The organism is Treponema berlinense, from assembly GCF_052273165.1.
Classification (GTDB): Bacteria; Spirochaetota; Spirochaetia; order Treponematales; family Treponemataceae; genus Treponema_D; species Treponema_D berlinense_A.
The window spans coordinates 1-57,671 of sequence record NZ_DAVZIU010000010.1; the positions used below are offsets into that span (position 1 = coordinate 1).

Sequence of the window (57,671 nt, forward strand, 5' to 3'; positions counted from 1 at the left end):
GTAGACCTCTTTTTCTATGCCTTCTCAGGCAATCCACAACTTTTGATTATAACTCGTGCTCTTTTTATAATTTTTCTTTCATTCTTGAAAATTTTATTTCATAATCATCACAATCAAAATCTACTGCATTTGAAAGATGTTGCAATTTTATAGGAGTGCTATTTTCTTGAATTGTAACTAAAATTTGTTCTGACCAGAAAATTGGTCTTTCAAAAATTAATGTATAATTTTCTAAAACAAAAATAATTGCATTGTCAGTAAAAAATTTTTCTTTTGTTTCATCGGATTTTTTTGTTGCAACATATTCATCGGTAACGATTTTGATTTCTTTTATAATTTCGTTAATTTGAATTATATCGCGTTCAGTTTCAAATGCATTATATGGAGTTTCTTCTATAGAACGATTTACAAAAGAAAAACAAGCGTATTCAGTTTCAAAATCATCTAGAAAAGAAATATTTTCTTCACATTCATTATGGAGATTAAAAATTTTTCCTTGTATATTTATCCATGTATTTTGAAAAGATGAATAAGTTGTTTTGTTTTCATTTTTTTGCGGAAAATCGTCGTGTAGAATTTCTATAAAATTAATCTTTTTACCGATCAAGTTTTTTAAATCAGTTTTCATTTTATTTGTAAATTTAAGTTGAATTGTTTTCATTGTTTTATACCTTTTTAGAAAAATGAATTTTTTGTTTTTGAAATTTTGATGTTGCTGAAGTTATTTGTATATCAACTGCAGGACTTTTTGGACTGCTAGTAACAGGTCTAAAAGTAACTACTGTTCCATCATCAAATTTTACAATTTTCCCTTTGCCATATTTTGTATTTAAATCTTTCGCTTTGTATCCTTGTGTAAGTTTCTTAAAAAACTTTTTTGCTTCGGCATAAGGAGAATTTTTACATTTAATAGTTCTTGTGCTAGTGTGCTTTGCGTTAGAACTTTTTTTACCAAAATATCCACCTTTTGTCATTTTATACTTTTTTGAATTGTAAGTAAAATTTGTTTTGACCAGAAAACTGACCGTTCAAAAATCAAAAAAAATGAACATCACAGGCAGAAAATAGAAGACAGAAGTCAGGTGTTGTTTTTTTTTGCTAGATACGGAAGAAAGATAAAAAGCTGTAAAAGCATCGAAGGAAGAATACAACGGAGCAGGAAAAGGGGCAGATTTTGCAGTTCAAATATTTTGTAAGGAACTGTATAATAATTAGGCGGATTCTTATATACAAAGGTGAAGCAGTGCAGGCGGGCACGATTTTATGAGTAAAAGCAAGGAGAAAAAGATGAAGAAGTTATTTACATTTTTTTTATTGATAATTTTACCGGTAACAATTTTTGCTTCCCCTTTTGGGTTAAAAAAAGGAATGACAATAGAGCAAATTGCAGAAGTTTGTAATGGAAATGAGCTAGAACATATTGAAGGAGATATGTATTCTATTCTCCCCTCAAAAAGTCATCCTTTTTTCAAAATTTATATTGCTTTCGTAAATGAAAAAGCAGGACTTTATGGCATCAAAGCTTTAAGCGATGAAATATCTGTAAATGATTATGGGACTGAGATAAAAACTGCTTTTGAAAATATCAAAGACAGAATTGCTAAAACATATGGAATACCTAAAATAATTGACGAAATAGATCCAACTTCAGTTTATAAGGATGAAAATTATTGGACTTATTCCCTGTCAAAAGGAGCTAGAACACTAGCTGCAATTTGGGGCGTAAATGAAAAAAAACTGCCGGACGATTTATCTGGTATTGCAATTTCTGCAAAAGCTCAAATTGGTCCACAAATTGGTGCTATTTTATTGGAATACAAATTCAATAATTATGACCAAATTGAAGATGAACAAGATTCTGTTTTTTGAAAAAAATGTCTTCTGAGATTTTACAAAAAGAAATAACATATAAAGAAGAATCATACTCAGTAAAAAACTCAGGAGAAATTCTTCGTCATTCTCGACTTGGAAAAAGAACAAGAAAAGACGATGAAATTTGGACATTTGGCACAAGTATTGATGATAAAGGATTTTACAATATTGGAACTCATAAAGTTCATGCTATAGTAGCAACAGCTTTCTGTGGTGAACAGCAAACAAAGCAACATGTTATTTTTCATAAAAATTACAACAAAAAAGACAATAGAGCAGAAAATCTACTTTGGGTAACAAAATTCCAATTCCATGTTTTACAGCCAAATGTTCGATCGCAATTACTAATTATCAGTAAAAAGAAAAAGTTCGAAGAGGTTCTAGAAGATTTTGAAAATGTAAAAAGTATTCTTCCGCAAAATTTATTTTGGATGCAAAATATTTCACAAGAAGAAGTAAATAGGGCGTCGGAACTTTATAAAAAATTAAAATTTGAAGAAAAATATGATTATACAGAATTTAAAGATGTAAAATCGTTAAATAAAAATGCTGTGCAAAGAAATAACTGGTGGACAAAAAATGAATTTCCATGCTGTCCAAAAAATTCAATAAAAAATACTCTTGAAGATTATTATAACAATCTTCAAGAAAATAAAATCTTCTGCAAAAATCCTCATTACAAATCTAAAATCTGTAAATTTCAATTTAATAAAGAAAAAACATCAATCATTATAAAATGTACAGATGCAGAAAAAGAATCTATAAAGCCATGGAAACTTGCAGAAATAACATATGAAAATAACATTTACATTCATAAAAATTTAGGCACATTCTTTTCAGAAGATGGCGTTGACAAATATTATACAATTGCCTTAGGAGAAGAATGGACAGGGGGAAATGTTTTCGACGATTTCTGTTAAAATGAGAGTCGTTAAAATACCACAGCATAACTGCTACAGCGAGTTTTTATATATCCTTATCTTTCATTATTCATTTCCTATAAAAACTTCCTCCGGGCAAATTAAAAAATCTGCCCAAAGGAAAATTTTTACAAAAACCTTTACGCAACAGTTACAACATCAGAAATTACTTCTAATAATTCTTTTCGCGCGTAGTTTGAACGGCCAAAAATATGTGTTCTAATTACGATTTTGTAACTTCCGTTTATAACACTTTCTGGAATTGAAAATAAAAGTTTTGACGGTTGATTAAAAACAAGAGTAGTTTCAACTTTTATCCATTCTGCTTCTGTTAAAACATTTTTGTCTTCATTTAATGGAGCAAAATAAATTCCTGAATTTTCTCCACCAACTTTTAAGCCAGTTCCTTCAAGTAAAACAGAACCTTTTAAAGTTAAAGTGCCGTCTGTGTTGCCGGTTGTAATGTCTTGAATTTTTGTAATTTCGCCTTCAAACTTGTTTAATGATACAGAAGAAATTTCTACATTTTGAACAGCGTCACGCAAAGTTTGAGATGGTGAAAATTTTACAGTTAGATTTGGTTTTGTTTTGTCGTTTTCTACAGCGCCTTTTCCGGCAATGTAAAAAAGTCCAAGTTCACCAAATTTTACTGCATTTCCATTTGAAAGAACTTTTAAAACTGTATTTGTATAACAATTTAAAACGCTTGTAACAGTTCCTAAATCTACAAGTGGAATTTCAGATGCCATTGCGTCTAAAATATTTTGAGCTGAAAAAGTAACTCGTTCAACTTTGCCAAAAAAGTTTTCTGTTCCATCTTTAGAAAAATGATTTTTCTGCAATTTAACAGAAACACGACCGTTTGCAGATTCCTGCAATTTAATGAATGAATTGTTTTCGGTATTTGCCATAACAAATTTCCTTAAGATACATTATTTTTTGCAAAATTAATGTATCGTGTTACAATTTAAGAAGTTAGAAACTTCTGTAAGAAAAAGAAAACTTCTTTTTTTATCTTACGTTTTAATTATAAAAAACATAAAAGTTGACTAATCAGAAATAATCGGAATTAGAGAGAGTAAAATTTGGAAAAAAATCAGAATTATTCAGAATTAAAATGGAATTTTGCAGATTTTATAAATACGATAGATGAAATACTTGTAAAAGATACAAGCGACGTAGATTTTATGATTGAATTAATTTCTAATTCCTTAAACGATGGAATAGAAAATCCATTTAACACTGATAATAAGAATAATTTAAAACGATATTTAAATTCAGAAAAACTTCCAAAACCAAAAGCAAGATTTATTAAAAAAAATTTTTCACGAGAAAAACTTACAAATTATTTTAAATCAATTTTTGAAAATGATTACAATGAAGACAATGTAAATGATTTGTGTTGTGAATTTTTTCCAAATGATGAAAATGTTACTTTTAAAAATCTGGCAGAAGAATTAACAAAATTATTTTTTCAAATTGTTAGAAAAAGAATTCAAGAAAAAGATAGACGAAATCAAAAAACAGAAAATTTAATTTCTCTTGAAGATGAAAAAGACTTTGAAAAAAAATTAAAAGAAACTGTAAAAACTTTATGTAATATAAAATCTGCAAATGATATTGAAGAATATATTTCGTCTGTAACTTATATAGAAAGAAAAATTCCTGATGATTATTTTCTTTGTTGTGAAGTTCAAAACTATGTTACAAAATTTTACAAAAAGATAAATCAATTTTTTTGTGAAGAACAAAAAGAAGGTGCAATACCTTCGGATTTTATTTTAAAAAGTGTAAATAATCACTATAAAAAATTAAGAGAAAATATAACTTCTAAACAAGAAATTTTTGATTCAATGGTGAATTATTTTTTAACTAAAACAGGACTTTCTGATTCATATTTTCGTTATATGAAATGTATTGTTGCTTATTTTGTTCAATTGTGTGAGGTTTTTGATGTTACTACCAAATAAAATGATTCCTTATTCAGATTCTGTAATTTCAAAATTTTCTGTTGTATTAACTGAACTTCAAAAAAAATCTCAAAACATTCACGAACTTTATAAAAAACATAAAAAAGAATTTGAATCAATTCAAAATTACATAGAAGTTTTAAATTGTCTTTTTGCTTTAAATAAAATTCAAATTGATAAAATAAGCGAGGAAGTAAAATTATGCTCTATGAAATAAAATCTAATTTATTTAAAGACGATTCCAAAAAAATTAATTTTAAAACTGGGTTAAATATTGTTTTAGGAGAAAACGACAAAGCAAATTCAATTGGAAAATCAACATTTCTTTTAATAATTGATTTTGCCTTTGGCGGAAATTCTTACACAGACAAAAAAAATAAAATTGTTGAACTTTTTGGAAATCACACAATTTATTTTGCTCATAAATTTGAAAATAAAATTTATTATTTTCTGCGTTCAACAGAAAATCCCGGAAAAATTTTTCAATGTGATAAAAATTATCAAATTCTTGAAAAAGAAAAAGAATTTACTTTAACTGGTTTTACTAATTTTCTTAAACGTTTATATAAAATTGAAAGTGAATTATCTTTTAGAGAAATAGTTTCGCCATATTCTCATATTGCAGGAAGATTTGAAACAGATTTTGATAATCCTTTAAAAATTGAAGGGGATACAAGCCAGTCAAAAAGTATAAATCGATTTGAAAAACTTTTTAAAGTATATAAAACTATAAAATCAAAAGCGCAAGAATTAGAACAAGCAGAAAATAAAATAACATCTTTTAAAAATGCAAAAAACTTTGGTTTTATAAAAATTTCAATTGAATCTCAAAAAGATAAAAAAACGTTAGAAGAAGAATTAAAAAATCTTGAAACAGAACTTGAACAAACAAAATTTGGAAAGGCAAAAGATTTATTTATTTTTGAAGAAAAATCTGCAAGTGAATGTATGGAAATAAAAAGCAAATTAAAATCTTTGCGTTCTATTCGTTCAAAATTACAAAGTGAAATTGCTGCCATTGAAAAAATTGATTCAAATGCAAATCCTTCTGAACAAGATTTAAAAGTTTTACAAAGTTTTTTTCCACAAGTTAATTTACAAAAAATAAATGATATTTCAAGTTTTCACAGTAATGTTTGTAAAATTGTAAATAAAGAATGCGATGACGAAGTTTTAAAATTAACAAAAAAACTAAATCAAGTGTTAAACAAAATAGAAGAACTTGAAAATAAAATTTCACCAGAATTTCAAGATATTTCTCAAACGATTTTAGAACAATTTGCAAAAAAGTCTATTAGAATTAATCAAATAAAAGAGGAATTAAAAAAATTTGATTTAAAAAATTCTTTAAACGAAGAAAAATCAAAAATAGAAAAAGAGTTTTCTTTAATTCAAGAAAATGCACTTTCTAAAATCGCTAATGAAATTTTAATAACTTTGCAACTTTTTAATAAAGAAAACGGAGCTTTAGTTTTTGAATTTCCCACTCAAAAATCTTATAGACTTTATAAAGAAAACGATGTGGGAACAGGAACAAAACATTTAAATTTAATTCTTTTTGATTTAGCTGTTTTATTAAAAACAGAAATTCCATATTTAATTCACGATTCATATATTTTTCACGAATTGGAAGATAACAGGTTAAATTTAGTTCTTTCTTTTTACAAAGAATATTCACACGGTAAACAAATTTTTATTGCAGTTGATGGGCAAGATAAATGTTCAGAAGAAGCAAAAAAAATCATAAAAGAATCAACAATTTTAAAACTTGGAAAAAATAAAGAATCTTTATTTGGAATTACAAAATAAATTTTGCATCACAAAAATAGTCTATTTGCACAGTGAAAATAGTATGTTTGCGCGATGTAAATAATCATTATGCACAGTGCAAATAGTCATTTTGCAGTGAGAAAATAGTAAGTTTTCACACCCAAAATAATCTATTTACACACTGCAAAATTTCTACTCACCTAAATAATCTTCTAAAGTGTCCATTAAATCTGCTACATTTGAGCGAAGGCGCTTCATTAAAGAGCGTGTGCGTTTTGTGTCGTAACTTGCGCTTTGAGAATTTGGCAAAAGTAACTCGTAAGGTTCAACTTCTAAAGCATTTGCAAGAGAAACTAAAGTTTCAAAAGAACCCCATTTTTTGCCAGTCTCAATAGCACTTAAATATTTTTCGGTTATTTCTACTTTTTCTGAAAGCTCTGCTTGACTTAATTTTTTTAAATTTCTGTATTTTTTTATATTATCAACATATATTTGATTTAATTCATTTAAAAGCATATTTAAAAAGTAAACCATTTGTTTATATTTAGAACTATCAAATAGTAATTTTAATAATTCAAAATGAATACTTAGGAATTCTTAAAGATTAAGTTTTTTATTAAAATTCCGACAATTAAATATCTAATTCTATCTTTTAGATAACTTTTTTAAAGAAATTGCGTTAACAATTTCCAATCCGTGTGACAATCTTTTAAGGAAATAAAAAATGCCAGAAACAAACGCTTTAAAAGCTACAATTGAAAATCTTTTAAAATCAATTCCAAATCTTGCAACAGAAAACGGAGAATTAAAAATAAATAAAATTAAAGAAGAAGTTGAAAATGCAAATCCACAACTTTTAGAAGTTTTGCTAAAAAATAAAACAGTTAAAAAAGAATTTTTTACTCCGGTTTTAGACAGTTTTATTTTTAAAACTCGAGAATTTAAAGAATTTTTAGATTTTTCTTTTGCTTGTAATTCTTATTCAAAATATTTAGGAAAAAAAATCGGACTTTATTTTGCAGACGAAGAATTAACAGACAAAACAGAAGTTGTCCTAAATTTTCCTTTTAAAGATTGCGTTTTAGAAGGCGGACAAACAAAAGAAGACGGCTTAGACACTTTTTATAAATTTAACGAAAAAACTGGTAAATATGAAGACGCAACTTGCAAACGAAAAGAAATTTTTTACAACCAAATTTTAGCTCGAGACGAAATTGACAGCCTTTTTAGTCCAAAAGCTTTTACAAATGCAAAAGTTTACGACAAAACAGGACAAAAACCTTGCACAAAATTAAATCGAGACGCAGAAATTAACAAAAAACGCGGACTTGACGAAAACACAATTACAGACAATTTAATTATAAAAGGCAACAATCTTTTAGCACTTCATTCATTAAAAGAAGAATTTGCCGGAAAGGTGAAGCTCGTATATATCGATCCGCCCTACAATACAGGAAGCGATAGTTTTTCTTATAACGATAATTTTAATCATTCAAGCTGGCTAACCTTTATGAAAAACCGTCTTGAAATTGCAAAAGAACTTTTAAAAGACGACGGTGCAATTTTTGTGCAATGCGATGATAACGAACAAGCGTATTTACAAATTCTTATGAATGAAATTTTTGACTTTATACAAGTTGTAACAATTAAAATGAATGAAGGTGCAGCTAATGAATTTCAAAATCCATTTATGCCCAAAAATTGTGAATATGGGTTACTTTATGCAAAAAATTATAGATGTAGAAAATATAAACCTTTATGGATAGAACGAAAATATGATACAGCTTATAACAAATTTATTATAAATAAAAAAGAGGAAAAAGATTTTCATAAGTGGGAAGTAAAATCTGTAAATGAAATATTAAAAGAACGAAATATTGAAAAAGAAAATGTTACTGACTTTGTTATAGAAAATGCTGACTGCATTTTTCAAGGAATAGGACCAAAAGAACCTGGAGAAGGTTTAAAAAATGCAATGGAACGTTCTAAAAAATCCAACTCATGGGACATATATAATCGAGAAAACAAAGAAGATATTTACACATATCGTGGTAGAATGGTCAGATTTTACTCAAAAAATATTGGAATTACAAAAAATGGTAAAAAGGCAATATTAAAAGAATTAGGCTCCTTATGGAGTGATATAAAAACTACAGGCATAGCTCCAGAAGGTGGAGTTACATTAAAAAATGCAAAAAAACCTGAAATGCTTCTTTCAAGAATAATTGAAATGCTTTCAGAAGAAAATGATATTGTTTTAGATTTTCATCTTGGTTCCGGAACAACTGCTGCCGTTGCTCACAAAATGAATCGCCAATATATTGGAATTGAACAACTTGATTATGGTAAAAATGACAGTGTTGTTAGACTTAAAAATGTTATTAACGGCGATACTACCGGAATTTCAAAATCTGTTTCGTGGCAAGGTGGCGGTTCCTTTGTTTATTTTGAACTTGCTCAAAAAAATCAAAAGGCGATTGCGTTAATTCAAAATTGTTCAACTTACGAAGAATTGGTTAATCTTTTTGAAGAACTTTCTAAAAAATATTTTCTTCATTACAACGTAAAAATAAATGAATTCTTAAAAGAAATTAAACTTCCGCGTTTTAAAGAACTTCCTTTAGAAAAACAAAAAGAAATGTTTTGCCGAATGTTAGATTTAAATCAGCTTTACGTAAATTTTTCTGACAGAAACGACGAAACTAACAATTTAACAAAAGACGACATTACTTTTACACAAGATTTTTACAGTTCACTTTAAGGAAGAAAAATAATGTTATACGAAAAAATTCAAAACCAAAAAGAAGTTTTAAACTCTGAAGATTATGAAATTCCTTCTTACATTACAGAAAATTTAAAATATGAATTATTTGACTGGCAAAGAGAAGCGTTAGAAAATTTTTTAATTAACGAAAGAACTCGAAATAAAAGGCAAAAAAAAGGTGAAGAAGTTTCGCCAAATCATTTAATGTTTAATATGGCAACCGGAAGCGGAAAAACTTTAGTTATGGCGGCGTTAATTTTGTATTATTACAAAGAACACAAAATCAACAATTTTATTTTTTTTGTAAATCAAAACGCAATCTTAGGAAAAACTCAAGACAATTTTATAAATAAAAATCATCAAAAATATTTGTTTAAAGAAAATATTATAATTGATGAAAAAAGAATAAATATTAAAGAAGTTGAACAATTTTCTTCTTCAAACGATATTCAAATTAAATTTACAACAATTCAAAAACTTCATAACGACATTTACAAAGAAAGCGAATCTTCACTTTTACTTTCTGATTTACAAAAACGAAATTTAGTTTTGCTTGCAGACGAAGCTCATCATTTAAACGCAACAACAAATAAAAAGAAAAATAAAATTTCAGAAAAAGATTTGTCAAATGATTTAGAAAATTCAGATTTTACTTTTTTAGATGAATTAAAAGACGGCGCAAAAGAAGAAGATTTAGAAAAATCTTGGGAAACAACAATTTGCCATTTTATTTTAAATAAAGAAAATAAAAATTCATCTCAAAATAAAAATGCTCTTTTAGAATTTACGGCAACAATTCCAGAAACGCCAGAAGCAAAACAAAAATACGAAGATAAAATTATAATTCAATTTGATTTAAAAAAATTTGTTGAAGCAGGTTTTACAAAACATATTCGCTTGGTTCGTTCTTCTTTAAATCAAAATGAACGGATTTTACAAGCGTTAGTTTTAAATTGGTATAGAAGTCAAATTGCCTTAAAATACAATATTCCAAATTTTAAACCTGTAATTTTATTTAGAAGCAAAACAATTGAAGAATCAAATCAAGCTTTAACCGAATTTTTAAAACTTTGTTCAAAATTAAAAGAAGAAGATTTAAACTTTTTAGAGAATAAAAATACACAAATTCCAAACAAAGAAGAATCAGAAATCCCTCAAGCTTACGATGGAACAAATGATATTTTTGAAAAAATAAAATTTTATATTCAAAAAAATAAAATTCCTTTAAGCCGAATTGTAGATTTTATAAAAGATAATTTCACAGACAGAACTTGTTTAATTACAAACAGCAAAACAAATAAAACAAAAAAAGAAAAAACTGACGCTGAGCAAGATAAGCTTTTAAATAGTTTAGAAAATCCGCAAAATCCAATTCGCGCAGTTTTTACCGTTCAGCGTTTAACGGAAGGTTGGGACGTTTTAAATCTTTACGATAGTGTCAGACTTTACAAAGGACGCGACACAGATTTTAAAAATAAAAAAGCTGGAACAAGCACAACAAGTGAAGTTCAACTTATTGGTCGAGGTGTAAGATATTTTCCTTTTGAATATGGCGAGTTTCAAAAAAATAAAAGAAAATTTGATTCTGATTTAAATAATGAAGTGCGTGTTTTAGAAGAATTTTATTTTCATTCAGACAACGATGTAAAATATTTAAGTGAATTAACAAATGAATTAAAAAATAAAGGTTTAATTGATGATAAAAGAATTCAAAAAAAGTTTTGTATCAAAGAAGAAAATCAAAAAATCCTTAAAAAACTAAATCTACTTGTAAACGAAAAAAAAGAAAATCCAAATCGCCGTTTAAAAACTTTGCCGGACGATTTAAAAAATCTAATTTTTGAAGATAAAATTTATTCTCATAATTCACAAGTGTACGAATTAAAATTAAACGAAGAAAATCAAACTGTAGAAAATAAATTTTTCTTTCAAGAAACAGGGGAATGGAAAACACTTTTTTTAACTTTAAACGATTTTCCCCTTCATATTTTGCAAAAAGCAATTCACATTTTAAATTCTGACAATTTTTGTTATTTTACTTTTGAAAATCTGCAAAAACGTTTTGAAATTTCTTCTTTGAATGATTTTTTTGATTATTTAAATGAAGTAAAAATAAATCTGTTTATCCAAAGCCACGTTAATTCAATTAAAGAAATCGAAAACAAAATTCTTTTGCAAGTTGCCATTAAATTTTTTAAGTTTTGTCAAAATCAACTTGAACAATACGATAAGCCATTTATTGGAACAGATTTTAAATTTGTTCCTTTTGAAAAATGTTTTTCTTCAGAAAAAATTAAAATGTTAAATATTGAAAATGCAAAAGACAAAGAAGAAAATTTAAAACTTGAAAATGAATTAAAAAATTTAAATTGGTATGCACTAAATTCTTTTTGGGGAACAGATGAAGAGCGAGCGTTAGTAAATTTTATAAAATTAAGAGTCAAAAACTTAGAAGAAAAATATGAAGTTTGCCTTTTAAGAAACGAAGAAGTTTATAAAATTTTTTCGTTTGAAAGTGGCGAAGGATTTTGCCCGGACTTTTTGCTTTTGTTGAAGGATAAAAAATCAGAAAAAGCGAATTTATATTTTCAAGTTTTCATTGAACCAAAAGGAAAACAATTATTAGAAAAAGATGAATGGAAAGAAAACTTTTTACTTCAAATTGAAAAAAAATATGGAATAGAAAAACCATTTATTGAAAAAAACGAAAAATTCATTTTAATGGGACTTCCGTTTTTTTCTACCACTGATGAAAATAAAAAAGTTGAATTTGAAAATGCTTTTGGAAAGTTATAAAAAAATTAAATTAAAAAGATAAAACACCGAAAAACGGATTCTTAAGGCTGTAATTTAAGTATGAGTATGAGGAAATTTTTTAAGTAAGAAGTATATTGCCGTAACAATTGAAGAATAAAAACTTGCAAAGCCAGCGGACTGTTTTTTAGCCAACTGACTTTGCATTTTTGTCTGTTTTTATTTAAAGTTTTCAACGCCTTCAAGGTCAAGTGTTGCAAAAAGGTCGTTGATTGTCTCGCGACGGCGGATTTCTTTTACAGTGCCATCTGTGCGCAAAAGAAGCTCGCCGCATCTTAGTTTTCCATTGTAATTAAAGCCCATTGCACGACCGTGTGCTCCTGCATCATGGATTATTACAAGGTCGCCTATATCGATTTTTGGAAGTTCTCTCTGAACTGCAAACTTGTCGCAGTTTTCGCAGAGAGAGCCTACTACGTCGTATACGTGGTCTTTTGGTGCGTTTTCTTTTCCGCTTACAGTAACTTCGTGGTAAGAACCGTACATGCCAGGTCTCATCAAGTCTGCCATGCAAGAATCAAGACCTATGTATTCCCTGTAGATGTGCTTTTCGTGAATTGCCTTTGCAACAAGCAAGCCGTAAGGGCCTGTAACAGGACGTCCGCATTCCCAATAAATTCCGAGAGGATCAAGTCCTGCAGGCACAATAATTTTGTCGTATTCTGCGCGGATTCCTTTTGCTACTTCATCGTAGTCTACGGCCTTTTGTTCTGGTTTGTAAGGAATTCCAAGTCCTCCGCCCAAATCCACAAATTCAATGTTTACACCGCATTTTTCCTTTACTTCTACTGCAAGTTCAAAGACGAGTTTTGCAGTATCAACAAAAAAGTCTGGATTCAATTCGTTCGAAGCCACCATAGTATGAAGTCCAAAATGCTTTACACCCTTTGCTTTTGCAACCTTGTATGCTTCGAGCATCTGTTCGCGTGTAAGTCCGTATTTTGCTTCTTCTGGCTTTCCTATTATTGAATTGCATCCGTGTTTTGCAGAGCCTGGATTGTACCGGAAGCAGAGTGTTTCTGGAAGTTTTCCGAGAGCTTTTTCCAAAAAATTGATGTGAGTAAAGTCGTCAAGATTGATTATGTTTCCATTTGCAAATGCATACTTAAACTCAGAAGCAGGAGTCTCGTTTGAGGTAAAGATTACCTTGTCTTTTTTGATTCCTGCAATCTCACAGAGCATAAGTTCCGGCAGGCTCGAACAGTCGCCTCCGCACCCCTCTTCCGCAAGAATCTTTAAAATGTAAGGATTAGGACAGGCCTTTACGGCAAAGTGTTCGCGGAATTTCGGAAAAATCGAAAACGCCTTTGTAAATTTGCGCATATTTTCGCGGATCGCTTTTTCATCATAAAGATAGAACGGAGTCGGATATGTTTGTGTAAGCTTTTTTAATTCTTCGCTATTGATCGGAAAAGTTTTTTCCATAGTATTTTCTCCAAAAAAAGAGGCTTATCCGCAAAACGCAGAAAGCCCCTGTTTTGTTATATTTAGTTAGTCAAAAAAACCCTTTGCTTTTAAGAGTTCTGCATTCAAGATACCGCCGAGGGCAGCTCCGCGCTTTGTGTTGTGGCTGAGGGCTACAAACTTAACGTCAAAAACGCTGCATTTGCGCAGTCTTCCGATTACGCAGGCCATGCCCTTTTCTGTGTCACGGTCGCGACGTGGCTGAGGACGGTTTTCTTCTTCGCGGTATACAATCGGGTGTTCCGGCGCAGAAGGAAGCTTTAATTTCTGTGGAAGAGAAGTAAATTCTTCCCAAACTTTTAAGATTTGTTCAATAGAAGGCTTTTTGTCTTCTGGAAGGTCAAATTCGAGGTTTACACTTGCAGTATGTCCATCGATTACAGGAACGCGTGTACAGGTTGCAGATACAACTGGTTCAGAAGCATTTTCAATCTTTCCGTTCTGCACTGTTCCCAAAATTTTAAGACATTCTTTTTCTGTTTTTTCTTCTTCTCCTCCGATAAACGGCACGATATTATCAATCATATCGAACGAAGAAACTCCTGGATAACCTGCTCCAGAAACAGCCTGCAATGTTGTAACTGTCATTCTCTTTACTGGGTAGCCTGCCTTTATAAGGGCGAAAATTGGAATCATATATGTCTGCAAAGAACAGTTCGGCTTTACTGCAACAAACCCCTTGTCCCAGCCGTGGTGCTTTTTCTGCTCGGCAATTACATCGAGGTGAGAATAATTGATTTCAGGAATAAGCATAGGAACATCTTCTGTCCAGCGGTTTGCGCTTGCGTTAGAAACAACAGGAATTCCTTCTGCCGCATAAGCCGCTTCCAAAGCCTTGATTTCGTCCTTGCCCATTTCGAGCGCAGAAAAAACAAAACGGCACTTTCCGAGCGCAAGTTTAGGCTCATTTGCATCCTGAACAGTAAGATTTTTTACGTCATCAGGAATATCTGCTCCAATAAGCCAGCGGTTTTTTACAGCTTCAGGATAAAGTTTTCCAGCTGAACGAGGACTTGCTGCAACATAGGTTACCTTAAACCAAGGGTGATTTTCCAGCAATTTGATATATCTTTGTCCAACCATTCCAGTTGCACCCAAAACACCAACATTTATTCTTTCCATTTTGTTATCTCCAATAAAAACTCAGCATTAGTTGTATTTTTGTGATTTTGATTACAGACCGCACTCTTTTAATGCAGCTTCTATCACTTTTTTTGCGCCATCGTTTACTTCTGCAAGAGGAAGCCGGCATGGACCAGACGGCATGCCTTTTACGCTCATTGCGTATTTGATTGATGTAGGATTTCCGTCAACAAAGGCAGCTTTAAAGAATGGAAGCAATTTATAATGTGCCTTGCGTGCAGCGTCAAAATCACCTTCGAGCGCCTTATGCGCCATTTCTACGACTGCGGCAGGAGCAAGGTTAGAAACTACTGATATTATACCGTCGCCACCGACAGAAATTAAAGGAAGTGTAAGAGCATCATCTCCGCTCAAAACTGCAAAATCTGGCTTTTTAGATTTGATTGTGGCAATTACTTCCATCATTTGATTGATATTGCCGCTTGCTTCTTTTACGCCGACAATATTCGGAAGTTCTGCAATGCGTGCAAGTGTATCTGTTGTAATATTTACGCCAGTTCTTCCGGCAATGTTATATACTACGATTGGAATTCCAACTTTGCTTACAGCTGCAAAGTGCTGGTAAATGCCTTCTTTTGAAGGTTTGTTGTAATACGGGGTAACAACAAGCGCAGCGTCTGCACCTGCTTTTTTTGCGCGTTCACAATAAGCAACTGCATCTTTTGTATTGTTGCTGCCTGCTCCTAAAATTACAGGAATATGCTTTCCAGTTGCGTTTTCAAACGCTTTAACTTCTTCCATTACAATAGAAATAAGCTGGTCTTCTTCCTGTCCAGGACGTTCGTCGAGAGTTGGAGTTTCTGCTGTAGTTCCAAGTGGAACAAGACCGTCAATGCCCTGATCAAGCTGGAATTTTACAGTTTTTCTAAAGCCTTCATAATCAACAGAACAGTCAGACTTCATCGGTGTAATCATGGCTGTAAATGCACCCTGTAATTTTAACATATATTACCTCTTACTAAACAAAACTTTTTATATAGAAGAATCTCTGACATTTTAATGAATTTGCGCTCTTGTGAAAAGTACAATCAGTCTAATGGCCGTGCAATCAATTTAGTGCAAACAGGCGTTTTCTTGCTAATAGTTGTCCCATTTAAAGTCGTCAAAATCTTGAATTTGAATTTCGCGAGAGTTTCTAAAATATTTTTCCATTTTGCGAATCGTGAGAGGCATTTTATTTTTATAGTTCGGGTTCATATAAAAATAGGCGCTATATAGCGATTTCTGCATTTTTTCGGTTGCGCTGTTATCGTCGATAAAAATAATTCCTGCGAGGTTTTGTGCAACTTCTTTTACCGTAAGTTGTGTTGAGCAATATGCCCCAGAATGTTCACAGGCTTTTTCGTCAATTCTGTTCAGTTCGATAAATGTACGGCGTGCGAGTGAACGGTAAAAAAGATTGTTAAAGTCTCCAAAATCAACCGTTTCGCTGTTAAACCACGGGTTTTTTACGATTGTAATGACCGAATATTCGTTGTCCAAAAGTTTTGAACCGTAGTCCAAAAACTTAAACTTGTAAGCTTCTGCCATAGCAAATGGTGAATATTCTGCAACAGTTGTCAAAATGTCGGTATACTGAATTCTGAATGTAAAATCTATTCCTGAACGAGAAGTATATTTTAAAACACGCTTATTTTCCGAAACAGCCTGTACCAAAGCCCGAAAAATCCGCACTTTTTCAACACCAAGGTTTTTCTTTACTTCTGAATAATCGATTTCTGAGCGGTTATCTGCTCCAATCATTACAGATTTTTTTAGCGAAAACATTGCATATTCTTCAACACGTTCAAAAATTTCCTCGAGAATATTTTGATGAATACAGTTAAATGACTTTACGTCAGTAAAAATATCGTAGTGTCTAAAGTGCAGGCACAAATCTATGTCTATTGTCTGAGTATGCCCGATTTTCGAAGGAATCGCGCTTTTGTGCTTTTCGACAGGAAGAATATTGATGTAACTAAGATTAAAAAATTCCGAAAACTGCGAATAAAAGTCCAAGGCAACAAGTTCAGAATAAGGTCCTGCCCATCTGGAGTTTCTTGCTTCCGCTATGTTCTTTACTTTTTCTGTAATCTGAATAATTGTCTGTCTGTCCGCCGAATACTTTTTTTGAAGGCGTTTTAGTCGCTTTATAAAGTTTTCGGCAAAGAGATTTTTCGGTTCACTGTTTAGCGGCGAAATGCATTTGTTTGTGTTCTTCTTGTTTTTTACAACTTTTTCAACATTAAAAATGTCTTTTATAAGTTTTTCAAGATTTTCAACATCGGTCATAGAACTTTTCCGTATCTGTCCGTGCATTTACCGTTTAAGACAGCAAGCCTAGCGTTTTTTTACAGGATCGCTTGTTAAATCGACGCCGAGTTTTTTAAAAATCTTGCGGTCTACTTCGCTAAGCATTACGCTCGTATGAACCTGACAACCTTTTAAAGCAGGCAACTGTTCAAGAGCCTTTTTGCAGTTTTCGTCGTTTGGACTAAGCATAGAAAGTGCCACGAGAACTTCATCTGTATGAAGACGAGGATTGTTTCCCTGTAAATAGTTCACCTTCATATTTTGAATCGGCGCAATCATTGCAGTAGGAATAAGTTTTACGCTGTGGTCGATTCCAGCAAGATGTTTGATTGCGTTTAATACGAGGGCTGCGCAAGTTCCAAGCAAATCAGAGGTTTCTGAAGTGATTATTGTGCCGTCGTTCAGTTCGATAGCGGCTGCTGGAAGTCCAGATTTTTCTGCGCGTTTGTTTGCGGCAACAGTAACAAGACGGTCGGCTGGAGTTATTTTTGCCTGCTGCATTAAAAGAGTAAGTTTGTTAACTTCGGATTCTTCGCTCTTTCCATCAGCAAGGTTGCACAATGCGGTATAGTAGCGTCTGATAATTTCCTGGCGGCTTGCATAGCAACATGCTTCGTCATCAAAGATACAGTTGCCAGCCATATTTACGCCCATGTCTGTTGGCGATTTATATGGATTTTCTCCAAAAATTCCCTTAAAGATTGCATCCAATACTGGATAAATTTCTATATCGCGGTTGTAGTTTACAGTCGTAACTCCATAAGCTTCGAGATGCCATGGGTCAATCATATTTACATCGTTTAAATCGGCAGTTGCCGCTTCGTAAGCAAGATTTACAGGATGTTTTAGAGGAAGATTCCAAATAGGGAACGTTTCAAACTTGGCATAACCTGCTTTTACACCGCGAACATTTTCGTTATAAAGCTGGCTTAAGCAGACAGCCATTTTTCCAGAACCAGGTCCTGGTGCTGTAACAACAACAAGCGGACGTGAGGTTTCTACATAATCATTTTTTCCATATCCTTTATCGCTGTCGATAAGAGCAACATTGTTCGGATAACCTTCTATCAAATAATGAAAATAAGACTTTATTCCAAGTTTTTTAAGACGTTTAGCAAAGGCCTTTGCTCCTTCCTGTCCGCAATAATGCGTAATAACGACAGAACCTACAAATAACCCTCTGTCCATAAATTCCTGACGTAGACGAAGGACATCTTTGTCGTAAGTAATTCCCAAGTCGCCACGAACTTTGTTTTTTTCAATATCTAATGCGCTGATTACGATTATAATTTCTGCCATATCAGCCAGTTGCAAAAGCATTTTAAGTTTACTGTCTGGCTCAAACCCTGGTAAAACCCGACTTGCATGAAAGTCATCAAAAAGTTTACCGCCAAATTCCAAATAAAGCTTATTTCCAAAATGCGAAATACGCTCTTTAATGTGTTCAGACTGAATTTTCAAATATTTATCGTTATCAAAACCTTTTTTCATATCTTTAAAAGTATAAACGATTTGAACTTTTTTTTCTATAAATATATGTGCTCATGAAAATATGTAACAGTGAAATTTTGACAAAAAAAATGGCTGTCTGAAAATAAAATTTCAAACAGCCATTTTTCGTTTAATAATTAAACATCTTAAGCGTTAATTATTTTTTTTGCTCTTCAAGCGCGTCAACATAAGAAAGATTCAATCTTCCCATTTTGTCCACTTCAAGAAGTTTTACAGGAATCTGCTGGCCTTCTTTAAGAACGTCCGTCACTTTTTCAACTCTCTGTCTTGAAAGTTTAGAAATGTGGCACAATCCTTCTTTTCCTGGCAAGATTTCTACAAAAGCACCAAAATCCATTATGCGTTTTACAGTGCCGTTGTAAATTGTTCCGATCTCAGGATCTTCACAAATGCCTTTTACAGCAAGTTTTGCTTCTTCTGCAGATTTTCCAGTTTTTCCGTAAATCTGAACAGTTCCGTCATCTTCTGTGTTGATTGTAACACCGTACTGTGCGCAAAGAGCCTTAATGTTCTTTCCGCCAGGTCCAATCAAAGCGCCGATTTTATCAGGACTAATTTTCATAGTCAAGATTTTTGGTGCAAACGGACTGATTGGCTGAGGTTTATCGATGCATTTTTCCATGATTGAAAGAATATGCAAGCGTCCAGCTTTTGCCTGAGCGAGAGCTTCTTTCATAATCTGTGTTGTTACACCGGCAATCTTAATATCCATCTGGAAACCAGTAATTCCGTCTTTTGTTCCGGCTACTTTAAAGTCCATATCACCGAGGTGATCTTCTTCACCAAGAATATCAGAAAGAATTTTGTAATTTCCGTAAGGATTGTCGCCTTCTGGTTCTGTAATAAGACCCATTGCAATTCCTGCAACCATTTTCTTCATAGGAACACCAGCAGCGAGCATTGCAAGACAACCGCCACAAGTAGAAGCCTGAGAAGAAGAACCGTTAGATTCCATGATTTCAGAAACTACGCGAACTGTATAAGGAAATTCTGTAACTGGTGGAACCATGGCTGCCAAAGAACGGCGGGCAAGGTTTCCGTGTCCAATTTCGCGACGACCTGTTGTAAGACGTCCAACTTCTCCAACCGAATATGGAGGGAAATTGTAATGAAGAATAAAGTTTTCGCTTCTTTCTCCATCAATATCGTCATAAACCTGAGCATCGAGCGTTGTACCGAGAGTACAAACTGCCAAAGACTGAGTTTCTCCACGTGTAAAAAGCGCAGAACCGTGTGGACGAGGAAGAACGTTTACTTCACAAGTAATCGGACGAATTTCGTCACATTTACGGCCATCAATTCTCAAGCCTTTGTCCAAAATGCTCTTTCTGAGCAAATTGTACTGAATATCATCAAAACAAGAATCAAAAAGCTTTTTCTGAATTTCATCTGACAACTGTTCAGCATATTTCTGTGCAACCTGCTCTTTTGCTGCGGCAATTGCCTTACCGCGAGTCATTTTTCCGTCCTGGAAACATGCTTTTTCAAGGAGAGGTGTTGCATCTGCAATGATCTGCTCTTTGTTTGCAAGCTCAACATTAAGCGGAGCAAGCGGAAGTTTTTCTTTTCCACATTTTGCAACAAGCTGTTCCTGAAGTTCGCACATAGCAGTAATAAAGCCCTGAGCCTGTTCAAGAGCGCCGAGCATTACTTCTTCACTGACTTCGTTTGCACCGCCTTCAACCATTGTAAATCCGTCTTTTGTTCCAGCAACAACGATTTCGAGCTGAGCTTTTTCCTGCTGATAGAAAGTCGGGTTGATTACATACTGTCCGTCAATGTAAGCAACTCTTGCTGCTGCAACAGGTCCATGGAATGGAATATCAGAAATTGATACTGCTGCAGAAGCGGCAATTACTGCAAGAATGTCCGGTGGATTGATTCCATCGGCAGAAACACAAGTCGGAACAATCTGGATTTCACGACCAAATGCAGGTTCAAAAAGAGGACGCATAGGACGGTCAATAAGACGAGAAACCAAAATTTCCTTGTCCTTTGGACGACCTTCACGTTTTACAAAGCCCCCTGGAATTTTTCCTGCGGCATAATATTTTTCGTTGTATTCAACAGTAACCGGGACAAAGTCCAATCCTTCTTTTACTTCGGAAGAGGCACATACAGTTGCAATTACAGATGTTCCTGCGTACTGCGCATAAACACATCCGTTTGCCTGTTTGCCGATTTTTCCAGTTTCGAGAATTAAATCTTCATCACCAATTTTGTAAGTTACTCTATTTACTGCCATTACTTACACCTCCACGGTTTATTATTTGCGGAGACCAAGTTCTTTAATAAGCTGGCGGTAAACTTCCAAATCCTTTCTCTGAAGATATTTAAGCAACTTGCGGCGCTGTCCGATTACTTTGAGCAATCCACGTGATGCGCCAGCGTCTTTTGGGAAGTGCTGGCAGTGAACTGTAAGCTGTTTGATGCGTTCAGTAAGGAGAGCGATCTGAACTTTTGTGTTTCCTGTGTCGGCTTCGTTTTTGCCAAATTTGCTGACTACTGCAGCTGATTCTTCTTTTGTAAGCATTTTACTTACTCCTTAAAATATTTATTTCTCTGGGTAACCAAATTGAATTGCCCGCACAAAGCCTCTGAGCGATCCATCAGAATCCAGCACGCGAAGTAAACCGGAATCTAATTTACAGGCTACAGTTTTTGTGGCGGAAATCTCTTCGCTTCCAGAAATTACCATTTTTATTTTGACAGTGTATTCACCGTCAGGCGGAAAAATCTGAATTCCGTGTTTTTTTGCGGTCAGATAATTTTTTCCATCTATTGTTTCCCTGTACCATTCAAAACCCGCACAGTCAATCGTATACGGATTTTTGAGCATTATGCTTATTTCATTAAACTTTTTATCAAGAACATCTTCCCGAATTCTTGAAGAACTTACCTTTTTGCCAGAATAATCAACAAAACTGACAACATTAAGCTCGATTTTATTTTTAGCACAAAATTCTTTTAGAGCAGGAATATCGGTCAAACCTTTGTAACCGCATCTAAAATCCTCACCTTCGGCAAGATATTTTACATTGCAGTTATTTTTTAAAATTGACAGAAAATCATTCCCTTGTATTTTAGTAAAATCGTCAGAAAAGTCAATTACAACGACAAACTTAAATCCTTTTCGCATAAAGAATTCCAGCTTTTGAGAGAGCGATGAAACCTCTCCACTAAAATCTTTTCCAGACTTCTCAAGCCGTGTAGTATGCCTGAAAGTGACAATTCCCGGCACAAGCTGTTTTTTTTCAAGAATCGAATCAAAAATCGAATCGTGCCCGATATGCATTCCATCAAAACTTCCAATGCTAAGGGCTGTTTCCTGATTTCCAAAATCCTTTAATGGTTTTCCGTTTACAACCTGCTCCCAGGAATATATTTTCAGTTTTTGCTCTTCCAGCGGAATTACAAAACCGTAACTGAATTTTCTTCCGTTTCTTTTTACTGTTCCTGCAAACTTTAAATCAGGATAAAAAACCGCAAGCTCACAGTTTTCCGGAGTTTTTTCTTCAAAATAGAACGAATGTCTTCTCAAAAGACGTCCGTTTGCAAAATCCTGAACATAGCCTGTGCAAAGCATGACCGGAGAAAATCCGCATAAACGCGCAATTTCTGCCGTCATAGGATAAGTTGAATTTTTTACCTGTTCTGCAAAAACAGGATCTTCTTTTCTGTTTTTTGGAGATTTTTTTTCGCCATATACAAGGTTTGAAATCGTAAACTCTTCCAAATCTTCATGGCCTGCTGCATTTTTCAGATAAAAAGGTCCTACCCCAGTTCGACGCAAAGCCTTTAAATGAGCGACAGTTCCACATTCTTTTGCAATATCGCGGGCAAGAGAGCGGATATAAGTTCCTTTTGAACAGCTGACTTCAACAAGAGCATATTTTTCAAAAAAATCGAGTAATATAATAGAATGAATTGTGATTTTTCTTGGCGCAAGTTCAACTTCTTCGCCACTTCGCATAAGGTCGCTGGCCCTTTTTCCATTTACGTGAAGCGCGCTGAATTTTGGCGGAACCTGATCAATTTCTCCCTTGAACTTTTTCAAAACCGTGCGAACTTCTTCTTCGTCTGGAATTCTGCCTGTTTTTATTATATTTCCAGTCGGATCGAGGGTATCGGTTTCTGAGCCGAATTCAATCAATGCAAGGTAAGTTTTTCCAAAATTCGTAATATGAGAAACCAGACGCGTCAAATGTCCGGTAAGAACGACAAGAAGCCCATCTGCAAAGGAATCCAAAGTTCCCGTGTGACCGACTTTTTTTGTGCCAAGAGATTTTTTTACTGCCGATAAAGAAGCAAAACTAGTTTCTCCGGACTGTTTGCTTAAAAGCAAAATTCCGGAGTTTGCGCTATTGCCCGTCTGTCTGCTGTCTGCGGATTTCATTTTCCTCAGCTTCAAGACGGTTCAATTTATTTACCATCTCAAAGCCTTCCTTTACTGAACTGTCAGCAATAAAGCTGAGTTTTGGAAATTTTCGAATTGTAAGTTTTTTTGCGATTGACGATTGAATGAATCCTGCCGCACTGTTAAGCCCAGCAACTCCTTTTAAAATCTGTCCTTCTGGCAAAAAACTCGAAACATAAACTTTTGCATAAGCCAAATCAGCAGCAACTTCCACACGGTTTATCGTCAAAAAAGTTGAAACACGCGGATCTTTTATTTTCTGAGTGCTGATAAGCAGTGCAATTTCACCGCGAATCTGCTCCCCCAGTTTGGCAAGTCTAAATTCACCCATTATTCAGCATCTCCCTTCGGAACGAATGAAGAATTTAACTTTTCTTTAGCTGCTTTTTTTGCTTTTCCTTTAGCTTTTGCTTCTGCTTCTTCTGCGGCAATCTGTGCTGCTGTGGCTTCTGCTTCGGCTTTTGCAGCGGCAATTCTCTCTTTAGCTTTTGCTTCTGCTTCTGCTTTTTCGTCTACGAGAGATTCGCCAAGTTTTCTTGCAACTTCAACGTATTCAATAATTTCAAGTTGGTCGCCAACCTGAATGTCCTGCCAGTTTTCAAGACCGATACCACATTCAAAACCAGCCTTAACTTCTTTTGCATCGTCCTTGTAACGTTTGAGTGAAGAAATTTTTCCTGTCCATTTAACAATTCCGTCACGGATAAGGTTAACAGTTGCTGATTTTTTAACAAGACCTTCTGTAACTGAACATCCTGCAATAACTCCAACTTTTGGAACACGGAATGTATTGCGAACTTCAACCATACCGATATTCTGTTCAATTGTATCTGGACGGAGCATTCCTTCCATTGCCTGCTGAATTTCTTCAACACACTTATAGATAACGTTGTATTTTCTGATTTCTACTTTTTCTTCATCAGCAAGCATCTTAGCTTTTGCCGTTGGACGAACATTAAATCCAATAATGATTGCATTTTCGTCTGCGGCTGCAAGAGTAACATCGCTTTCGTTGATAGCTCCAGCAGAAGAATGAATTACGTTCAAGCGGATTTCCTGAGTTGAAAGCTTTTCGAGAGACTGTTTTAAAGCCTCTGCAGATCCCTGGAGGTCAGCCTTAATAATAACTTTCAATTCTTTTACTTCGCTTGCTTCGATTGTAGAAACGAGGTTGTCCAATGTAACTTTCTTAACAGCCTTTGCTGCTTCAAAACGCTTGAGTTCCTGACGTTTGTTTGAAATATCGCGGGCATCGCGTTCTGTTTCTGTAACCTGGAACGGATCTCCAGCATTCGGCATTTCGTCCAAACCGAGAACTTCAACAGGCATTGAAGGAGTAGCTTCTTTTACTTTTTCTCCGCGATCGTTGAACATTGCACGTACTTTTCCAGAATAAATTCCGGCAACAAACGGATCTCCAACTTTCAATGTACCGCTCTGAACCATAACATCGGCAATAACACCGCGTCCCTGGTCAACATGAGATTCGATAACTTTTCCTTCTGCGCGTGTATCCCAATAAGTCTTTAACTCAAGCATCTCTGCCTGAAGAAGGATCGCGTCGAGAAGTTCGTTGATTCCTTCGCCCTTAAGAGCAGAAATTTTTACGTACTGAGTGTCGCCGCCCCATTCTTCAGGAGTAAGTCCCTGTTCAGAAAGCTGCGTCATTACACGGTCAGGATTTGCATCTGGTTTATCAATTTTATTAACTGCAACGATAATCGGAACCTTTGCATCTTTTGCATGACTTAAGGCTTCAAGAGTCTGTGGCATTACACCGTCATCTGCGGCAACAACAAGAACACAGACATCTGTAATCTGAGCACCGCGAGCACGCATCATTGTAAAGGCTTCGTGTCCAGGAGTATCAAGGAATGTAATCACACCCTTTTCAGTCTTAACCTGATAAGCACCAATTTTCTGTGTAATTCCGCCGGCTTCGCCTGCCGCAACATTTGTCTTTCGGATTGCATCAAGTGTTTTTGTCTTACCATGGTCAACGTGTCCCATTACAGTAACAATTGGCGGACGAGGAAGTTCATTTCCTTCTTCACCCTTGTCGCTTTCAATTACGGTTTCGTCATAAAGAGAAACAAGATGGACATCACAACCGTATTCGGCAGCAAGAAGGGTTGCAGTGTCAGAGTCAATGCTCTGGTTGATTGTAACCATCATTCCCATCGACATAAGTTTTCCGATGATTTCGCTGGCTTTAAGGTTCATTTTCTTTGCCAAATCAGAAATCGAAACAGATTCCATAATATCGATTGACTTTGGAACTACGCTTGCAGGAGTAACTGACTTCTTCTTGTAAAGTTCCTCTTCGTCAAAAAGCTCTTCTTTGTCCTTGCGGTTGTTGTAAACCTGTTTTTTGCCTTTAAATGCCTTTTTTCCAGGTCCTTTCTGTTCTGGAATTGCAGATGCAACTGGTGCTCCTCCAAATCCCGGTCTTCCACCGCCAAATCCCGGACGGCTGCCAAATCCTGGTCTTCCACCCTGATTTGGTCCACGGTTAAATCCGCCCTGTCCGTTTGGGCCGCGGTTAAATCCGCCCTGACGGTTAAATCCACCGCCCTGTCCGTTTGGACCGCGGTTGAATCCGCCCTGACGGTTAAATCCACCGCCCTGTCCGTTTCTGTCGCGGTTCTGATAATTTTCGCGGGCCTGTGCTCCAGAAAAACCTCCAGAACGCTGACCGTTATTGTTATAATTTCTGTTTCCATAACCGCCGTTATAGCCACCTTCGCGATTGCCATAACCACCATTCTGACCACGGTTGTATCCGCCGTTGCGCTGACGATTTGGAGTTGAAAGATTACCGGCTTTTACATTTGGTCTTGCAGAGCCGATTTCAAAAGTAGTACGAGTCTGTCCAGCAGGACGCTGTTGCTGAGGACGAGGAGCAGAAGGAGCTGCTGCTACCGGTGCAGGAGATTTTTTTACAACTGGAACCGGACGTTTTTTATTTTCCCCGTTTTCAGCCACACTTTCCTGAGCCTGTGCAGGCGCTTTTCTCTTTACGACTACAATTTTTTTCTTTTCCGGTGTACTTGAATTTGCAGAAGCCACAACAGTCGCTTTATTTTCTGCTGGTTCTGTTTTTTTCTTATTCAATACAAATCCGGGCTTTTTCTCTGTTTCTTCAGCCATATTTTCTCGTTTTTCCCCTTATAATTTTTCTCGCACTACTCTTTTAGTCTTCGATATTAAAATTTCAAAGACTTTTTATTTTACCGTTTTTTATTACTCAAATTCAAATTCTACGCCACATTTTGGACATTTTGTCATATCCAAAGTGATTTTTGCGCCACATTCAGGACAGAAATATTCTTCCTCTTCTTCCTGCTCAGGCTTTTCTTCTTCCGCTTTTTCAGAATCATCTTCAACAAATTCAACCACATCGCGAACGATTGAGTTTACTTTTTCAAGATCTTCCTGAGTCACACCTTCAACCTTGATTGAATCGGAATCGAACGAATCAACAAAAGTCTGAATATCATCAAATCCAGCAGCCTTGAGTTTTGAAGCAACATCAACATCAACTCCAGGCAATTCAGAAATTGTCGAAATTGGCTCGCTTTCTTCAGAAGAATTGTTGAAAAGATTTTCTGCTGCCTTGCGCGTAGAGAACTGGCTCAAATCCATTTCCGCAGCCTGTTCTTCGGTTTTTACGTCGATTGACCAGTCGCAGAGGCGGTTTGCAAGACGAACGTTCATACCCGATTTTCCGATAGCAAGAGAGAACTGACTTTCGTTTACAATTGCAAGAGCCTGTTTTTTTTCTTCGTCCGTAATCAAAACTTTCTCAACTTCGGCAGGAGAGAGTGCATTTTTAATGAATTCGACAGGATTCTGGTCATAGCGCAGAACGTCGATTTTTTCACCTTCAAGTTCGCGGATTACATTCTGAATACGAACACCCTTAAGACCAACACAGGCACCTACAGGATCTACATCTTCCTTGTTAGAGAAAACTGCAATCTTAGTGCGGTAACCTGCTTCACGAACAATTTTGTAAATTCCGATCGTCTTATCTTCAAGTTCAGGAACTTCAAGCTCAATGATTGACTGTACGAATTTAGGATCAGTGCGACTCAAAACCAATTGAACTCCCGAAGAAGTAGGTTTTACGTCAACGACAATAGCCTTAATTCTGTCATTTTTCTGATAAATTTCGCGTGAACTCTGATATTTTTTAGGAAGAACTCCCTCAACTTTACCAAGATCAACGTAAATATTTCCGTTGTGTTCGCGCTGATAATATCCAATGATAACTTCGCCGATTTTGTCTTTATTTTCTGCCAGAAGATTGTTTTTAAAACTTTCGCTCAATCCCTGATGAGCAGCCTGTTTTCCTGTAGAAACAGCAGAACGCTCAAAAGTTTTTGGATCTACGAGAATAAGGATTTCGTCTCCAACTTCACATTCCTCGCTCATTTTGAGCGCATCTTCAAGTTCAATTTCTGTCACAGGATCATAAACACCGTCTACAATTACTTTTTTCGAGTAAACCGAAACATCCGACAAATCATCTGCAAAGTGAACCTCGCAGTTGTCCGCTGTTCCGAAAGTTTTTTTGTAAGCCGCCTTGATTGCAGACTCCACAGTCTGTTTAACAGATTCTACAGAAACTCCCTTTTCTTCGATGAGTTCACGAATCGCTTCTGACATTTCTGACATATTATTTCTCCCTTTTGAAGTAGAAAAAAAATTAACGGTCGCCCCATTTTTTAGAGGCTTCCCAAAAAATTCAATTCTGCAATTACAAATGAATAAATTTTGCTTTTGCTATATCTTTATAAGAAACAGTTTTCTGTTCAACAGAACCATCTGGATTTTCAACTTCGAGCGTTATCGAAGCATTGTCAGAAGAAACAACTTTTCCACCGACCCAATCCGTAACTGTTTTATCCCAAACCCGAACCTGGCGTCCCTTAAAAAGTGCAAATTCAGTCGCATTTTTAATATTCCGCTCCATTCCAGGAGAAGTAAGTTCCATGTAAGTATCATCAGTTCCAAGGATTTCTTCAATTTTTGGAAGAAGCGCATGATGCACCTTCGAGCAGTCATTTACGCCGATATTCACAGTCGGATCATCTCCTGTAATTACGGCAAGAATATGAGTTGTGCTTCCCTGCTTAGAAAATTTCAATTCAACAAGGTGGTAACCAAGCGAAGAAGCAACGTTTTCACATTCCTGATAATGCGGATAAGAATTTAAAGGTATGTAATCCATAATCTCTGTAATTTTGCTCCGGCAATAAAAAAGGACCCGTTTGCGCGGATCCATTTAAATATTACTATTAAAATGTTAATATAATTTACGCTTTTAACAGAAAAGTGTCAAGTGCAATTCCTTATATAACAAAAAACTACAAAAGTTCAACCGCTTTTTTTATATGTTCTGGCAATTCCACGTTAAAAACAGTTTTTTTTCCATCGACAGGAAGTGTTATCGTCGTCGCAGCAAGACAAAGTCTTTTAAGGCCGAGTTTCCGCGCCTTTTTATTCAATTTAAAATTTCCGTGCTTATCATCCTGAACAATCGGACAGCCGGCCTTTGCAAGATGAATTCTTATCTGATGCATTCTTCCAGTTCCAAGAGTAAGATGCAAAACAGAAAGGTCAATTTCTTCACTTTCAAAATCTCCTTCCATATTATTATCGACATTTTCGCTCTCAGAAACAATTTTTATTTTTCCAGATTTTAAAACCTTAAAATCCGTAACAGCATTCAATTCACGCCCAGACTTTACAACATTGTCTTTTAAAGTTCCAGCCAAAGCCGTTTTTCCATTTACGCAAGGCAGACCAAAACACACAGCCGTATATTCTTTTTTTACCTGTTTTCCTGCAATCAGACCAATCCATTTATTTGCCGCGGCCGCCGACTTTGCAACAACCATAAGCCCGGACGTTTCCTTATCGAGCCTGTGAACCAAAAAAACCTTGTAACCAAGCTGCTTAGAAAGCTCTTCGTCCAAAGGATGCGCAATTCCAGCACCGCCCTGAACACTCATTCCAGCTTCTTTATTTATTAGAAGAATTTCTTCATTTTCATATACAATTTGAATATTTTTCATCCGATTATCAATCTGTAAGTATTTTTTTGAATTTTTAGGGCCATTTTTGCCTGCGCAAAAACCGGGCTTTTCAGGGTTGTCATTCCAAAAAAATGTAATTCCGCAAAGCGCAATCACATTTTTTGGAACGCGCTTCGCACGCCCTTACAATCCCTTGTCCAGTTGCCTATATTACAAAAAAAGTATTTTTTAGACTAGTATTTTATGGAAGTGCCAAAACTATGAAAAAATTCCACAAATCTTTTATCCGCTCGATTTTTGCAGCATTCTTTTTAATTTTTCCAAATTTTTATTCGTTTTCAGAACTAGTTTCAAGTTCGGTTTACGGTTACAGCATAGATTTTCCAGAAATGTCAGAAATTTCAGACATGACAGAAGACGAAAGTTCAATTTTTTTTACACACAAGCTTCTTCCAGTTCAAACCGCAATAAAAGTCTGGCCGCAGGAAAATTTTCAAAACAGCACCCAAGCCCTTTACAAAACATTAGAAAAACTTTCTGCAAGTGGAGAAATTTCTACGGCAAAATGGCGCAACAGAGAATGTGCCGTTTCTCAGATTACAATAAGCGAAAAAGCCCTTGGCACAAAAATGTGCGGCTGGGGAACTTCAATCCCTCTTCCAGATAAAAAAAGTTTTCTGACAGTTATCTCATTCGCTCCAGAAAACAAGGCATACAACTGCGAGCAGTTTATTCTTTCTATATTAGACAGCATAATGGTCGACCGCGGAAGCTTTAAAGAAAGCGGACTTATAACCGCATTCGCCTTTCCAAAAACCGAACAAAAAAACATAACGCTTGCAATTGCCGGAAAAAAAATTAACACGATCTTGGACAAAGATGATTCCGAAGCAAACCAGTTTGTCGTTGACCGGGAATTTTCAGTTTTTAAACTGTTCGTAAACCAAAAATGTTGGAAAGAAGCCTGGCAGCGTTTTTACAGAATAATAGCAAAAGACGGAATGAGCCGCACAAAAAGAGTGGCATTTGACATTTCCAACGCGCTCACAGAAGATTGCCAAAAAGAATCCCCTGATTTTCCAGAAGCAGTGCTCGCACAAAAACTTTTAACCTGGACGCAAAATTTTAACTACGAAAGAAAATCCTCTTCGGCTGACCGCGCCGATTTTACAAATATTCCGGCAGTACTCGAAGGAGCAGGCTCTGACTGCGACAGTCGCTCAATGCTTTTAATGCTTCTTTATAAAAATCTTGGGCTGGATTCAATTATGTTTATAAGCACTCAATACAGCCATGCTATGGTGGGAATAAATTTGCCAGGAAAACAGGGACAAACCTACAGTTTCGACGGAAAAGAATATCTTTTTGGAGAAACTACGGCAAAAAATCTAACTTTTGGAATGATTGCAAAAGACATGCAGGACAGAAAAAACTGGATTCCTGTAGAACTTTATGAATAACCTAAAAGAAAAACAATTTTTCCTGTCCTTGCAAAAACTACTCCTGTGTTAAAAGAGCGTATGCTTCTTCTGGAGTTGAAGCGTCAAGAAGCTTGTCGCGCAGAGCCTTTTCTTTTAATTTTGAACTGAAAAAACTCAGCGTCTGAAGGTAATATGTGTGCTGATTGTAAGCTGCGGCAATCATAATCAAAATTCTTACAGGAATTTCATCAATTGACTGATAGTCGATTATATCTTTTTTACAGATTCCAACGCTCATTACAAGATCTGTTACGGAAGACAGGCGCACATGAGGAATTGCAATTCCACGGCCTATTGCTGTAGACATAAGTTCCTCGCGCTTTAAAATCTCTGTAACAAGCTCATCGCTGTATTTCACCTGCGGAGCTGTGCTCAAATTGTTTGCAAGTTCAACAAGAGCATCACGTTTGGTAGTATGATTTATAAAAACAATGCGGTCTGGTGAAAGAATATTTTTTACGATTATTTCAGGATTATTTTCTTCTTTTTTGATATTTGAAGAAAGACGTTCGTTTACCCATTTTTCAATTTCTGATTTTTTAAAACGCCATACCGTTCCAATTTTTCCAGCAGGAATCTCGCCCTTTTGAGCCCAGTCATAAACAGTGCGTTCAGAAACACGCAGATATTTTGCAACTTCTTCAATTGTAAGGATATCGTCTTCCACTTTTTGTCTCCATTTCTTTATAAAATCTTAACAATCTTTTGCATATTTTGCATTTAGAACGGTATTTTGTCAAGTAAATACATTCTCTCGAACTTTATTGCAAAATAAAAGACCGCACTGATAAAAAAAACATTTTTTTATCAAACTTGACCATAATTTTTAATCATTATACCATAAAAATAATCATGCTAAAAAAACTAAATCCAATTTCTACGATATGTACAACAATTGTGCTCGCATATACATTTTTTGCAGTAAAGCCTCTTTCCAAAGAAATTCATTTTGCAACAAAATGGACGGTTGACTGCAACAAACCTTCTCCTGATTCAAACAAAATTGAACCTTCACAATATATTCCGTTCAAGCTTGGACAAAATGCGGGATTTTTTACAGAAGATGGTCAAATTGCGCAGGCTTTTACATTTCCGTACAAAATTGCAATCAGTCCAGACGATTACTGCATTTACGGAACAAGCGACAAAAGTCTAAAACTTGTATCGAAAGAAGGAATACAAAAAAAAGAACTAAAAATGCAGGGGTTTCCGTTTTTTCAAAAGGGCAGAAAATTTCTTATGCTGCCAGGCGGAACAAGTTTTGTTTTTTTGAATGAAAATTTTGAGCCAAAATGGAAATTTGAAAATTACGTTCCCATTACAGCTCTGGATTCTACAAACGAAAAAGTTGCCGCAGGCTACGCGGACGGCTCAATTCTTATTTTTGACGCGGACGGAAAAATCGAACGTCAGTACGAACCAGGCGGAAGCAAATATCCTGTAATTTTAGGCCTTGCAGTTTCGGAAGACGGTTTAACGACAGCGAGCGTAAGTGGTCAAAAACAGCAGAGATTAACACTTGCAAAGAGAGAAAATGGAATTACAAAAATCTTCTTTCATGAATATCTGGAAGAAGACACAACAAAACAGGTTCTCGTAAAATTTTCAAGCGACGGTGATTACTGCTATTTTGCGCACAAAGACTGTCTTGGAGTTGTAAACTGCAAAACTTTAAAATCAAAGCATATTCCAGTAAAAGGCAATATTCTTTCAATAGAAGAAACAAGCGACAAAAAAAATATCTTTGTCCTTAGCAAAAATGACGGAATTTATTCAGTTTCTGTAATCCAAAAACACTCGGTCTATTCCGGAAGTTTTAGCTTTAAAGCGGAAAATGCTTACATAACAGTTAAAGACAATTCGCTTTTTGTCGGACGCGACAGTTCACTTTCGAGAGTGGACATTGAGTTTAAGTAAAAGCGGAGGCATTTTTATGAAAAAAATATTTTTTTTATCGGCATTGTTTTTGGCTCCATTTTTCGCCTTTGGTTTTGACTGGCCGCAGGAAGAAATCATGTCCGACACTTTTTTTACATATTTTGCGCACACCCGTGGCGGAGTTATAAATCCTTCGCTGATTTTTAGCGACAGCGGAGAAATTAAAACTTCCAGCAAAGGAACTGTCACCGCAGTTTTGAGCGAACATGACGAAGATTCTTCTCTTTTTGAAAGCACACTCGGAAATGCAGTGCTTCTCTTTCATGACGACAGTCTGATGACGGTTTATGCAAACTTGAATTCGGACGATCAGGAAAAACGATATGAACTTTCAGAAGTTGAAAACGCAACTCCGCTTGGAACCTGCGGGAGCTCCGGCTGGCAGGAAGGAAACGCTCTTTTGGAATTTCAAGTTGTCGATTTAAAGGCCAAAACGCTCGTAAATCCGCGGATTTTAATGCCGCGCTTTGGAAACGAGCTTCCGCTTGAAATTTTCAATCTTACGGCTATAAATAAAAAAGGAACTGAGTATAATTTTGACACAAACAAAAGAATCGCTTCTGGAACGTATTTTATTTACTGCTCGCAGCAGCCGGTTTCTATGCCGTACAAAACGACAATTCTTGTAAACGGAGCAATTGCCGACACAATTACATACGATGCGCTGGTAAGCATAGACGGAAAACTCTGCACAAACAACAAGAGCAACTACCCTTCTTCTGTAATTTATCCGGACAAAAAACGGCAGCTTTTGGGCGAAATTGCAATTCCTAAGGGACACAACAGGATTACGATTTCAGTTGCAGATATTTTGGGTAAAGAAAAAATTCTCACATATTCTGTAGAAGCATATTGAGTCTGCACAAAAAAAATGCACCCCTGATTGAAACGGCGCAAAGCGTCCGCCTGTGGCGGATGGAGCGGAAGCGGAACCGTGAAAAGCAGGTTTGAAAATGGATTGCGGTGCCAAATTTAAAAACAAGAATTTTATAGTTTATTGCGATTAGTCTTTTTTGGTGATAAAATATTTTTGTTATGGAACATAAGATGATTACATCAGCGTCTGGCTGGCGCAAAGTTTTTGCTGAATCCGGAAAAAAAGACGACGACAATGGCGAAATTGGAGAGTTAAACCGCACAATCGCGGCGCTTGCAGCAGAAACTTTTGCAGATTATATGCTTGCTCAAAAAAAATCCCCTTTAATTATAGTTGGAATGGATACTCGTCCTACAGGTCCTGCAATTGCAGAAACAATGCTCAGAGTTTTTCTGGCAAAAAAAATTGCAGTTTCGTATACGGGAATAATCGCTTCTCCAGAAATTATGGTTTATGCGCATTCGGCGGACGGTTTTGTCTATATTTCGGCAAGCCACAACCCGATTGGCTATAACGGAATCAAATTTGGGCTGAATGACGGAGGCGTTTTAAACGGACAGGAAAACGCAAAACTCGTTGCAGAATTTGAAAAAAAATGTGCCCGTCTTGACGCTGCTGAATATGCTAAAAAACTGGCCTCTTCCTGTTCTGACATTGACTTGGATTGGGTTTTTGCAGAATCAATCGCGACAAAACATTCGGCAGCAAACACTTACAGAAGTTTTGAAAAAGAAGTAATTTCGGGTTCAAAAGAACCTGCCGTGCAAAATGCGGTATTTGCAAGAATAAGACAAAACCTGATTCAAAATCCCCTGTGCGTCGTAGCAGATATGAACGGTTCTGCACGCACAATGTCCATTGACAAAACGTTTTTAAACGAATGTGGAATTTCTTTAACGGCAATCAACAGCGCTCCTGGACAAATCGTTCACGAAATTATTCCTGAACCAGAAAATCTGGTTTGGTGCGCGCGCGAAATCGAAAAAAGACAGGTCGCGGGCGACAAAAACTGCATTCTCGGTTACATGCCAGACTGCGACGGAGACCGCGGAAACATTGTCTACTGGGACGAAATTGAGCAAAAAGCAAAGGTTTTAAGAGCTCAGGAAGGATTCGCGCTTTCGGTTCTTTCAGAACTTGCATATTCTGCATATCAGGCTCAATTTTCTCAAGGGCGCGGACTTGCAAAAAAGGCAGAACTCTTTTTATCAGAAAAAAACGGACAGACTGGCTCTTTTTTTGGCGGACAAAAAGTTGGAGTTGCGGTAAACGGTCCTACCTCAATGAGAATCGAAGAAATCGCCCATGCTTTTAAGGCAGAAGTTTTTAGAAGTGAAGTTGGCGAAGCAAATGTCGTAAATTTGGCGCGCGAAAAACGAAGCGAAGGCTGGACTGTGCGCATTTTAGGCGAAGGTTCAAACGGCGGAAACATTACCCATCCAGCGGCAGTGCGTGACCCTCTTTGCACGATTTTTGCCCTTGTAAAGCTTTTAATTTTAAAAGACGACCAAATCAACGGAGTTTTGAGAAAAGGTCTTTTTCATCTTTGGTGCGAAGCAAGCGGGCAGATGGAAAAATATAAAGAAAACTACACTTTGCGCGACATAATCGAAACACTGCCTGTTTACACGACCACTGGCGTAAGCGAAGAAAGAGCCGTTCTTCAGATAAAAACAACGGATCACGGAGTTTTAAAAGCAAATTTTCAAAAAATATTTGAAAATCAGTGGAATTTGCATAAAAATGAATTAAAGGAACTGTACGGTTTTGAAAGCTATGTTGCTGTCAGGACAAACGGTACCGTTGAAACTAAAAACATTGACGATTATTCACAGAGTGGCAAAGGTGGACTCAAAATCATTTTCTACGATGAAAATGAAAAGCCTGTTGCATTTATGTGGATGCGCGGAAGCGGTACAGAGCCTGTTTTCCGCGTAATGTGCGATGTAAAAGGAAATAAACTTAAAGAAGAACAAAAACTTCTTGAATGGGAAACAAAAATGATTCTGCGTGCAGATTCACTAGCATAAAACTTTTTATGGGAGAAATTTATGGAAAAAACAGTAATTCTTGAACGTGCAAAAAAGTACATCGAAGAAGAAAAAGATGAACGATTCCGCAAAGAAGTAGAAGAACTCGTTGCAAAAGAAGATATGAAAGAACTGGAAGACAGATTCTATCAGACTCTTGAATTTGGAACTGGAGGTCTTCGCGGAGTTATGGGTGGCGGAACAAACCGCATGAACACTCTCGAAATAAATCTTGCAACCCAGGGACTTGCAAACTACGTTCTTAAAGCATTTCCTCAGAAAGCAAAAGACGGCACTTTAAGCGCAGTAATCGCCTATGACAGTCGCAAAAATTCGGACGTTTTTGCAGAAGCAACGGCTCTTATCCTTGCTGCAAACGGAATCAAGGCTTATCTTTTTACAGGACTTCGCCCTACTCCAGAACTTTCTTTTGCAATCCGCGAACTTGGAGCTCAGACAGGCGTTGTCGTTACCGCTTCTCACAACCCTCCTCAGTACAACGGCTACAAGGCTTACTGGGACAACGGGGCTCAGGTAATTGAACCTCATGACGTTGGCATTATTGAAGAAGTAAACTCTGTAAAAGAAGTAAAATCAATTTCTAAAGAAGAAGCGCTGAAATCAGGAAAACTCGTTCTTATAGACAAAGAAATTGATGAAAAATTCTGGAAAATGTGCAAGGCTCAGCTTTTCCGCCCTGAACTTATCAAAGAAAAGGCCTCGAGCGTAAAAATCGTCTACACTCCGCTCCACGGAACAGGCGCAATGCACGTAGAAAAAGTTCTTGGAGACCTTGGACTAAAAGTAATTACAGTTCCACAGCAGAGAGAGCCAAACGGTGCATTCCCGACCGTAGAAAAACCAAATCCAGAAGAGGCTCCAGCTCTCAAACTCGCTGTTGAACTCGGAGAAAAAGAAAAGGCTGACTGTGTAATGGCAACAGACCCTGACGCAGACCGCTTCGGAACGGCATTTCCTGGCAAAGACGGAAAATTCGTCCTCGTTTCAGGAAACCAAATGGGCGCTCTGTTGTGCGAATACGTTCTTCTTTCAAGAAAAGAACTCGGAAAAATGCCTGTAGCACCGGCAGCAATCCGCTCAATTGTAACATCTCCGTTCTGCGACTACATCTGCAAAAAATTCGGTGTAAAAATGCACGAATGCCTTACAGGTTTTAAGTGGATTGCCGCTGTTGAAGATGAATTTGAAAAAGACGGTTCAGAAAATTACGTTTTTGGCCTTGAAGAATCTTACGGCTACAAAGTAGAAAAAGAAGTAATGGATAAAGACGGCGTTTCTGCGGCTGCAATGTGTGCAGAAATGACACTTTACTGGGCTTCAAAAGGCAAGTCAATTCTCGAACACTTGGACGACATGTGGAATGAATACGGTTTCTTTGAAGACCGCGCAATTTCGCAGTATTTCCCAGGTTCTGCTGGAAAAGAAGTTATGGCAGGAATTATGTCAAAACTCCGCTCAGAAGGCTTAAAAACTCTCGGTGGCAAAAAAGTTCTTGAAATCCGCGACATCCAGGAAAGCGTTTCTTACAATCCAGAAAATTCCTCTGCAAAAACAGAAATTGCGCTTCCTAAGTCAAATGTACTTCAGTTTGTTCTCGAAGGAGGAACTGTTGTTTCCGCACGTCCTTCTGGAACTGAACCAAAAATCAAGTTCTACATCAACTCAAGAACAGAAGTTACTTCTAATCTTGAAGAAGCAAAAAAAGAATCGGCAGAAAGCTGTGATTCAATTTCAAAAGAAATCAAAAATCTTCTTGAAAATGCAAAATAATTAAAAAAATGGACTGCCGGCAAAAAAAATTGCAAAATCGGCAGTCCAAGTTTTATTTATGAACAATACCCTGCATTTAATTGTGTCAAACAAAAAAATTCTTTCTCTTTATGAACAAGGTGCTGTTTTTTGCGCCTTTGACACAGAAACTTCCGGTCAAAATCCAGAAAATTCAAGCATAATCGAAATCGGAGCAGTAAAATTTACAAAGGACGGGATTCTTGAAAAATTTTCGTCTTTAATAAAAGTTCAATCTCCGTTAAATCCGTTCATTGTTGGCTTGACAGGAATCGACGACAAAATGCTGGAAAATGCTCCTTTGGCAGAAAAAATCATTCCAGAATTCAGAAATTTTTGCAAAGAAACAATTTTAGTAGCACATAATGCACAGTTTGACCTTCGTTTTATGAACGCAGAATCTCAACGCCTCGGTTTTTTGCCGTTGCAAAACAGCGCAGTCGATACGCTCAGACTAAGCAGGATTATGCTGCCAGAAAACAGAAGCTGGAAACAAACATTTCTTGCAGACCAGTTCAGCATAGATAAAGGGCATGCACATCGCGCCTTTGACGATGCAAAAGTCTGTGCCGAAATATTTAAGATTTTAATAAAAATGCCAGTTCCACAAAAAAAGAAAAGACAAAGACTCAGAATTTACTCAGAGCAAACATCTTCACTTGCAGTCCAGGCATTGTTATAAGGCAGGCAAAAATGGAAACAAAACTAAAAAGCAATCCTTCGAATTTTGAAGTAATCGATTACATTCAGCGGGACATGGAATTCAACAAACGGATAAATTTTTCCGACATGATTGAATATATAAAAAGTGAACTCCACATCTATCTAAAAACAGATGACATTGATCAGACAGACTCAACTTATTCAAACCGTTTCGGTCAAACATTAAACCTTACAACCCTTGTCTGTAAAAATATAAAGGTAATCATCCGCGAAAAAATCACGTCGGAAGCAGACGTTAAATTTGTTTCTTTAGACAGCGAAGGTTATGAAGAAAGTAAAAATCCAGATTCAATAGAAGAATTATAAATATCCACTTATTCCACTTAAAACCGAAAAAAAATCTCAAACCACAAATTTTTCCTGAAAAACTTAGCCACGAGGAGCTTTTGCAGGATCAATCGGAAGTCCGTTCTGAAAAACCATAAGGCTTATTTGACTTTTTGAAGAATAGCTGTTAATTCCTGCCGTACCAATCTGAGTTTTAAAATCGATATAATCGCCTTTAGAAACCAAAACTTTTCCAAGCCCAGTGTATGCGTAAATATGACCGGTTTTGCTTTGTATAAAGACAACATTTCCAAAACCGCGATAGGTTCCGCTAAACATTACAGTTCCGGACTTTATTGCATCGACAGGCTCGTCTTTTTTTGCACTGAGTGTTACGCCACTAACTTTTCCGTTTACGTAAGTAACTTCAGGTTTTTGAACAGGCCAAACAAGGTTCGGGTCGCCTTTTTTTTCAGAATAATTATGAGTATCAACAATCACGGACGGCAACTGATTTTTTAGTTCAGAATTTTTTGATGCTGAAGCCGTATTTTTAGAAGTTTCAGTATTTTTTACATTCTGATTAGAAGCAACCGCAGAAACTGCTGGAATTTTTATTTTCTGGCCGACCTTAAGCCCTGATTTTTCGTCAGTTCCATTCAATTCGTAAAGCTGCTTTACGCTTACCGAAAAATTTCTGGCAATTGCGTACCAGGTGTCGCCTTTTTTGACAGTGTAGGTCTGAATATTTTTTTCGTTTTTAGAGTCGTTTTCTGAATCAGTTTTTAAAGCAGAATCATTCGTTTTCGCTTGAACCGCTCCGTTTTTTTCTGGAATTACAAGTTTTTGTCCGATTTTTATATCTGTACCGTCAATTTTGTTTGCATATACAATCGACTGAACCGTTGCATTATATTTTTTTGAAATTGAATAAAGAGTTTCGCCTTTTTGAACAGTGTGAGTCAATTCGGCAAACACCCCTCCCGAACAAAAAATACTTACTCCAGTAAAAAAAATTGCGGTTTTTACATTTTTAAAAAATACAGACTTCATAACTCTTATATCTTCGGCAAAAAAATATATGTTTTAAAGGCAAAAAAAATATAATTACAGTTTTTTATAAAAAAAATGCAATTAAAAAGCGAATTGCGGCTTTTTAGTCAGAAACAACATCATCAAAAATTTTTCGAATTTCTATACCGTTTATGACAAGTCCTTTTGCGTAGCCATTTAAAGTGTGTTTTCTTCCGCCACGGAGATGCGCACTCGTAATTCCATATTTTATTGAACGGTCAGCCTCTATCAGCGCGCTCAAATGGTCGGCAAGACGAACAGTTTTTCCGTCAACAGGATTAAATTCGTCGGAATTGTATTTTCCGTTCAACTCTTCCCATTCAACTTTCATAACCTTTGTATTTCCGTTTTTTTGCTTCTGCTGAATTCGATTTGAAAATTCGTCATTTGTAAAATAAATAATTTCGTCAGCATAAAAATCATCCATAAGAGGAACAAGTTCGCGGTTGACTATTTCATCTTCGATTTTTTTTACAATGTCTGGAAGAGCGTCAGTTGCCTGCTTTACAGGAGAAATAATATCTCGAGTTACGGCTTCCGGCAAATCATGAAAAAGAGCCGAAAAGAAGTCGTTAAAAAGACGCTTTGGACACATTTTAACTTTTGTGTCCCTCATCAAAAGAACAGTAAGTGCCGCAACAAAATAGCAGTGTCCAAGAACGCTTGTCTTTGGAACTCTCGGAGTTTGATTCCATCTTGTTTGAAAACGTAACTGTTCAATCATCATAATGAAATCGAACGGCCGCTGTCTCGTAACAAGAAGCTGCATTCCGCGCAAATCCAGATATTTTTGAATTTCCTGATTTAAATCCTTTTTGATTTTTACAATTCGTTCTTCTTCGTTTACACATTCAATCATCTGAAGTTCGCGCATTGAGGCAAATTTATGAGCAGCACGCAAAACCCGCGCAGAAAGCTCAAGTTCCTTTGGCATAGGAAAATTTCCAGCAGTACGTGCAATATAAAGTGTAAAATCTGAATAAAGCGCTTCGTCTTCAATTATGTCTTTGTACTGTTTTAGAACCCATTCGTTAAGTTTTAGATATTCCTGCGGAAACTGACGGCGAATCATCTGCTGAACAGGACTTTTTATGTCGCACAAAGCAATTTTTTTTAGAAGCTCAAAAAGAGATGCGTTTATAATCCATTCCCAGTCAATTTTATTTCCGGCTTTTTCTTCGTACTTTCCAATTATGTACGCAACAATCATGCGTTCCGCCGCCTTGTCCATTTCTACAAGATCAAAAGGCCGGATCAAATCGTTCCATCGTTGAATAGAAAAACCTTCAAATAATTTTAGAATAAATTTTTTATTAAGCATTTTTTAGCTGGCAATTCCTGACTTATGGTCTGCATCAAGTTTTTCTTTCCAAACCACAGCTTTCTTTTTAGTTTCTTCAGCTTCATCTTTCATGCTTAACAAAATCTGAAGGCGGCGCAATGCAAGAAGATAGTTTATTGCCGCATTCATATCGTCAATGCGATGCGTTGATAGTTCATATCGGTCGCGATATTGAGTTGCAGACTGATCTAAAAGTTTTAGAACTAGCCGAATATAATAAACAGTATTGTCGTAATCAGCAGAACGAGGATCAAAATAATCTTTGCAGGCCTGTTTCATTGGAATAAGGTTTTTTGCAACTGTACAAAATCGGCCTCTAAGTTCGACAAAAGACCACTTCCACTTTGTATTTTCTCCAAAAGCGTCAACCAAAAGTTGGATTGCAAGTCCAAGTTTTTTTACAATATAAAATCTTTTTTCCAGAGGAGTATTTTCGATTTCAGCAACCTTGTCTTCGATTTCACTGTAAGGACAATTTATAACAGCAGTAACAACTTCTTCAAGCTGAATTATCGCCTTGTAAAGACATTTTCTTGCGTCGTTGAGGGCATCATTATTTTTAGTATCAAGAATTTCGACAGAAAGATTATTTATTGCAATCCACATTGTTGCAATATAAATCTGGTCTTCGCAAAGAAAAAGTTTTTTATAACCGACATTGTTTTTTTCTTTCTCGATTAGAGCAAGAACTTCTTTTTCTTTTTCAAGATGAGCGTTTATTTCATCTTTATATGGAACAATTTTTGCATTAAAAAGTTCTCTGTTTTCTGTTGAAATCTTTGCCATTAGCTTTCTCCAGTACTTGAAAATTTTGCAAGCATTGCTTTTGCGTGTTCCAAAGATTCCTGACTCGCTGCATCGCCGGAAAGCATACGCGCAATTTCGGCAACCCTCTGCTCTCCTTCAATCGGAGCAACTTCGGTATTTGTCATTCCTTCAGAAACACTCTTTGCAATCTTAAGTTGATTATCGGCATAAACTGCTATGCTGGCAAGATGTGTTATACATAAAATTTGACATTTTTTTGCAAGACTTTTTAAATGCTGTCCTACAGAAACCGCAACTTCTCCTCCGATTCCAGTATCGATTTCGTCAAAAACAAGGGTTTCGACACTGTCAGTTTCCGCGAGAACGGTTTTTAGAGCAAGCATAACGCGACTCAATTCACCGCCAGAAGCAATTTTTGCAAGACTTTGAAGCGGATTTCCAGGATTGGCCGCAATCAAAAATTCAATATCGTCCATTCCATAAGGTCCGCATTTCTGTTCAATTTGAGAACCATTTTTTTCAGCAACCTGAACTGCAAACCGGGTGTCTTTCATTCCCAAGGTTTTTAAAATCGCCATAACCTGCTCAGACATTTTTTGAGCGGCAATTTTCCGGCTGTCAGAAATCTCTTTTGCCTGTTTATAGACATTTTTTTCAAGCCCAGTAATTTCCTCTTTTAAGGAATCCTTGTTTTTTTCGCCGCCACTAAGCTCTGCAAGCCTTTTTTGTGCGTCAAGTCCGAATTGAATTACTTCTTCAACTGACGCATTAACCGACGAAGCATATTTTTTCTTTAAATTATAAATCAAGGTAAGCCTGTCCTGAACAAAAGCAAGTCTCTCAGGATCAAAAACAAGACTATTTTTATAAGAAGAATATTCACCTGCAATGTCCGAAAGTTCATAAAATGCGCTTTCAAGACGGTTATCCAGAGATTCAAGATTTTTATCAAGCTGACAGGCATGCTGGGTTACAGAACGGATTTTCTTTAAAAGCAAAACCGCTCCGCTGGAACTTTCTGCGCCTTCCAAAGCCTGGCAGATCGAATCTATATCTTCGTAAAGTTTTTCAAATGAAGAAAGCCTCTTTTCTTCGTCCTCAAGCTCCCTGTCTTCGCCTTTTTTTAGTTTTGCATCTTCTATTTCTTTTATAGAAAACGTAAGAACATCGATTTTTTGAGCGCGCGTTTTATCGTCAGACAAAAGTTCATCCAAACTTCTGCGTTTTGCGACCAAATTTGAATAAAGAGCCGTAAATTCTTCAACCTTTTCGTCCAAACCGGCAAATGAATCAAGAAATTTTCGGTGTTCGCTGACACGCATCAAAGACTGATGTTCGTGCTGACCGTGAATATCGATTAAAAAATTGCAAAACGATGCCAAATCTGCCCGAGTAACCGGAGTGTCGCCTATCCAAGCGGCAGATTTTCCAGTATCGCGAACTGCACGGCGAATCAGAATTCTGTCATCTTCGCTCTCAATTCCATGCACGTAAAGCCATTGCGCAGGAGTCTTTATGTCGTCTTCATTTATTTTTGACGAATCAACTGGAGCAGAAAGCCCTTTTAGGTAAAAAGTGCCAGAAACCTGTGCTGTCTGGCAACCAGTTCTTATGTGTTCAACGCCACCTTTTCCGCCAAGCAAAAAAGTCAGTGCTCCGATTAAAAGCGATTTTCCAGCACCAGTTTCTCCAGAAAGAACTGTAAATCCGTTTTTAAACTCAACGCTGGCATTGTCGATAAGGGCAAAATTTTTGATTCTTAAATCCTCAAGCATTTGGACCTCCAGACCAGTTTAATTTCTGGCGCAAAGATTTATAAAATTTTTCTTGAGTACAACCAACCAAAAGCGCTTTATGTGGTGACTGGTGAATTTTTATTATGTCGTCGACATGCAAATCGTTCGGAATCTGTCCATCAACCGTAATTATCACATCGCTTACACGGCTCGGAAGAATTTTTGCAGAAAGACCATTTTCCGGGCTCAAAACCAAAGGTCTGCTCGAAAGACTAAATGGATTTATTAAAGTAAGACACATTGCATCGATATAAGGATCGATAATCGGACCGCCTGCACTTGCAGAATATGCCGTCGAACCTGTTGCTGTCGAAAGAATCATTCCGTCGGCAACAAACCGGCCGAGAGGAGTTTTTCCGTATTCGACTTCAAAATTGATTGTATGTGCAGAATTTTTTGCACTGATAACAACATCATTCAAACTTACAGCCGAAAAACGCTTCATTCCACCACGAATAATTTCTGTTTCGAGCATACTGCGGCTTACAATCAAAGATTTTCCGTCCAAAAATTGATGCAACTGCTCTTTCCATTCATTTTTTTGAACAGAGGCAATAAAACCAAAAGTTCCAAAATTTACAGGAATAATCGGAATTTTTTCAGGCGCACAACCACGGGCTGCAAAAAGTACTGTTCCGTCGCCACCCAAAGTTATTACAAAATCGTATCCGCTAAAAGGATATTGCTCGCAAAAACCGTTGAACAGAAAAACATCACCCCGAATTCCACATTTTTCAAGGTAAGACTTTATTTCTGCCCCCATTTTTTGAGATTCTTCTTTATATGTGTTAACGATGATTAAGCAACGAACCATATTCTCTCCCATAAAAAGTCAAGATAAAACTTAAACTTTAGGACTGACTTTTTATTGTAATTTTTTATTACGGCAGAGTTCCCAAAACTTTTGCAATTTTTGTAGCAGATTCTGAACCAAGCCGCGGATACAAAGGAAACAAAACCGTCCTTAAATTCAAAGCCTTTGCTGTTTTTAACTCCTTCAACTGAGACTCATCAAGATGGGCGATTACGCAGTCAGAATATGCAGGCTGAATTTCAATTTCTTTTTTAGAAGCATACTGCCTCACGTCTTTTACACTTCCGCTCAAAACAACAGGAAAAGACCAGATTGTAGAAGCCTCGTCACTGTCCCTCACAAAAGTTCTGTTTTTTCCACTCATCAAAGAACGCTGAAAAATTGCAAACAAAGCCTTTCTTGCCTGCTCATTTCTGTTAAATTCCTTTAGCTGAACAAACGCAAGAGCACTGTTTATATCTGGCAAAATATCTGTTCGTGGTGCAGAATCTGTATATTTTTTTAAAACAATCCATTCCCGGCGCTGAGGAGCCATCAAAACAGCGCCACCACCACCTGTCACAGTATCAAATTCTTCAAGGCCAAGAATCGAAAAAATTCCAAACGAACCTGCTTTTCTCTCAAGTTTTTTGCCAGATTTTTTTTCTGAATTTTCTTCAGTTTCGGCATTTTCTGTTTTTTCCGGCAAAACCGCCCCAAACGAATGAGAAATATCTTCGATTACGGGAATTCCAAGCGAAATAATTTCTTCGATTTGAGGAAGGATTCCCATTGTCTCGTGCAAAATCAAGAGTCTTCCGCCGTCACTTATTCCTTTTTGAACAATTTCTGCATTTACAAGACCAGTCTGCTCTTCAACATCCAAAACAAGCGGCTTATATCCAAGTTTTTGAATTGCATCATACTGCCAAAAAGGAGCCAGAGCGCTAAGCATAACAGAAGTATTTTCAGGCAAATCAAGTGCTTTTAGCGCATAAGAAAGGGCAATTGAAGGACTTCTAAAGGCAACGGCACCGTCACAACCAGAAAATTCCTTTAACGCCTGAATAAATTTTGAATTGAGTTCTCCTGGACCAGTTTTTTCGTCAACCATACAGGTTAAAACCGCATCCATCTCTTTTCTGCGTATAGTAGAACTGAATGTTTGAATCATTTTTTACTGAAACCTATTTTTTAATCTATTGCCTTTTTTAAGGCGCGGATTTTATCCAAAACAATCTATTCTGAATCAAAAATTTTCTGAAGTTCTTTTGGATTAAACAGTTTGCGGATATTGAGCATAATAAGATAATTATTTTCCTGACGGATTACACCCTGAATATACTCAGTTCCAATTCCGCTAATCATCTGAGGAGGATCTTTTACCTCCGACATATCAACGGTTACAACTCTGGCGATTTTATCGATGATAATTCCAATCTTGTTGTTATCAATATTCAAAATAATAAAACCGCCGTCGAGTTCTTCTTCATTTGTGGAACTTTCAAGTTTTTTAATCTGAAAACGCTTATGCAAGTTCATTACAGGAATAATCTCGCTTCGGAGGTTAAAAATACCTTCAACATAATAAGGCGCATTCGGAATTTGGCGTACATCGCAGACCTTTACGATTTCTTTTACGTCCATAATATCAACGCCATAAAGCTCCTCACCAAGCTGAAACGTTACAAGTTGAATCTGAGTTCCTTCTGCCATTTTTTAACCTCTTTATTTTGAGAATTTATTTTCCAAGCGAATTTAAAACTTAAACTCCAAGAAGTTTTCTTGCTTCGATATAATCCGCAATTCCTTGTGCAACTTTTTTCGCCTCGCGCATTGCAAGAACAACAGTCGCAGGTTTGTGAACAATGTCGCCACCAGCAAAAACACCATTTTTTGTAGTCATGCCGTAAGGAGTCTGTTTTGTAATTACATATCCTGATTCATCTACATCGATTCCAGTTGTCGAAGAAATTACAATGCCAGCAGGTTTTGAACCAACGGCAATCAAAATCTTGTCTGCTGGAAGAATTTTTTCTCCTTCTGGAGTTGAAACCTTAAGACCAGTAACTTTTCCGTTTTCGCCGACAACTTCGAGAGGAGTGTATTCCCATCTAAAATCAACTCCGTCTTTTACAGCGCCATCGTATTCTGCATGCGCAGCCTTCATAAATTCAATTGTACGACGGTAGCAGTCGACAACAGAAGAAGCCTTCATCATAACAGCGGTGCGGCAAGCGTCCATTGCAACATTTCCTGCTCCGATTACGATAACTCTGTCGCCTTCTTCAACAGGAACTTCGGTACGGTCAACTTTTTCATCAAGGAAAAGACGTGTCATTCTGAGGAAATATGAAGACTGGATTACACCCTTCAAATTTTCGCCAGGAATTCCAAGACCCTTTGCAACAGATGTTCCAGCACCGATAAATACGGCTTCAAAACCTTCTTCAAACATTTTGTCGATTGTAATATCTGTTCCGACCCTTGTATTGCACACAAAAGTTACACCAAGAGCCTCGATATTTTTAATTTCGCGACGGACAACCTCTTTTGGAAGACGGAAATCTGGAATTCCATAGAGCAAAACACCGCCCGGTTCTGATTCGCCTTCATAAACTACAACATTGTAGCCTTTGCGTGCCAAATCACCAGCAACAGTAAGACCTGCAGGACCTGAACCGATTACCGCAACCTTGCCTTTAGTCTTTGGAACTAACTTTTCTGAAGAAAGCTGATTTTCTGAATAAAAATCTGCGATAAATTTTTCAATACGACCGATTTTTATTCCTTTTCCTGATTTATAAAGAACACAATGACCTTCGCACTGATTTTCGTGAGGACAAACTCTTCCGCAAATTGCAGGAAGATTGCTCTTTTGAGAGATGATTCTGTAGGCTTCGCCAATATTTCCCTGTGCAAGCGCATGGTTAAACTGAGGAATTTCGTTTTCAATTGGACAGCCTGTGCGGCAAAGCGGTTTTGGACAATTAAGACAACGGCGAGCTTCTTTTACCGCTTCTGCTACTGTATAACCTGGAATTTCTTCCTTCATAATATTAAGTACCTCTATTTTTAGATTGTAATAGTCAACATTATAGTCGAATTATCAAGAATTATACTGTCAAACCAATAGAAAATCAAACCTAATCAACAATAAACAAAGTCAACGCAATAACATTTTTAATTCCAGCCTTTTTTAATTCAAAAGCACAGGCTTCAAGAGTGCTTCCTGTGGTCATAACATCATCAAGAAGAATCACAGTTTCCGGAAGAGATTTTAATAATTTTTGAATTTCTTTTTGAGGACGCAGAACAAAGGCATTTTTTATCTGCTCAAGACGATGCAGGCGATTCAGTTTTTTCTGCTGAAAACGAGTAAGCCGCCTCAAAAAAGGCAAAGTCTCAATTCCATACAAATTCCGCAAATAGAAGCAAAGCTCGTCAATTTGATCCCAGCCTTTCTGGCGAATTTTTCCAGGACGAGGAGGAACTGGCACAACAGGCAAAATCAAGCCTTTAGAATTCCAGGATTGTGAAATTTCTGCAATTTTATTAAAAGCAAACGAGGCAAACACCGGAGAAAGGACTCTTTTTTCTTCAGTTTTCCAGGCAAAAAGAAGATTTTTCTTCCAAAGCCGATACGAAAAAAGAGAAAAAGAAGAATCCACGCTAAAAAGAATTTTTTGGCTCCGGCAAGACGAACAAAGTTCAATTTCGCTTACGAGAGTTTTTCCGCAGACCGAACAGCGTCTCTCTCCGTCCGTAACAAACAGTTTTTGAAGGCAAATTTTGCAAACAGGAATTATTCCGCTGTTTTTTCCGCAGCACAGGCATTCTTCACCACCAAGAAAAAAAACTTCAACATGTCGGAAAAAATTCATCAAAAAAAGAAAAAAGAACGAGATTCTTGTTCTGAGCGTTTTTGAAAATTTTGTTCTATCCACATAAATATAATTGTAAACAAATGATAAAAACCACACATTTTTTATGAACTTTTGAAAAAAAATCCGCCGTTTGCTACTCCGTTTGCGGCAATAATTGCACGTCATCAAAAATTTTATTAAACTTTTCTGAATATGAAGAAAAACTTCCGAGATTTTTTAAGCGAACAGTTTTCCAACGGCCTGCCTGTTTTTTTAGACGGTGCAATGGGCACAATGATTCAGGCATCCGGAATTTGCGATTATGATATTCCAGAAGATGTTTCTGTTGAGCATCCAGAAATAATCAAAAATATTCACAAAATGTATTTAAAAGCCGGCTCAAATGTTTTGACAGCAAATACTTTTGGCGCGTTGCCGCTAAAAGTAAAAAACGCACGCTATTCAACGGAAAAATATTTGTCTTCTTCTATAAAAATAATGGAAGAGGCAATTTCGGAAATCGAAGCTGAAGGAATTGTCCGTCCGCATTTCAAAGCCTGGAACACTTCTCAAATCGGAAGACTTTTGGAGCCAATGGGCGATTTGACTTTTGACGAAGCATACGCAACTTACAAAGAAACTGCAATTCTTGCAGAAAAACTCGGTTACGACGTTGCCTTGATTGAAACAATGGCCGATTTGCACGAAGTTAAGGCCGCAGTTCTTGCAGTTCAAGAAAACACAAAGCTCCCAATTATCGCGTCAATGACTTTTCAAAAAAATCTGCGCACCTTGACTGGAGCCGACGTTCAAACAGTTGTAACTTATCTGGAATCTCTGCACATTGATATTCTTGGTTTTAACTGCGGAGGCTCACTCGAAGACGGAGAAAAACTTTCTTCTGATTTTCTGAAATATTCGCACACTCCGGTAATTGTTCAAGTGAATGCAGGAATTCCTGTCGTAAAAAATGGAAAAACAGTTTTTCTTGTTGAGCCAAAAGAATTCTCCGAAAGCCAAAAGAAAAACCGTCTGAACGGAGCCTGCGTTCTTGGAGGCTGCTGCGGAACAACGCCTGAACACATAAAAGCGCTTGTTGAAAAAATCGAAAAAACAGGTTCTATAAAACAAAAGATGCCGGACGACAAAGACAGCACCCTGATATGCTCTTACAATAGAACAGTTCAAATTGGCGGAAGCGCAGGTCCAATGATTGTCGGAGAAAGAATCAATCCGACCGGAAAGAAAAAAGTAAAAGAAGCCTTAAAAGCGCATGATATGAATTTTGTGCTTGAAGAAGCAGAAAGCCAGATAAACGCAGGTTCACAAATTCTTGACGTAAATGTAGGACTTCCAGGAATTGACGAAGCCCAGACGATGGTTGATGCGGTCAAGACAATTCAAAGCGCCTTTTCAACTCCCCTGCAAATCGACTCTTCGGAAGCCCCGGTTATTGAAAAAGCCCTGCGTTACTACAACGGAAAAGCCCTTATAAATTCCGTAAATGGCCGCAAAGACGTCATGGACAAAATCTTTCCTCTTGTAAAGCATTACGGCGGTTCAGTCGTTGCGCTGTGCATTGACGAAAACGGAATTGCGCCGACAGCAGAAGGACGGGCAAATGTCGCAAGAAAAATAATTTCCGAAGCGCACAAATACGGAATTCCAACCCGCGATATCGTAATAGACACATTGACTTTAACAGTCAGTTCGCAGCAAAAAGAGGCGCTGGAAACCTGCCGTGCGATTTCGCTTTTAAAAGATGAATTTGGAAAAGACGGATTAAAATTCATTCTCGGAGTTTCAAACATAAGTTTTGGACTTCCACGCCGCGACATAATCAATTCAAGGTTTTTTGCAATGGCTCTCTTCTCTGGCCTTGACGCCTGCATAATAAATCCTCTGAGCCAGCCTATGATGGAAACTTATTGCGGCTACAGGGCGCTTGCAAATTTTGACGAAAACTGCCTTGACTACATTCAAAAATACAACGGAACTACAGCTCCAATTTACAACGTAACTCAGGAACAACTTTCTGCAATAAACGCCGGAACACCTGCAAAAACCGCCCAGGAAGCAAAAAGCCCGAAAAACGAATATTCGCAGCTTCCACAAGATTTGAATGAAAACGAAAAAAATCTCATCGACATAATATACAAAGGTTTTAAAGACCAGTCCGCTCCGCTTACAAAAAAAATGCTCGAAGAAGGAGTAAAGGCTGTCTCGATAATTGACCGCTGCATTGTTCCTGCGCTCGATATGGTCGGAAAAGATTTTGAAAAAGGTCAGAAATTCTTGCCTCAACTACTTTTGAGTGCAGACACGGTAAGCTACGCCTTTGAGGTTATAAAAACATTTCTCAAAGAAACAGGAATGACAGAAGAATCAAAAGGAACAATTGTAATTGCGACAGTCTTTGGCGATATTCACGATATTGGAAAAAATATTGTCAGGGCAATGCTCGAAAATTACGGATTTGAAGTAATCGATCTCGGAAAAAATGTTCCGCCCGAAACAATAATACAGACTGTCATAGAACACGACATAAAACTCGTAGGCTTGAGCGCCCTTATGACGACAACAGTTACAAATATGGAAAAAACAATTCTTTTACTGCGTTCAGCCTTAAAAGAAATAGGAAAATCTGTTAAAATAATGGTAGGCGGTGCTGTTCTAACAGCCGATTATGCCACACAAATAGGAGCGGACTATTACTCAAAAGATGCAATGCAGTCCGTAGCAATAGCAAAGGAAGTTTTTAATGGCTGAAAAAAAGCTCACAAGAAAAGAAAAGCGCGACCAGAAATTTGCAAACCGTGAATTAAAATCATTCAGCGGTGTCTATCCATATTTCCGGCTCTTGTGGTCGCCAAGAACTGCAAAAGTCTCGTGGAAATTTCTGTACACAGTTACAAAAAGCTACTTGGGAACACAATTCCTAGAAAAGTGGGGATTTTACCATATTCCAATCGTCAAGGTCGACTCTCCATTAGACAAAAAAATTCCTTTTACACCGTCAAAAGTCTACATCTATATGGATTTTATCTATCTTTTTCTGCGCCCGCTTACAATGCTCATAAGACGCTTTGGCTTAAAAAAAGTCGCGCCAATTTGCAACGCATGGTTCAGTTCAGTAACAAAAGTTTATAGTGAAGCAAGCAGGATGTACCGCCACTCGCTTTCCACAACAGAGCGCCCTCTCTACAAAGAAAATTTTCATTTTAGAATCATCCACGCTTTCGACCCCCATCTTCTGTGTGTTCCAAGCCTGCACATTGCGCTTATAGCCTTGGCAGAAGTCTTTTTTAAGCGCGAATTTAAGAATATCGGTTTGAGCGACGCAGAATGTTTCCAAAAAAACACAGAACTTTACAACGAAGCAATCGAAATTGCAGAATCTGTCCTGTATATGAAGCAACATTCTGTAAACTGCATTCCGGCAGCACTTTACATGATTACAAAACTTTTTCCTTCGCTTTTTTCGCCAAACGACGCAACAAATTTTATAAACGATATGTTTTTGAGCACAGAACTTATAAAACCAGAAGACGTTTCTGCAATAAAGGAACACATTTCTTTTATGTACGAACGCTACCTGCTCGAAGGAGTTGCCGCAGACGACTGGAGAGATCCGATAATCCGCTGGATTGATAATTACGACTGGAAAGCCGAAGAAGCAAAATTTGAACAAAAAGAAAACGCAGGCGGAGAAAAAAATGTTTGAAGTACGAATAACTGACGATTTTGCCGCGGCCCATTTTTTGCGCGACTACAACGGAAAATGCGAAAACCTTCACGGACACAACTACAAGGTTTACGTCCACGTAGAAGGAAACGAACTTGACGAAGGCGGAATGCTTTTGGACTTTACACTTCTAAAAACCGCACTCAAGGAAGTTCTGTCAAAAATCGACCACACAAACCTAAACGACATTGCAATCTTTGACCAGAATCCGAGTGCAGAAAGAATCGCCGTTTACATTTACAAAAATATGCTCAAAGTCCTCTCTGAAAAAGGCCTGGATCTTTCAAAAAACTCGAACCGAAGAATAAGCAAGGTTGACGTTTTTGAAACAGACAAAAACCGGGCACGATATATTCCAGAATAATTTTCATATTTGGGCGGCTTTTTGCTATGCAAAAACCGAGCCATTACGGGTTCCGGCATTCGCTTCCATTCGCAGGCGAACGGCTTTGCCGCCCTCCAGGTCTCTGCCGCGTTCTAAAAAAAATGCGTCAGCGGCTGTAACGGTGAGCGCAGCGAAAACAAACGCAAAGCGTTTGGTCGTAGCCGTGAAAGACGCGGTGGCTGCCACAGGCAGACAGACGCCCAAAAAGTCTTATAAATACAAATTTTCGTTTTTTTTCTCAGATAGAAATTCTTAAAAAAAAGTTTTAGAATTATAGAAAATTTTATCTTTTGGAGTATAAAATGAAAAAATTATTTGCTGCTTCTCTGGCAATTTTTGCCGGAATGTCTTTAAGCGCGTTTGCCCTCGAAAAAAGCATTGCTGATAACGAAAAAGTTGAAAAAGTTGAAGCAATCACTTCGATTGCAAGCACAAAAGGCAAAAAAATTTACATTGTCGGAGATTCGACTTTCAGTTCTTTTTCTGACCCTTACTACTACCCTCGCTACGGAATCGGAACAAAACTTCAGGATTATTTAAATCCAAAAAAAGTTGAAGTTATCAACCTTGCAATGTCAGGCCGCTCTTCAAAAAGTTTCTTGACAGAAGCAAATTACAAAACTCTCGTTCAGAATATTAAAAAAGGCGACTATCTTGTTATCGGTTTTGGTCATAACGACGAAAAAACAGAAGAAGCGCGCTATACAAATCCAAATGGCTCAAAAGAGGAAAAAGGTTCTTTTAAAAACAGCCTTTACGAAAATTACATCAAAGTTGCAATGGACAAAAAGGCAACTCCAGTTTTGTGTACGCCAATCGTTCGTCGCGCTCCAGGCAAAGCATACGAAGGATCTTATGTTCATATTACAAAGGACACACCTGAGTTTAAGGGTGGAGATTACCCAAAAGCAATCCGTGAGCTCGGAAAAGAAACAGGCGTTTTAGTTGTTGACAACACAGCCTACACAAAAGAGCTTTACGAAAAACTTGGCGACGACGGCACTGTAAAATTCCATGCCTGGCTCGGACACAAGCCTGGATCTGTAGACAACACTCACCTTAACACTTACGGAGCTTCGGTTCTGGCTTACCACGTTATAGAGCAGATTGCCGACTCAGACAAAAATTTTGCAAAACTTCTCAATAAAGAAAACAAGGAACCAACAGAAGAGCTTTTAGTTCCAAATCCACAGTACGTAATTCCTGTTTATTCTGAATTTGCTCCGTCTGACAAGTCCACAACTTTCGAAACAACAGCTCCATGGTATGGAACCGTTTTTGGCGACATGGGCGGAATTGAAAAACTTGCAAATCCAGATCTTTACGAAATCACAGAAGAAAACGGAAAAGTTATAATGCATTCCGGAACAAAAGACGGAAAAACCGCTGCTGGGAAAATCGCTTCAGGTTCTGACGGTCTGGCTTTTTACTTTCAGCAGATTCCTGCAAAAAAAGACTTTACGATTTCTGCAACTGCAACAGTTTTGAACGCAACAAAAAACAGTCAGGTTTCTTTCGGACTTATGGTTCGCGATGATGTTCATATCGACAAATACGACAATCAGGTAAAAAGCGATTACGTTGCCGCAGGTTGTTTAAAACTTGCAAAAGGCGAAGGTGCATGGAGTTCAACATTTGCCCGCCTTGACGGAACTTTGAACGAAAACACAGTGCAGAAACAGGAATTCCCAGTTGCAGGAACAAAAATAGACCTTTCAATAACAAAGTCTGGCGACACTTATACCGTAAAATTCGGAAAAGATACAGCAACTTTCAATGCAAAGCTCACAGAAGTTGATTCAAAATGGGTTTACGCAGGATTGTACACAGTTCGCTCTGCTTACATTGAATATTCAAACATCAAACTGGAAATAAAATAAACTGAACTGAAAATACTGAAAACAAATTCAGAAAAATAAACTTCCAGACAAAAAAGGCTGTCCTTACAGTTGATTACTTCAAATCTTCATAACGGACAGCCTTTTTTATGTTTATAACAATTTTTGATGATTTTATTCTTTTTACTTTAAGAAAATCTTGCACAAAACCATTAAAACAGCTTCGAAAAGACCAAGAATAATCAAAATCATAAGGTGCTTAAATCCTGGTTTGCGAATTTTTTTCTCAGAAATAAAAAGAAAACCTACAAGCGCCATAAAGAACATAAAGACAAATGTCAAATCAAGTTTATTTGCAAGTTGCAAAAGATAGATTAACGGAAAAATAATCGCCGCAGTCGTAACTGGAACTCCTGTAAAATATTCACGGTTTCCGTCTTCTTCCTTTTGACGGGCTTCTTCCTGAACATTGTAATAAGCAAGGCGAATTACGGCAGCAAGAGCATAAAGAATACAGATTATTATGAGAACGTCCTTTAAAAAACTATAATAAGGAGTTCTGCTCGTCAATCTTGCAATAAAACGAGAGTTGTTTACAAGGTTGATTCCAATACAGGCTGGCAAAACACCAAAAGCAACCATATCCGAAAGAGAATCTATTTGAATTCCGAATTTTTTTTCAAAATCTGTGCGGTTCGGCTTTGAGCGTGCAACTTTTCCATCGAAAGCATCGAGGCAACCGCAGAGCATAAGGCAGATTATAGACGCCAAAACAAGCTGCGCATTAAAAGAGCAGCAAATTCCAATAACTGCCGAAATAATTGAAAGGTAGGTCAAAATAACCGTATAATCGTAAACACCTAACATAAATCTTCCTGTTTTTCAGAAAAAGCGTTGAATTTTGCCATAAACGACAAAAAAATCATCCGTCGTCTGATTTTTTTAATATCTTTTTAATTCTATCATCTGGATAAATCCCTTGCAACTGACAGAAATTTAAAGCACAATGAATAATCATGCTGAATTCTTTGGTGAACTTTTTTACAGCACACATTCCTTACTGGCCATTAGTATGTTTTTCACTTCTTATTCTTGCCGGATTCAATCTTCCGGTTTCAGAGGATGCGGTAATTGTTTTGTCTGCTGGAGTTACGCTTTCTGACAATTCCCTTATAATTCCAACCTGGATTGCCCTTTATCTTGGAATTTTCATAAGCGACATAATGGTTTACTGGTGGGGATATTTTCTTTCAAAAGGAATGTTTCAATTCAAAAAAATCCGAAAAAAGCTGACAGAAAACAAAATCCGGCTTGTTGCAAAAACTTTAGACGACTACGGATTCAGAACATTTATCGTCTGCCGTTTTATTCCTTTCGGAATCAGAAACACTCTATGGATGAGTTCGGGATTTGTCGGTCTTCCGTTCAAAAGATTTCTTTTATACGATTCAATCGCCGCTCTCGTAAGCTGTTCAACTCTTTATCATCTAGTTCGATTTATAGGCGAAGGCGCGTCTGTTGTCTATAAAATCATAGGAATCGTGCTCTTTATCGCTTTAATCGTATTTTTTGTTTTTATGATAAGGCATGTTATAAAAAAAGAAACAAAATTTTTTGAGAACGAAAACGAACAGGATTTAAATTTTCAATAAAATAACAGGGGATATGGAAGATTTTTATGAATATGGTACAACTTTTGTTTATAGGAATTGCAATCGGAATGGCAAATGTAATTCCTGGAGTTTCTGGCAGCACAATGGCAGTTGTCTTTAACATTTACGACCGTTTTGTAAATGCAATCACGCTGAATATTAAAAAACTTATCGAAAACAGGCGCTTTGTGATTCCTGTTGTCGGAGGAATGGCTCTCGGAGTTCTTCTTTTCAGCAAATTGATTACGATTTTATACGAAAATTTTCCAGTTCAGACAGATTACTTTTTTACAGGACTGATAATCGGAAGCCTTCCTATGCTTTTTTCTTTTATGACAAAAAAACAGGACGGACAGAAATTTACTGCAAAAAAAACAATTTCTGTCGCAATCTGTGCGCTTGCAGGTTTTGCAGTTTTGATTGGATTTGGACTTTTAGGAAGTGACGTTGATACCGCAAAAGAAATGTCAAAATCGCTTCCGCAGTGGACATTTCCGCTTGCGTTGCACATTTTTGCAGCAGGCTTTGTCGGAGCAATTGCCATGATAATTCCCGGAATTTCTGGTTCGCTTTTAATGCTGATTATGGGAGTTTATCCGATTGTTATGAAAAGCATTCCTGCACTTTTTGTTCCGTCACAAACCTTGCATGCTTTTTTTCTCTTGCTTCCAAATGGAATCGGAGTTTTAGCAGGTCTTTTGTGCGGCGCCTGGATTGTAAAAACGTTTCTTAGAATTGCACCAAACCAGACCTATGCCGTAATTTTCGGACTTATTGCAGGCTCAGCAATCCAGCTTTTCCCTGGAATAAAAGAAATTTCTGGCGTTCTTTCTGGAATTGCCTGTTTGCTCTGCGTATTGACAGGAATTTTCCTTGCATATTTCAGTTCAAAAGTTACAGCAAAAGAAGAAACAGAAAAATCATTTTAAAATCACGGCAATTTAGCGTGCAATTGCGCGCTAAATTGCAAAAAATCAGTTTGAAAAAAGCCACCCTTTAAAAATCTAATTTTTATTAACTTCCCTTTCAAATCTGTTTTTCTGATAAATATATTCGTAAAGAATATCATCAAAATTCTCATAACCAAAAATTTTATGAACTTTAGTAACGCTCCACTGCTTTATGTTTGCAGTATGCGGATAAGGAGTCCAGAAAAGCCGTTTAGAAAAATGACGGATTACAGTATTTTTATACAAAAATTTCTGGTCGTTAAAACGCTGGCTGAGCATTTTCTTTTTTGTAGTGCAACGGATTATCGCACTTTCGTCCGCAAAAACAAGTTTTTTTGTCTTTATCAGTTCACGGCATTTTTCAAAAAGTTTAGTTTCGCGGCATTTTTTCAAATTGAATAAAATTACGCCAGCATTTATAAAATTCGGATTTATTAAAAATTTTCCGTAATGGTCGCGAGCTGCCGCATATTCAAAATCTTCAATATTCGTATTCCATAAAAGGTCAATATCGCGATTAAAAAGAATATCAACATCAAGATAAAGAATTTTTTCCGGAAGTTCTTCGTAAAGGTCGGCAAAAAGTCTGATTAAAGTGTAAGGCGAACAATAACATTGCTCGTTCGGACAGCTGTCAAATTCCTTTTTGTAAATATCCGTAACATCAATCTTTTTTACACAGTTTTCCGGATTATAAGTTTTTGCAAGACCGTCCAAAAACAAAGCCTGAGAATCTGTAAGCGGAGCATAATCAGCCTTTAGATAAGAAACGTCCATTGTAAAAATAAAAAAAGCAAACGGTTCTTTTGATTCGGTTCTCTTAAAAATAGAAAGCATTGCAGAAAGCATTCCGTCAAAAACTTTATAGTTTCCACAAAAAAGAATGTTTTTCATCGTTCAGTGTTCTCCAGTTTTTCATATTTTATCAATTCAACTTCATTGAGTTTACTGCGTTCGCACATTGTCTCAAAAACCTGATTTCTAAGCGACCTGCGTTTTTCTTTTGGACTTAAACTTTCGTCTGCAAAAAACGGACCGTCAACATAAGTCACCATTTTTGGATTTTTTGAAAAACGCCGTTTTTTATAGACATTGGTAAAGCAAAAAACCGGCGTATTGTATTCAACAGGATATTTAAATGAACTGTCCAAAAAACCGCGGATTTTCGTATAAAACGGCCAGATATGAGCTTCTGGATAAATCATTATTGCACGTTTTTTAAAAACATGAAATTTAATCGTTTCCATAAAATTCCGGCCAGCCTTCAAATTATCCGGCAAAGGAAGAGCCCCAACATAAGGCAAAAATCTCCCCAAAACAGGAATTGAAACATTGTTCGGATGAACAATAACCAT

General features: G+C 36.7%; 50 protein-coding genes (1 of these 50 running past the window's edge). 20 read left to right on the forward strand and 30 right to left on the reverse strand.

Translation table 11 applies throughout. From position 1 onward, the window contains the following. Positions 1–64 precede the first annotated feature (64 nt). Together ACT6XC_RS04865 and ACT6XC_RS04870 are read right to left on the reverse strand one after the other, a co-directional pair. Complete coding sequence (locus tag ACT6XC_RS04865) at positions 65–661, reverse strand: hypothetical protein (RefSeq protein WP_443740998.1); 597 nt, start codon at positions 659–661, stop codon at positions 65–67. A gap of 4 nt (positions 662–665) precedes the next feature. Continuing rightward, positions 666–974, reverse strand: a complete 309-nt coding sequence (locus tag ACT6XC_RS04870; protein WP_443740999.1) for a hypothetical protein — start codon at positions 972–974, stop codon at positions 666–668. 313 nt (positions 975–1,287) lie between these two features. Here ACT6XC_RS04870 and ACT6XC_RS04875 point away from each other — a divergent pair, with 313 nt between their 5' ends. Continuing rightward, on the forward strand, positions 1,288–1,869 hold the full coding sequence (locus ACT6XC_RS04875; RefSeq protein ID WP_443741000.1) for a hypothetical protein: 582 nt from the start codon (positions 1,288–1,290) through the stop codon (positions 1,867–1,869). A gap of 5 nt (positions 1,870–1,874) precedes the next feature. Beyond that, on the forward strand, positions 1,875–2,792 hold the full coding sequence (locus ACT6XC_RS04880) for an HNH endonuclease (RefSeq protein WP_443741042.1): 918 nt from the start codon (positions 1,875–1,877) through the stop codon (positions 2,790–2,792). A gap of 140 nt (positions 2,793–2,932) precedes the next feature. Here ACT6XC_RS04880 and ACT6XC_RS04885 read toward each other — a convergent pair whose 3' ends face one another. Beyond that, positions 2,933–3,703: a DUF4469 domain-containing protein gene (locus ACT6XC_RS04885; protein WP_443741001.1), complete on the reverse strand. Its 771-nt coding sequence runs from the start codon at positions 3,701–3,703 to the stop codon at positions 2,933–2,935. A 174-nt stretch (positions 3,704–3,877) separates the two neighbouring features. On the opposite strand from ACT6XC_RS04885, the gene ACT6XC_RS04890 reads away from it, so the two are divergent. Genes ACT6XC_RS04890 through ACT6XC_RS04900 form a run of 3 tightly spaced genes read left to right on the forward strand, consistent with a single transcriptional unit; the run spans position 3,878 to position 6,571 of the window. Further along, entirely contained in the window at positions 3,878–4,762 is an 885-nt protein-coding gene (locus ACT6XC_RS04890; protein ID WP_443741002.1) for an ABC-three component system protein, read from the forward strand. After that, a complete protein-coding gene (locus tag ACT6XC_RS04895) occupies positions 4,746–4,979 on the forward strand; it encodes an ABC-three component system middle component 7 (protein ID WP_443741003.1) in 234 nt (77 codons plus the stop codon). Before ACT6XC_RS04890 ends, ACT6XC_RS04895 begins: the two co-directional genes overlap by 17 nt. Then, entirely contained in the window at positions 4,964–6,571 is a 1,608-nt protein-coding gene (locus tag ACT6XC_RS04900; RefSeq protein WP_443741004.1) for a DUF2326 domain-containing protein, read from the forward strand. The genes ACT6XC_RS04895 and ACT6XC_RS04900 overlap by 16 nt, the downstream gene beginning before the upstream one ends. Before the next feature lie 153 nt (positions 6,572–6,724). Here the strand turns inward: ACT6XC_RS04900 and ACT6XC_RS04905 are convergent, their stop codons facing one another. Continuing rightward, entirely contained in the window at positions 6,725–7,066 is a 342-nt protein-coding gene (locus ACT6XC_RS04905) for a helix-turn-helix domain-containing protein (RefSeq protein ID WP_443741005.1), read from the reverse strand. A 190-nt stretch (positions 7,067–7,256) separates the two neighbouring features. On the opposite strand from ACT6XC_RS04905, the gene ACT6XC_RS04910 reads away from it, so the two are divergent. Further along, positions 7,257–9,293 (forward strand): site-specific DNA-methyltransferase, encoded by a 2,037-nt coding sequence (locus ACT6XC_RS04910; protein ID WP_443741006.1) that lies wholly within the window; start codon positions 7,257–7,259, stop codon positions 9,291–9,293. Between the two features lie 12 nt (positions 9,294–9,305). Continuing rightward, complete coding sequence (locus tag ACT6XC_RS04915; RefSeq protein WP_443741007.1) at positions 9,306–12,092, forward strand: DEAD/DEAH box helicase family protein; 2,787 nt, start codon at positions 9,306–9,308, stop codon at positions 12,090–12,092. Between the two features lie 177 nt (positions 12,093–12,269). Here the strand turns inward: ACT6XC_RS04915 and lysA are convergent, their stop codons facing one another. The 13 genes from lysA to ACT6XC_RS04980 all read right to left on the reverse strand — a co-directional run bounded on the left by lysA (position 12,270) and on the right by ACT6XC_RS04980 (position 29,021). Then, positions 12,270–13,535: a diaminopimelate decarboxylase gene (gene lysA, locus ACT6XC_RS04920; RefSeq protein WP_443741008.1), complete on the reverse strand. Its 1,266-nt coding sequence runs from the start codon at positions 13,533–13,535 to the stop codon at positions 12,270–12,272. 66 nt (positions 13,536–13,601) lie between these two features. After that, positions 13,602–14,696: an aspartate-semialdehyde dehydrogenase gene (asd, locus tag ACT6XC_RS04925; protein ID WP_443741009.1), complete on the reverse strand. Its 1,095-nt coding sequence runs from the start codon at positions 14,694–14,696 to the stop codon at positions 13,602–13,604. Positions 14,697–14,747: 51 nt separating this feature from the next. After that, a complete protein-coding gene (dapA, locus tag ACT6XC_RS04930; RefSeq protein ID WP_443741010.1) occupies positions 14,748–15,662 on the reverse strand; it encodes a 4-hydroxy-tetrahydrodipicolinate synthase in 915 nt (304 codons plus the stop codon). A gap of 132 nt (positions 15,663–15,794) precedes the next feature. Further along, positions 15,795–16,988 (reverse strand): hypothetical protein, encoded by a 1,194-nt coding sequence (locus ACT6XC_RS04935; RefSeq protein ID WP_443741011.1) that lies wholly within the window; start codon positions 16,986–16,988, stop codon positions 15,795–15,797. Between the two features lie 48 nt (positions 16,989–17,036). Further along, positions 17,037–18,500 carry a DUF1846 domain-containing protein gene (locus tag ACT6XC_RS04940; RefSeq protein WP_443737838.1) on the reverse strand — a complete coding sequence of 488 codons (1,464 nt, stop codon included), beginning with the start codon at positions 18,498–18,500 and terminating at the stop codon, positions 17,037–17,039. Positions 18,501–18,657: 157 nt separating this feature from the next. After that, on the reverse strand, positions 18,658–20,766 hold the full coding sequence (gene pnp, locus ACT6XC_RS04945; RefSeq protein WP_443737837.1) for a polyribonucleotide nucleotidyltransferase: 2,109 nt from the start codon (positions 20,764–20,766) through the stop codon (positions 18,658–18,660). A 21-nt stretch (positions 20,767–20,787) separates the two neighbouring features. Then, the gene (gene rpsO / locus ACT6XC_RS04950; protein ID WP_443737836.1) at positions 20,788–21,054 is read right to left on the reverse strand and encodes a 30S ribosomal protein S15; all 267 of its coding nucleotides are present in this window, start codon (positions 21,052–21,054) and stop codon (positions 20,788–20,790) included. A gap of 21 nt (positions 21,055–21,075) precedes the next feature. Continuing rightward, positions 21,076–22,917, reverse strand: coding sequence for a tRNA pseudouridine(55) synthase TruB (gene truB / locus ACT6XC_RS04955; RefSeq protein ID WP_443741012.1), 1,842 nt, complete (start codon positions 22,915–22,917; stop codon positions 21,076–21,078). Beyond that, entirely contained in the window at positions 22,883–23,269 is a 387-nt protein-coding gene (rbfA, locus tag ACT6XC_RS04960; protein ID WP_078931083.1) for a 30S ribosome-binding factor RbfA, read from the reverse strand. Before rbfA ends, truB begins: the two co-directional genes overlap by 35 nt. Next, positions 23,269–26,088, reverse strand: coding sequence for a translation initiation factor IF-2 (gene infB / locus ACT6XC_RS04965; protein ID WP_443741013.1), 2,820 nt, complete (start codon positions 26,086–26,088; stop codon positions 23,269–23,271). Before infB ends, rbfA begins: the two co-directional genes overlap by 1 nt. Positions 26,089–26,181: 93 nt before the next feature. Then, entirely contained in the window at positions 26,182–27,618 is a 1,437-nt protein-coding gene (gene nusA, locus ACT6XC_RS04970) for a transcription termination factor NusA (RefSeq protein WP_443741014.1), read from the reverse strand. An 82-nt stretch (positions 27,619–27,700) separates the two neighbouring features. Further along, positions 27,701–28,174, reverse strand: coding sequence for a ribosome maturation factor (locus ACT6XC_RS04975; RefSeq protein WP_443741015.1), 474 nt, complete (start codon positions 28,172–28,174; stop codon positions 27,701–27,703). Positions 28,175–28,310: 136 nt separating this feature from the next. Beyond that, complete coding sequence (locus tag ACT6XC_RS04980) at positions 28,311–29,021, reverse strand: RluA family pseudouridine synthase (RefSeq protein WP_443741016.1); 711 nt, start codon at positions 29,019–29,021, stop codon at positions 28,311–28,313. A 221-nt stretch (positions 29,022–29,242) separates the two neighbouring features. Here ACT6XC_RS04980 and ACT6XC_RS04985 point away from each other — a divergent pair, with 221 nt between their 5' ends. Continuing rightward, a complete protein-coding gene (locus ACT6XC_RS04985) occupies positions 29,243–30,442 on the forward strand; it encodes a hypothetical protein (protein WP_443741017.1) in 1,200 nt (399 codons plus the stop codon). A 37-nt stretch (positions 30,443–30,479) separates the two neighbouring features. On the opposite strand, the gene ACT6XC_RS04990 is transcribed toward ACT6XC_RS04985, so the two are convergent. Beyond that, on the reverse strand, positions 30,480–31,130 hold the full coding sequence (locus ACT6XC_RS04990; RefSeq protein WP_443737829.1) for a PTS sugar transporter subunit IIA: 651 nt from the start codon (positions 31,128–31,130) through the stop codon (positions 30,480–30,482). Between the two features lie 185 nt (positions 31,131–31,315). Here ACT6XC_RS04990 and ACT6XC_RS04995 point away from each other — a divergent pair, with 185 nt between their 5' ends. The 6 genes from ACT6XC_RS04995 to ACT6XC_RS05020 all read left to right on the forward strand — a co-directional run bounded on the left by ACT6XC_RS04995 (position 31,316) and on the right by ACT6XC_RS05020 (position 38,146). Next, the gene (locus tag ACT6XC_RS04995; protein WP_443741018.1) at positions 31,316–32,380 is read left to right on the forward strand and encodes a hypothetical protein; all 1,065 of its coding nucleotides are present in this window, start codon (positions 31,316–31,318) and stop codon (positions 32,378–32,380) included. Between the two features lie 16 nt (positions 32,381–32,396). After that, the gene (locus ACT6XC_RS05000) at positions 32,397–33,257 is read left to right on the forward strand and encodes a hypothetical protein (RefSeq protein WP_443741019.1); all 861 of its coding nucleotides are present in this window, start codon (positions 32,397–32,399) and stop codon (positions 33,255–33,257) included. A 179-nt stretch (positions 33,258–33,436) separates the two neighbouring features. Continuing rightward, on the forward strand, positions 33,437–35,308 hold the full coding sequence (locus ACT6XC_RS05005) for a phosphoglucomutase (protein ID WP_443741020.1): 1,872 nt from the start codon (positions 33,437–33,439) through the stop codon (positions 35,306–35,308). Positions 35,309–35,329: 21 nt separating this feature from the next. Next, a complete protein-coding gene (locus ACT6XC_RS05010) occupies positions 35,330–37,099 on the forward strand; it encodes a phospho-sugar mutase (RefSeq protein ID WP_443737825.1) in 1,770 nt (589 codons plus the stop codon). 58 nt (positions 37,100–37,157) lie between these two features. Further along, positions 37,158–37,799 carry a 3'-5' exonuclease gene (locus ACT6XC_RS05015; protein ID WP_443737824.1) on the forward strand — a complete coding sequence of 214 codons (642 nt, stop codon included), beginning with the start codon at positions 37,158–37,160 and terminating at the stop codon, positions 37,797–37,799. A gap of 11 nt (positions 37,800–37,810) precedes the next feature. Further along, positions 37,811–38,146, forward strand: coding sequence for a hypothetical protein (locus ACT6XC_RS05020; protein ID WP_443737823.1), 336 nt, complete (start codon positions 37,811–37,813; stop codon positions 38,144–38,146). A gap of 63 nt (positions 38,147–38,209) precedes the next feature. Here the strand turns inward: ACT6XC_RS05020 and ACT6XC_RS05025 are convergent, their stop codons facing one another. The 9 genes from ACT6XC_RS05025 to ACT6XC_RS05065 form a co-directional block, all read right to left on the reverse strand. Further along, on the reverse strand, positions 38,210–39,160 hold the full coding sequence (locus ACT6XC_RS05025; protein ID WP_443741021.1) for a LysM peptidoglycan-binding domain-containing protein: 951 nt from the start codon (positions 39,158–39,160) through the stop codon (positions 38,210–38,212). 103 nt (positions 39,161–39,263) lie between these two features. After that, positions 39,264–40,502 carry an HD domain-containing protein gene (locus tag ACT6XC_RS05030; RefSeq protein WP_443737821.1) on the reverse strand — a complete coding sequence of 413 codons (1,239 nt, stop codon included), beginning with the start codon at positions 40,500–40,502 and terminating at the stop codon, positions 39,264–39,266. 3 nt (positions 40,503–40,505) lie between these two features. Further along, positions 40,506–41,309, reverse strand: coding sequence for a hypothetical protein (locus ACT6XC_RS05035; RefSeq protein ID WP_443741022.1), 804 nt, complete (start codon positions 41,307–41,309; stop codon positions 40,506–40,508). Continuing rightward, positions 41,309–43,066, reverse strand: a complete 1,758-nt coding sequence (gene recN, locus ACT6XC_RS05040; RefSeq protein ID WP_443741023.1) for a DNA repair protein RecN — start codon at positions 43,064–43,066, stop codon at positions 41,309–41,311. Before recN ends, ACT6XC_RS05035 begins: the two co-directional genes overlap by 1 nt. After that, on the reverse strand, positions 43,059–43,901 hold the full coding sequence (locus ACT6XC_RS05045) for an NAD(+)/NADH kinase (protein ID WP_443741024.1): 843 nt from the start codon (positions 43,899–43,901) through the stop codon (positions 43,059–43,061). Before ACT6XC_RS05045 ends, recN begins: the two co-directional genes overlap by 8 nt. Positions 43,902–43,968: 67 nt before the next feature. Beyond that, entirely contained in the window at positions 43,969–45,054 is a 1,086-nt protein-coding gene (locus ACT6XC_RS05050) for a DegT/DnrJ/EryC1/StrS family aminotransferase (protein WP_443741025.1), read from the reverse strand. 65 nt (positions 45,055–45,119) lie between these two features. Further along, entirely contained in the window at positions 45,120–45,596 is a 477-nt protein-coding gene (locus ACT6XC_RS05055) for a chemotaxis protein CheW (RefSeq protein ID WP_443737817.1), read from the reverse strand. A 49-nt stretch (positions 45,597–45,645) separates the two neighbouring features. Beyond that, positions 45,646–46,935, reverse strand: a complete 1,290-nt coding sequence (locus tag ACT6XC_RS05060; protein WP_443737816.1) for an NAD(P)-dependent oxidoreductase — start codon at positions 46,933–46,935, stop codon at positions 45,646–45,648. Between the two features lie 91 nt (positions 46,936–47,026). After that, a complete protein-coding gene (locus tag ACT6XC_RS05065; RefSeq protein WP_443741026.1) occupies positions 47,027–47,827 on the reverse strand; it encodes a ComF family protein in 801 nt (266 codons plus the stop codon). A gap of 132 nt (positions 47,828–47,959) precedes the next feature. Here ACT6XC_RS05065 and ACT6XC_RS05070 point away from each other — a divergent pair, with 132 nt between their 5' ends. The 4 genes from ACT6XC_RS05070 (at position 47,960) to ACT6XC_RS05085 (ending at position 53,756) form a co-directional block, all read left to right on the forward strand. Next, on the forward strand, positions 47,960–50,515 hold the full coding sequence (locus ACT6XC_RS05070) for a homocysteine S-methyltransferase family protein (RefSeq protein WP_443741027.1): 2,556 nt from the start codon (positions 47,960–47,962) through the stop codon (positions 50,513–50,515). Next, on the forward strand, positions 50,508–51,470 hold the full coding sequence (locus tag ACT6XC_RS05075) for a hypothetical protein (RefSeq protein ID WP_443741028.1): 963 nt from the start codon (positions 50,508–50,510) through the stop codon (positions 51,468–51,470). The genes ACT6XC_RS05070 and ACT6XC_RS05075 overlap by 8 nt, the downstream gene beginning before the upstream one ends. Further along, on the forward strand, positions 51,463–51,855 hold the full coding sequence (gene queD / locus ACT6XC_RS05080; RefSeq protein ID WP_078931060.1) for a 6-carboxytetrahydropterin synthase QueD: 393 nt from the start codon (positions 51,463–51,465) through the stop codon (positions 51,853–51,855). The genes ACT6XC_RS05075 and queD overlap by 8 nt, the downstream gene beginning before the upstream one ends. Before the next feature lie 323 nt (positions 51,856–52,178). Continuing rightward, positions 52,179–53,756, forward strand: coding sequence for an SGNH/GDSL hydrolase family protein (locus tag ACT6XC_RS05085; RefSeq protein ID WP_443741029.1), 1,578 nt, complete (start codon positions 52,179–52,181; stop codon positions 53,754–53,756). A gap of 141 nt (positions 53,757–53,897) precedes the next feature. On the opposite strand, the gene ACT6XC_RS05090 is transcribed toward ACT6XC_RS05085, so the two are convergent. Further along, positions 53,898–54,581, reverse strand: coding sequence for a CDP-alcohol phosphatidyltransferase family protein (locus tag ACT6XC_RS05090; protein ID WP_443737810.1), 684 nt, complete (start codon positions 54,579–54,581; stop codon positions 53,898–53,900). Between the two features lie 149 nt (positions 54,582–54,730). Between ACT6XC_RS05090 and ACT6XC_RS05095 the strand changes: the two genes are divergently transcribed. Next, the gene (locus tag ACT6XC_RS05095) at positions 54,731–55,366 is read left to right on the forward strand and encodes a DedA family protein (protein WP_443741030.1); all 636 of its coding nucleotides are present in this window, start codon (positions 54,731–54,733) and stop codon (positions 55,364–55,366) included. A 26-nt stretch (positions 55,367–55,392) separates the two neighbouring features. Beyond that, positions 55,393–56,295: a DUF368 domain-containing protein gene (locus ACT6XC_RS05100; RefSeq protein WP_443741031.1), complete on the forward strand. Its 903-nt coding sequence runs from the start codon at positions 55,393–55,395 to the stop codon at positions 56,293–56,295. Positions 56,296–56,370: 75 nt separating this feature from the next. On the opposite strand, the gene ACT6XC_RS05105 is transcribed toward ACT6XC_RS05100, so the two are convergent. Both ACT6XC_RS05105 and ACT6XC_RS05110 read right to left on the reverse strand, forming a co-directional pair. Further along, positions 56,371–57,210: a glycosyltransferase gene (locus ACT6XC_RS05105; protein WP_443741032.1), complete on the reverse strand. Its 840-nt coding sequence runs from the start codon at positions 57,208–57,210 to the stop codon at positions 56,371–56,373. Next, positions 57,207–57,671 carry the 3' portion of a 1-acyl-sn-glycerol-3-phosphate acyltransferase gene (locus tag ACT6XC_RS05110; RefSeq protein WP_443741033.1) on the reverse strand. 324 nt of this gene lie beyond the right edge of the window, so the window shows 465 of its 789 coding nt (coding positions 325–789); its start codon lies beyond the right edge, outside the window — the gene reads right to left on this strand; it ends in the stop codon at positions 57,207–57,209. The genes ACT6XC_RS05105 and ACT6XC_RS05110 overlap by 4 nt, the downstream gene beginning before the upstream one ends.

Coding starts and splice junctions, on each gene's coding strand:
- ACT6XC_RS04865 (WP_443740998.1), bottom strand. CDS start 661: ATGAAAACAATTCAACTTAAATTTACAAATAAAATGAAAACTGATTTA.
- ACT6XC_RS04870 (WP_443740999.1), bottom strand. CDS start 974: ATGACAAAAGGTGGATATTTTGGTAAAAAAAGTTCTAACGCAAAGCAC.
- ACT6XC_RS04875 (WP_443741000.1), top strand. CDS start 1,288: ATGAAGAAGTTATTTACATTTTTTTTATTGATAATTTTACCGGTAACA.
- ACT6XC_RS04880 (WP_443741042.1), top strand. CDS start 1,875: ATGTCTTCTGAGATTTTACAAAAAGAAATAACATATAAAGAAGAATCA.
- ACT6XC_RS04885 (WP_443741001.1), bottom strand. CDS start 3,703: ATGGCAAATACCGAAAACAATTCATTCATTAAATTGCAGGAATCTGCA.
- ACT6XC_RS04895 (WP_443741003.1), top strand. CDS start 4,746: ATGTTACTACCAAATAAAATGATTCCTTATTCAGATTCTGTAATTTCA.
- ACT6XC_RS04900 (WP_443741004.1), top strand. CDS start 4,964: ATGCTCTATGAAATAAAATCTAATTTATTTAAAGACGATTCCAAAAAA.
- ACT6XC_RS04905 (WP_443741005.1), bottom strand. CDS start 7,066: ATGGTTTACTTTTTAAATATGCTTTTAAATGAATTAAATCAAATATAT.
- ACT6XC_RS04910 (WP_443741006.1), top strand. CDS start 7,257: ATGCCAGAAACAAACGCTTTAAAAGCTACAATTGAAAATCTTTTAAAA.
- ACT6XC_RS04915 (WP_443741007.1), top strand. CDS start 9,306: ATGTTATACGAAAAAATTCAAAACCAAAAAGAAGTTTTAAACTCTGAA.
- lysA (WP_443741008.1), bottom strand. CDS start 13,535: ATGGAAAAAACTTTTCCGATCAATAGCGAAGAATTAAAAAAGCTTACA.
- asd (WP_443741009.1), bottom strand. CDS start 14,696: ATGGAAAGAATAAATGTTGGTGTTTTGGGTGCAACTGGAATGGTTGGA.
- dapA (WP_443741010.1), bottom strand. CDS start 15,662: ATGTTAAAATTACAGGGTGCATTTACAGCCATGATTACACCGATGAAG.
- ACT6XC_RS04935 (WP_443741011.1), bottom strand. CDS start 16,988: ATGACCGATGTTGAAAATCTTGAAAAACTTATAAAAGACATTTTTAAT.
- ACT6XC_RS04940 (WP_443737838.1), bottom strand. CDS start 18,500: ATGAAAAAAGGTTTTGATAACGATAAATATTTGAAAATTCAGTCTGAA.
- pnp (WP_443737837.1), bottom strand. CDS start 20,766: ATGGCAGTAAATAGAGTAACTTACAAAATTGGTGATGAAGATTTAATT.
- rpsO (WP_443737836.1), bottom strand. CDS start 21,054: ATGCTTACAAAAGAAGAATCAGCTGCAGTAGTCAGCAAATTTGGCAAA.
- truB (WP_443741012.1), bottom strand. CDS start 22,917: ATGAAATCCGCAGACAGCAGACAGACGGGCAATAGCGCAAACTCCGGA.
- rbfA (WP_078931083.1), bottom strand. CDS start 23,269: ATGGGTGAATTTAGACTTGCCAAACTGGGGGAGCAGATTCGCGGTGAA.
- infB (WP_443741013.1), bottom strand. CDS start 26,088: ATGGCTGAAGAAACAGAGAAAAAGCCCGGATTTGTATTGAATAAGAAA.
- nusA (WP_443741014.1), bottom strand. CDS start 27,618: ATGTCAGAAATGTCAGAAGCGATTCGTGAACTCATCGAAGAAAAGGGA.
- ACT6XC_RS04975 (WP_443741015.1), bottom strand. CDS start 28,174: ATGGATTACATACCTTTAAATTCTTATCCGCATTATCAGGAATGTGAA.
- ACT6XC_RS04980 (WP_443741016.1), bottom strand. CDS start 29,021: ATGAAAAATATTCAAATTGTATATGAAAATGAAGAAATTCTTCTAATA.
- ACT6XC_RS04985 (WP_443741017.1), top strand. CDS start 29,243: ATGAAAAAATTCCACAAATCTTTTATCCGCTCGATTTTTGCAGCATTC.
- ACT6XC_RS04995 (WP_443741018.1), top strand. CDS start 31,316: ATGCTAAAAAAACTAAATCCAATTTCTACGATATGTACAACAATTGTG.
- ACT6XC_RS05000 (WP_443741019.1), top strand. CDS start 32,397: ATGAAAAAAATATTTTTTTTATCGGCATTGTTTTTGGCTCCATTTTTC.
- ACT6XC_RS05005 (WP_443741020.1), top strand. CDS start 33,437: ATGGAACATAAGATGATTACATCAGCGTCTGGCTGGCGCAAAGTTTTT.
- ACT6XC_RS05010 (WP_443737825.1), top strand. CDS start 35,330: ATGGAAAAAACAGTAATTCTTGAACGTGCAAAAAAGTACATCGAAGAA.
- ACT6XC_RS05015 (WP_443737824.1), top strand. CDS start 37,158: ATGAACAATACCCTGCATTTAATTGTGTCAAACAAAAAAATTCTTTCT.
- ACT6XC_RS05020 (WP_443737823.1), top strand. CDS start 37,811: ATGGAAACAAAACTAAAAAGCAATCCTTCGAATTTTGAAGTAATCGAT.
- ACT6XC_RS05025 (WP_443741021.1), bottom strand. CDS start 39,160: ATGAAGTCTGTATTTTTTAAAAATGTAAAAACCGCAATTTTTTTTACT.
- ACT6XC_RS05030 (WP_443737821.1), bottom strand. CDS start 40,502: ATGCTTAATAAAAAATTTATTCTAAAATTATTTGAAGGTTTTTCTATT.
- ACT6XC_RS05035 (WP_443741022.1), bottom strand. CDS start 41,309: ATGGCAAAGATTTCAACAGAAAACAGAGAACTTTTTAATGCAAAAATT.
- recN (WP_443741023.1), bottom strand. CDS start 43,066: ATGCTTGAGGATTTAAGAATCAAAAATTTTGCCCTTATCGACAATGCC.
- ACT6XC_RS05045 (WP_443741024.1), bottom strand. CDS start 43,901: ATGGTTCGTTGCTTAATCATCGTTAACACATATAAAGAAGAATCTCAA.
- ACT6XC_RS05050 (WP_443741025.1), bottom strand. CDS start 45,054: ATGATTCAAACATTCAGTTCTACTATACGCAGAAAAGAGATGGATGCG.
- ACT6XC_RS05055 (WP_443737817.1), bottom strand. CDS start 45,596: ATGGCAGAAGGAACTCAGATTCAACTTGTAACGTTTCAGCTTGGTGAG.
- ACT6XC_RS05060 (WP_443737816.1), bottom strand. CDS start 46,935: ATGAAGGAAGAAATTCCAGGTTATACAGTAGCAGAAGCGGTAAAAGAA.
- ACT6XC_RS05070 (WP_443741027.1), top strand. CDS start 47,960: ATGAAGAAAAACTTCCGAGATTTTTTAAGCGAACAGTTTTCCAACGGC.
- ACT6XC_RS05075 (WP_443741028.1), top strand. CDS start 50,508: ATGGCTGAAAAAAAGCTCACAAGAAAAGAAAAGCGCGACCAGAAATTT.
- queD (WP_078931060.1), top strand. CDS start 51,463: ATGTTTGAAGTACGAATAACTGACGATTTTGCCGCGGCCCATTTTTTG.
- ACT6XC_RS05085 (WP_443741029.1), top strand. CDS start 52,179: ATGAAAAAATTATTTGCTGCTTCTCTGGCAATTTTTGCCGGAATGTCT.
- ACT6XC_RS05090 (WP_443737810.1), bottom strand. CDS start 54,581: ATGTTAGGTGTTTACGATTATACGGTTATTTTGACCTACCTTTCAATT.
- ACT6XC_RS05095 (WP_443741030.1), top strand. CDS start 54,731: ATGCTGAATTCTTTGGTGAACTTTTTTACAGCACACATTCCTTACTGG.
- ACT6XC_RS05100 (WP_443741031.1), top strand. CDS start 55,393: ATGAATATGGTACAACTTTTGTTTATAGGAATTGCAATCGGAATGGCA.
- ACT6XC_RS05105 (WP_443741032.1), bottom strand. CDS start 57,210: ATGAAAAACATTCTTTTTTGTGGAAACTATAAAGTTTTTGACGGAATG.